A 55,717-nucleotide genomic window follows, 5' to 3' on the forward strand; every position below is an offset into this window, starting at 1 on the left:
TCGGGCAGGAGGCATCCCGGTTGGCGGCACAGGATCAGCGGCCCGTGACTCTCGACGAGGCGGCCGGCCGACGGCTGCGTACCCGGGCGTCGGTCCCCGCGCGATCCGCGTCGGAGCAGGCCTCGGCCGCCGGCGGGCCGTCGGTGACCGCGGGGGTGTCGGGTTCGTCGGTGTCCGCGATCTCCGGTCGGTCGCCCTCGGAGCAGGCCCGGCACGCCATCGAGAAGCTCAACGAGCCGTTGGGGGACAGCGGTCCGAGCAGGCCGACGGCCGCCCCTGCATCGTCGGCAGCGGCTCCTCCGACAACTCCCGTAAGTCCCGTGGCGGTGTCTTCGCTCGACGGTCGGGCCAGTCAGGCCGCGGCGGGCGCGGGGCGGTGAGGGCCGGGCGCGTGCGCCGCTGGGTCAGTCGGTGAGGGTGTGGTCCGGCCACCGGGCCCTGCCCTGCTCCGGCGAGCGGAGCAGGACCAGGATGGGCAGGCCCAGGTCCCGACCGGTCGACAGCAGCTCAGGGAGCAGGGGAAGGGGCGCCACCGCCGCGACGTCGTCGAGGACGAGCGTCATTGGTGGGTCGAGCCGACCGTCGGATGACCGTGCGGCCATGCGGCGGCCGTGCTCGACCACGTCTGCTGCGAGTGCGGTGAGCAGAGGCATCGCCCCGGGGCGCGACCGGGGGTCCTCGATTGCTTCACCCACCACATAAAGGGTGCCCCCTTCATCAGCGAATGATTCCAGGGTGAGCGAATCGGTTCGATTCGGTGTGCAGGCCTCGCGGATGTGGATGGAGGAGAGCGCGGCCAGGGCGCGGGCCGTCAACTCCTGCGCGATCTCCCGGCGTTCGGGATGCGCGGTCAGCGCGGATTCGAGCAGGCCCGCGGCGCCGCTGGATGCCTTGGTGTGGGTACGGAGGATACGTACCGCCTCGTGCGCGCCGTGTCCCTGTGCCCAGCGGTGCACCTGCCGGAAGGGGCGTCCGTCCACCGCGGCGGCGTGCAGCCAGCTGCTCAGGAGCGTCTCCGCGGTGTCGGCCATCGCTGCGTCGAGGCGTGCCTGCGGGCGTACGGGCGCGAGCAGCGCGACGGCGCGGGCCGCTGCGACATCGGCCTTCTCGCAGCCGGCGGTGGGTGACCAGTGCAGGCGGGCCGGGGTGTCACAGAGGTGCCCGGGGTCGTACACGAGGACGGGCCCGAGCTTGGCGCGGGCGTCCTTCGTCTCGGCCCACACGCTGGGGTCGGAGGTGACGACGAGGACGGGCCCTTCGGCGTCGAGCACGGCCTGGACGGTGGTGGGCCGCCGGGTCTCGGGGCCGCCGTAGAGGACGCGGGGGGTACGGGGAGCGGGCACGGCGGAGTTGCCCCACGCACCGGTCGCGCCCGGGTAGAGGGAGGGGTGCGGGGATGCGTAGGGGCCCGTGGGAAAGGTGGGGGCAGTGCCGGGCGGGGCCGCGGCTGCACCCGGGTGGCCCGCGTCCCCGCCGGGGAGGCCCGCGTCCGTATTCGGGGGGAAGTGGGGCCCTGTGCCGGGCGCTTGGGGGGTGCCGACTCCGGACCCTGCTTCGGGGCCCGGGGCCGTACCGGCACTCGTCGGGAAATACGCGCCCGGGGTGTGCGATCCACCGGGGCCGGCGCCTGGGCCCGCACCCGCACTCGGGGCCGGTCTCGCTGAGGGCAGGCCACCGGCCGCGTAGCCGTGGCCGGCTCCGCCGCCCGCGTCCGTATGCGGCGCACCGCCGACTTCGTAACCTGTACCGCCACCCGCACCGGCCGCCGTCTTCCCCCGCCCGGCTGCTCCGCGTACCGCTCTCCAGCGCGCCAGCGTGCCCAGGGCGAAGATCGTCAGGACGATCAGGACCATCAGTTCGCCGATCAACAGGCCCCAGAACAGGCCGTGTCCCGAGAGTTGGTCCGCCGGGGTGTCCGGCCAGGCCGCCGGGAGGTTTTGGGGGCCGCCGAGCAGGTGGCGCAGGGCCAGCGGCGTACGGGTGAAGGTGACGCCGTCCGGCCATGCGCCGTGGGCGAACAGGCCCGCCAGGCCCGTCGCCAGCCACGCCAGGATCGTCAGGCCGAACAGGAACGCCAGCAGGCCGACCAGCAGCCCGTCGGGGATGCCGCGCTCCGACGGACCGTGGCCGCCCTGTCGATGGCCCGTCGCCGGTCCGTCTCCGCGCCCCATCTCAGGCGACCGTCGATTCGGAGGACTCGTTCATCTGCTGCTCTATGAACGTGGCCCTCTCCTCCGCCTCCAGCTCCGCCGCGTGCATGTCGTCGGACATCATCTGCGCCGACGACTCCGTCATCGCGCGGTCGGTGAAGACCAGTGGCCGTTCCGCTTCGGTGATCAGGTGTTTGACGACCTGGACGTTGCCGTTGACGTCCCATACCGCGATGCCCGGCGTCAGCGTCGGGATGATCTCGACCGCCCACCGGGGCAGCCCGAGCACCAGCCCCGTCGCCCGTGCCTCGTCCGCTTTCTGGGCGTAGATCGTCCGGGTCGATGCCATTTTCAGGATCGCCGCGGCTTCCCGCGCCGCAGCGCCGTCCACCACGTCGGACAGGTGGTGGACCACCGCCACGAAGGACAGGCCGAGCCGACGCCCGAACTTCAGGAGCCGCTGGAACAGCTGCGCCACGAAAGGCGAGTTGATGATGTGCCACGCCTCCTCCACCAGGAAGATGCGCTTCTTGCGGTCGGGCCTGATCCAGGTGTGTTCGAGCCAGACGCCCACGATCGCCATCAGGATCGGCATCGCGATGGAGTTGCGGTCGATGTGCGACAGGTCGAAGACGATCAGCGGCGCGTCGAGATCGATGCCGATGGTCGTCGGCCCGTCGAACATGCCCCGCAGGTCACCGTCGACGAGTCGGTCGATCACCAGGGCGACGTCCAGGCCCCAGGCCCGTACGTCGTCGAGATCGACGTTCATCGCGAGCGCCGACTCCGGTTTCGGGCGGCGGAGTTGCTCGACGATGTCGGTGAGGACGGGCTGCCGCGTGACCACCGTCTCGTGCACATACGCGTGCGCGACCTTGAGCGCGAAGCCGGATCGTTCGTCGAGCCCGTGCCCCATCGCGACCTCGATGATCGTACGGAGCAGGGCCAGTTGGCCCGTCGTCGTGATCGCCGGGTCCAGCGGGTTGAGTTTGATGCCGCCGTCGAGCGCCGCCATCGGGTCGAGCCGGATGGGGGTTATGCCCAGCTCCTGGGCGATGAGGTTCCACTCGCCGACGCCGTCCTCGCCCTGCGCGTCGAGGACCACCACCTGGCGGTCCCGGAAGCGCAACTGGCGTAGTACGTACGTCTTTTCCAGCGCCGATTTGCCGTTTCCGGACTCGCCGAGGACCAGCCAGTGCGGCGCGGGGAGCTGCTGTCCGTACAGCTGGAAGGGGTCGTAGATGTACCCCTTTCCGCTGTACACCTCACGGCCGATGATCACGCCCGAGTCGCCGAGACCGGGAGCCGCGGTCGGCAGATAGACGGCCTGGGCCTGCCCCGTCGACGTACGGACGGGGAGTCTGGTCGTCTCGACCTTCCCGAACAGGAAGCTGGTGAAGGCATCCGTGGCGGCGGCCAGGGGATCTCGCATGCGGGGTTGCCCTCTCGGCTAGCGGCGGATACCGGTGGCGAACGGCAAGGTGTTGACGAAGGCCCGGTGGTGCTCGCGGTCGCACCACTCCAGCTTGAGATACGACTTTCCGGCCGAGGCTCTGATGGTCCGCTTGTCGCGGGCCAGCGCCTCGGGCGAACGCGACGACACAGTGATGTACCCGACCAGGTTCACCCCCGCAGCACCGCTGGCCAGATCTTCACCCCGCTGGTCGAGTCGGCCGTGTGCCGCGATGTCGCGCGGGTCGACGGTCCGGTTCATTTTCATGGCGCGGCTCGCGTCCGCGTCGTCGTTGGTCTTCTCCGTCAGCATCCGCTCGATGGCGACCTCGGTGGGTTCGAGATCCATGGTGACCGCGACCGTGCGGATCACATCGGGGGTGTGGACGAGCAGAGGGGCCAGGAAGTTGACGCCGACGGGCGTCATCGGCCACTCCTTCACCCAGGCGGTGGCGTGGCACCAGGGCGCACGCGTCGACGACTCACGTGTCTTGGCCTGCAGATACGTTGCTTCCATCGCATCCAGCTCGGCCGGCCACGCATTGCGCTTCGTCATCGCCTGAATGTGGTCTATCGGGTGATCCGGGTCGTACATCGAGTGCACGAGGGACGCCAGGCGCCCCTGCCCCAGCGGCTGGCGCACCCGGATGTCGGCCTCCGCGAGGCGCGCGCAGATGTCGGTGAGCTCACGCGCCATGACGACGGCAAGACCGGCGTCGCGGTCGAGCTTGCGACCGCCGTGCGGGCGGGCGGCGCGGGCCATGGTCTGGGCCTCGGCGGCCAGTTCACGCGAGTAGTGCATGCAGGCGACGAGGTACGCGCGGTGCTGCTCGCTGGAGGTCGACACCATCGACTGGAGCTGCTCGTACGACTCCTGGAGCCATCCCGGTGCCTTGGTGTCGCCGCGCTGGGAGACGTCCTTGGCGTGTGCGTCGGGGTCGGCGGGCAGCGTACGGGCGAGCATCTGAAGGCGCGTCACATAGCCGTCACCGTTGGCGACATGCTTGAGCAGCGTGCCGAACCGGTCGACCAGCGCCTCCTGGTCCTCGCTGTCGCGCAGGCCGACGCCGGGGCCCTCGATCTCGATGGCGGCGGTGACGGTGCGCCGGTCGGCGTGCAGCAGGACGGCGATCTCGTCCGGGCCGAAGGGCGCGGCGAGCCAGTTGATCCGCCCGATGCCGGGCGGCGGGCCGACCTCGACCTCGCGGCCGTCGCCGGCCACGCCCGCCTCCATGGCGGTGGAGCGGTATGCCGTGTTGCTGCGCAGGGTGCGCTTGTAACTGCGGTTGATTTCAAACCATTTGTAGAATGTGCGGTGCTTGTAGGGGACGTACACCGCCATCAGCGCGATGAGCGGGCAGCCCATCAGCAGGACGATTCGCAGGGAGAGGACGGGGACGAGCAGGCCGCTCATCATTCCGAGGAACGCACCGACGATGATCACCGCGATCTCGCCGGTCTCGCGGTTCTTGCCGACGATCGCGTTCGGCCGGGCGCGGCCGATGAGATACGTACGGCGGGGCGCGATCGGCTGGGACTGGGTCGTCAACGCCCTTCACCTCCAGTGCTGTTGGTGCCGGAACCCCTGTTGCCGCCGGTGGCGCGGTGGCTGTGGGTGCTGTTGCTACGGGCCGATGGTGCGGCGGAGGGGACGGCTCCGCCACCTCCTCCGGAGCTGCTGCCGCCGCTTCCGCCGCCGCCTCCTGAGGGGCGGGAGCTGTGGGCTGCGACGCCGCCGGTGGCGGGGTTGGGCTGGCGGGGCGGCGAGCTGTTCTGGCCGCCGCCGCCACCTCCGCCTCGGCTGCTGTGGGCCTTGATGCCCTGCGAGACGAGGGCGGCGGGGGAGCTCATGACGGCGGCCGCCTGGGAGCCGTCGGTCGCCTTGTTGCGGGTGGTGCGGGCGGACGCGATCTCGTCGCCGAAGCCGGGGACGAAGCGGTAGATCATGGCGGAGGCGAAGATCGCGAGCAGGATGATGGCAAGGCCGGAGACGACCGCGGAGAACGCGTTCGGCCCCTCGTCGGTGGACAGGGCGCCGGCCAGACCGAGCACGACCACGATGACCGGCTTGATCATGATCACTGCGATCATGATGCCTGCCCAGCGGCGTACGTGCCCCCACATGTTCTTGTCGACGAGCCCCGCGTACACGACGGTGCCGAGCAGCGCGCCGACGTACAGCAGGGCGGCCCTGATGACGAGCTCCAGCCACAGCACACCGGCGGCGAGGACGGTGACGAGGGAGATGACGATCAGCATGATCGGCCCGCCCCCGATGTCCTCACCCTTTTTGAGCGCTTCGGCGAACGACCCGAAGAACACATCGGTCTGCCCGCCGGTGCCTGCGGCGATGACCTCGGTGATGCCGTCGGTGGCCGATACGACGGTGTAGAGGATGAGCGGCGTGAAGGCGGACGCAAGCACGGTGAGCCAGAGGAACCCGATGGCTTCGGACATGGCCGTGGCGAGCGGCACGCCACGGATGGCGCGCTTGGCGACGGCCAGCAGCCACAGGACGATCGTGAGGACGCTGGACGCGGCGAATACGACGGCGTACTGCTGGAGGAACTTGGGGTTGGTGAAGTCGACGTTGGCGGTCGACTTCACGGCCTCGGACAGCTTCCCGACGATCCACGCGGCGGCGTCTGCGCAGCCGCTGGCGAGCGAGGAGAGGGGGTCCAGAGATTCGGCGGGGTCGGTGGGGGCGTTGCGGGCGGAGCCGCCGCCGTCGCCGTCGCCGTCCTCGCAGTATTCCTTGGCAGGGCCGATCAGCAGGTCGCAGGGATTGTCGCTCTTGGCCGGGGCCGGGGTCGGGGTCGGTGCGGCGGCCGCACGGGCCGCAAAGAGAATGGCAGCGGTCTGCACAGTCGCGATGGCGGCGGTGAGCCTCAGCGCACGGCGTGGGTTACCGGGCATAAGTGAACCCTCCGTACTCCTCGACTGCCTTGCTGATTTCGTCGGAGCTGGAGGCCGCGACATCCCCGGGAACGGGAGCAGGACCGTCCTTCTGGGAGTCGTCGACGACCTTCCAGTCGTTGTCGGCCCACTTCATGGTGAAGGTCCAGGTCTTCCACGTCGTGCTCACCGGATCGGTCGACCCCTGCCCGGACATGCCGATCAGCCCTGTGTACCAGACCGATACCTTGGCGCTGCCCTCGCTGTAGCTCTCCACCTTCGTGCCCACCGGGACGGTGCGTGAGACAAAGATGCTGCCCTGAGGCGGGGCGCCGTTCGCGTCCAGGCCGAGCTTCTTCAGGAACTCGGCCGAGTAGGCCTGATCCTGAGGGCCTCTCAGCTTGGCCGCCGACTCCGTCGTATAGATGACGTCGACAATCTTGTGGCGGGAGTCCTTCTTGAACATGCCGTCGGATCCGAGGGCCACCGCGTAGTTGGACGCCGCGCTCTGCGCCCCCTGCTCGCTCTGCGCGAACCCGGTCGCAATCGCGCCGTTCTTGCCCTCCACCGGCCGGATGCCCGTCGCCGCCGTCGGATCCGCGCCGCCGCCCTGCTTGGCCTCCGGGTCGGGGCTGCCTTCGCCGCCGCCTCGGTTCGCGAACGCGATAGCCGCGATGAGCAGGATCACCACGCCCATCACCGTGATGAGGGACCGTGAGGTCCGTACGGGTCGCCGCGCACCCCCGTACACATCGCTGCCACCGCCCTCGGGGAGGCGTGTGCGCGTTTGGCCGGAGCCGCCGACACGGTCCGAACGACCCGTGTCGCTGCCGTAGCCGTGCTCGTCACCGAGACTCATGCCGCGTACGCCCCCTCAACCGATTGCATATCCGCGTAGTACGACGGTAGCCGTGCTGGTTCCCGCGCGGGCGCGGTGTGGTGACTCGACATCAGGGAGACGCAACCTCAGCCGGTGGGCACGACGGGCAGGTGGGATGGGGGGCGGGGAGGTGTCCGGGCGTGCCCGGAAAAGACTGGAGGTGGGCTAAACAGCCATCCCGTACACGATGGTGAAGAGCGTGCCGAGTGAGCCGATGATGAAGACGCCGGTGAGGCCAGCGACGATCAGGCCCTTGCCCTGCTCCGCGCTGAACGTGTCCCTCAGCGCCGTTGCGCCGATCCGCTGCTTTGCCGCTCCCCAGATCGCGATGCCGAGGCACAGAAGGATGGCGACGGCCATCACGACCTCGATCATGATGCGGGCTTCGTTGCCCAGGGTCCCGAACGGGCCCCAGTTGGGGGCGATTCCGCCAATGATGGTCGTGATGTCGCCCTTTTCGGCTGCCAGGTTCATGTAAGTCACCGCCCCTGTCGGGTAGTTCGATGCCCCTGCCGCACGGCACGGGTCAAGCTCTATCTTCGCTGATGAAACCGGCCTGGTATGTCGACTTGGCGGCTCTCTTTGCCCGACCTCTGCACGTATCGCCGGTCGTACCGCGCTGACCTGCGGTGCCGACCGGTTTATGCGGAAACCCGTATGGTCACTCTGTGTATCACGAGGGGTGACTCCGGGCAATGATTGGCGTTATGCACCTTTACCCAAACCCCCGGAGCGAGCTCCGCGCGGCGGCCTCCGTGCCGGGGTGAATGCGCGCGATCCCGGCTCGCCGTAAGCGACCGGGGCGGTGCCCTCGGTCGGCTGTTGTGGCGTCAGGACACGCGCCCTGGCTGCGTCTCAGCCTCGGGTTTGTCAGTGGGTGCCCGTAAATTGCTGATTGTGCGGTGTGCGCGCGGTGGGTGGGTCCGTCCCGGATGAGAAATCGGGCGGCGGTACGGCGATGAGAGGCGGGTAGGTGGATTCGGGGGCCGGCGTTGAGGTGCGGGGGTTTCGGACGGGGGACGGGGTGGCGCTGGTGGAGGCGTGGGGGCGTGGTGTCCCGCACGATCCGATCACGCACCGCTGGTTCCGCGACAAGGTGCTGCTCGACGCCAACTTCGATCCCGACGGCCTACGGGTCGCCGTGCGCGGTGACGAGATCGTCGGCGCCGCCTACGGTGTACGCCGCCGCGTGCCGATGGTCGGCGTCGATCTCGAACCCGCGCAGGGCTGGATCCCCTTCTTCTTCGTCGTGCCCGAGGCCCGGCGGGCCGGGCTGGGGCGGCGGCTGGTCACCGATGTGCTCGATCGGCTGCGGGAGCTGGGGCGTACCCGGGTGGATTTCTCCTCGTACACGCCGCACTACTTGCTGCCCGGCCTCGACGAGGAGACGTACCCGGAGGCCGCGGGGCTGCTCGGCAGTCTGGGGTTCCGCACGCTTCACGAGGTGGCCGCGATGGATCGGACGCTGGTCGGTTATCGGATGCCCGATGCGGTGCTGCGGCGGTCCGTGGAGCTCGTCGGGCTCGGCTATCGCTTCGGGACACCGTCCGACGACGACCTGGTGGACCTGTTGCGGCTGGCTGCGGAGGAGTTCGGCGCGGACTGGGCGGGGGCCGTGCGCCGCAGTCTGGCCGCCGGCATGCCCGTCGAGCGGATCGTTGCCGTGCGCGCTCCCGAGGGGGACCTGGTGGGCTGGGCCATGCACGGTGCGTACGACGGGATCGACGAGAGGTTCGGGCCCTTCGGTGTGCATGCGGGGCAGCGCGGCACCGGTCTTGGGCAGGTGCTTCTGCATCTGACGCTGGGTCGGATGCGGGCGCTGGGGCTGCACGGCGCGTGGTTCCTGTGGACGGGCGAGGACAGCCCGGCGGGGCGGCTGTACCGCGGGGCCGGGTTCGCCACGACCCGGACGTTCCGGGTGCTGCGCCGGGAGGACGCGTGAAGCGGCGGCGGTTGCTGACGGGTGGGCTCGGCGGGCTCGGGGGGCTTGTCGGGATCGGTGGGCTCGGTGGGCTTGTCGGGGTGGGAGCGGCGGGGTGCGGGGCTCCGGGGGGCGGTGGGGCCGGGCGCCCCGGCGATCCCATCGTCCTGACGGTGCTGTCGCACTACGGGAGCGAGCCCCTGAAATCCGCCCTCCAGAGCGCCATCGACGAGTGGAACGCCGGCCACGACCGCGTCCAGGTGCGCTCCACAGCGGTCCGTTACGCGGACCTCCTGACCACCGCGATGGTCAGGCAGGCCGCCGGGCAGGGCGCCGACATCATCCACCCCTACACCTTGTGGGCCGGGCAGCTGGTCCGGGCCGGGGTGCTGGCACCGGTGCCGGACGAGGCGGCCCGGCGGGTACGTCGTGGGTTCACCGAGGCCGCCGTCACCGCCGCCTCGGTGGGCGGCAGGCTGTACGGCTACCCGACCGAGGTCCAGACGTACGCGCTGTACTGCAACACGCGCCTGCTGCGGGAGGCCGGCGTCGAGCGGCCTCCACGTACCTGGCGGGAGCTTGAGGAGGCGGCGTACGCGAGCACCCGGCGCGACGCGCACGGCAACACGCTGGTGCAGGGCTTCGGTCTGTCCCGCGCCGAGGACTCCACCGTCGTGGGGCAGACGCTGGCGCTGCTCGCGGCGAGCGGCGGTTCGTACCTCACCGAGGACGGCACCCGGGCCGCCATCGGCTCCCCGAAGGGGCGGGCGGTGATCGAACTGGAGCGACGGCTGATCGACCGGGGCGCGAGCAGTCCCGGCACCGACCTCTATAAGGCGTTCCCGTCCGGTCAGGTCGCGATGGCGATCAGCGCCGGCTGGTGGACTGGCAGCCTGAAAAACACGATGGGGCGCGACTACCGGGATGTGACGGTGGTGCCCGTGCCAGGGCCGGGCGCGGGGGACCGGGGCACGATCACCACCGGGTTCCTGCTCGGGGTGAACGCGAAGAGCCGCCACCAGGAGGCGGCCTGGGACTTCCTGCGCTGGCTCAACGCGGACGAGGTGTCCGCACGGCGATCCGGGGGAGCGGGCGGGGCGGAGCGGCGGGAGCAGCGGGAGCAGCCGGGCACCGCGCCCCGGACCGCGCCCGGGACCGCGCCCATCACCGTGACCCGGATGAGCGCCCTTCAGGTCTCCGTCGGGTCGATGACCGGCCGCAGCCAGGACATGCGCGCCCTCCTCGACACGACCCGGGACGCGAACCTCGGCCCGTTCCTGGACGCCCTGCGGTACGCGACCCCTGAGCCGAACGGGCCGCACGCGCAGAAGGCGAAGACGCTGCTGCGCAAGAACATCGAGGAGGTGTGGAGCGGACAGCAGCCGGTGGACAAGGCGCTGCGTACCGCCTGTCGGCAGATCGACCAGGAGCTGTCCCGCGGCTGACCGCCCCTGTGCCTCCTCGTGGCTGCGCATCCGCGTCCTCCGTCCGACCACCCCAGAAAGGGGGTGCCCAGTGGCCACATCCGAAACGAGGCGCCCTTCAGCCGTGGCCGGTGGCCCGGCGGCCCGGACCCGTAGGCGCCAGACCACCGTCGCCTACCTCTTCCTGACACCGGCGCTGCTCTTCTTTGCGGCCTTTCTCGTACTGCCGCTGCTGTTCGCGCTGCTCCTCGCACAGTCGCGCTGGGCGGGCTTCGACCTGGCCGACATCGAGCCCGTGGGCCTGGACAATTTCGCCGATCTGTTCGCGCGGGGGTCGACGTTCCTGACGCCCGTCCTCACCAACACACTGCTCTACGCGCTGGGCACTGTCGTCATCGCGACGGCGGGCGCGCTGGTCGTCGCCAACTGCATCAACAACCTCCGCTTCCAAGGACTGTGGCGCACGCTCTACTTCCTGCCGATCGTCACGACGGTGGTGGCGATCGGCAACGTATGGAAGTACATCTACCAGCCCGGCGGCCTGCTCAACGGGGTGCTCAACGCTCTCGGAGTCGGGTCGGTGGCGCTGCTCCAGAACCCCCGCACCGCGCTCCCCTCGGTGGTCGTCGTACAGGCGTGGGCATCCCTGGGCGCGGCGATCCTCATCCTCACGGCGGGGCTCAAGGCGATTCCCGAGTCGTACTACGAGGCGGCGGCGCTGGACGGCGCGCGGCCGCTCACGGTCTTCTGGCGGATCACCGTGCCGCTGCTGCGGCCGTCGCTGCTCTTCGTGAGCATCACCCAGTTCATCACCGGACTGCAGTCGTTCGCATTGATCATCGTGATGACGGGGGACGGCGGGCCGGGTGACGCGACGAATGTGGCGGCTCTGGAGATGTACCAACAGGCGTTCAAGTACGGCGACTGGGGCATCGCCAGCGCTGCCGCGTTCACGCTGTTCGCGGTCATCCTGGCGATCACGCTGCTACAGCTGTGGTTCTTCCGGCGGAAGGGGTCGGAGGCATGACGCGGACCGGGAAGAGGGTGGCGGGCGGCTCGGTGCACAGGCGCATTCCGTGGCTGTCGTACGTCGTCGTGGGGACCGGCGCGGTCGTGATGGTGGTGCCGTTTCTGGATCTGCTGATGTCGTCGTTCAAGGGCTCCGGCGAGTACGGCAGGCTCCCGTACCGCTTTCTGCCCGAGGCCTTCGATCTGTCCAACTACCGCGCCGCGTTCGAGCAGCTCGACCTGCCCCTGCTGTTCCGCAACAGCGTGGTCGCCACCGCCGTCATCACCGGCTCGACCCTGCTGACCTCTTCGCTCGCGGGCTACGCGCTGGCCAAACTGCGCTTCCGGGGCCGTGAGGTCATCTTCAGGCTGGTGCTCGCGACGATGATGTTCCCGTCGTTCCTCTTCTTCATCCCGCACTTCCTGATGATGGTCCACTGGCCCCTGGCGGGGGGCAACAACCTGCTGGGCAACGGCGGGGCGGGCCTCACCGTCAGCCTTGCTGCGCTGGTCATGCCGTTCCTGGTGTCGGGCTTTGGGATCTTCCTGATGCGGCAGTTCATCGTCTCGATCCCGGACGAGATGCTGGAGGCGGCGAGGATTGACGGGGCGGGGGAGTTCACGCTGTGGTGGCGGATCGTGGTCCCGCAGACGAAGCCGGTCGCGATCACGCTCGCGCTGCTCACGTTCGTGAACGCGTGGAACGAGTACATCTGGGCCCTGCTGGTCTCCACGGCCAACCCGCGCCTGATGACCCTGCCGGTCGGCATCCAGACGCTGCAGAGCTTCCTGGACCCGGACCGGATGGTGCCGATCATGATGGCGGGGCTGGTGCTGAGCACGGCGCCGGTGCTGTGCTTCTTCGTGCTGCTGCAGAAGTACTACATCCGGGGGGTGATGCTCAGTGGGCTCAAGTGACTCAAGTGAGTCGGCGGCTGTATTCCCTGACGACGCGGCGGGTGGATGTCGGGCAGAGGGGCGAGGAGTCGTGGACGGTGCTGGCGGATCCGGAGGGGAACGAGTTCTGCGTCGTACGCCCGAAGGCGACGCTCGTCGGCTGAGTCCCGTCCCGGCTCCCGTGAGTTGACCGGCCGTGCGGGGCCACCGCCATACTGTTCGAATGCCCAGTGCCCCCTCGCCCGCCTTCTCAGCACCGATGCAACGCACCCGTGTAGTCGTCATCGGCGCAGGACCCGCAGGTCTTACCGTCGCCAACATCCTGCGCGCCGCCTCCGTCGACTGCGTGGTGCTGGAGACGGAGAGCAGGGAGTCCATCGAACAGCGGCCCCGCGCCGGCTTCATCGAGGAGTGGGCCGTACGCGCCCTCGCCGAGCGTGGTCTCGCGGACCGGCTGCTGGCGCATGCGCCGACCCACACCGAGTGTGAGTTCCGCTTCGAGGGTGAGCGCCACAGGTTCCCGTACGCCGAGCTGTCCGGCCACCGCCACTTCGTGTACCCGCAGCCGCTGTTGGTGACCGACCTGGTGCGTGCGTACGCCGACGAGTCGGCCGGGGACATCCGCTTCGGCGTACGCGACGTACAACTGCACGGCATCGACACCGAGAACCCTGCCGTCTCCTATACGGACCCGGCGACGGGGGAGCGTCGACGTATCGACTGCGATGTGGTCGCGGGCTGCGACGGCGCGCGCGGTGTCACGCGCGGCTGTCTGCCGCCCGAGCGCACCACCGTCGCCCGGCACGACTTCGGCATCGGCTGGCTGGCACTCCTCGCGGAAGCGCCGCCGTCCTCGGACTGCGTGGTCTTCGGCGTCCACCCGCGCGGCTTCGCCGCCCACATGGCGCGGACGCCGCAGGTCACCCGCTACTACCTGGAGTGCCCACCCGGCGACGACCCGGACAACTGGCCGCACGAACGAGTCTGGTCCGAACTCCGCGCACGCCTGAAGGTCGACGGCGGGCAGCCGCTCGTCGAGGGCCGGCTGATCGAGAAGCGCGTATTGGACATGCACAACTACGTGGTGGCGCCGATGACTTACGGGCGCCTGTACTTGGCGGGTGACGCCGCCCACCTCGCGGCCCCGATCGCCGCGAAGGGCATGAACCTCGCCCTGCACGATGCGCTGTTGCTCGGCGACGCGCTGGTCGCGTACTGCGCCAAGGGAGATGGCAGCGGCCTCAGCGGCTACTCGGAGGCGTGCCTGCGGCGGGTGTGGCAGTACGAGGAGTTCACGCAGTGGCTGTCGGAGTTGCTGCACGGGGCGTCGTCGGGCGACCCGTTCCGGGCGGGCGCCGCGGGTGCCCGGCTGCGGCGGCTACTCGGGTCACCGGCTGCGGCGTCGGCGTTCGCGGCGATGTACATCGGCAAGGACGTCGACCACTGAGGCGGTGACCGCTCGACGGCAGACGGCATCCGGCGGCCGAGGGCCGTGGCGGCCGGGTTCGTACCGCAGGGGCACAGGGAACGTCGGCTACGCCAGCGTCGCGTGTTCCGGCTTCCGCGCGGAGCACTCGGCGCACTCGGAGTAGTCCGAGAAGTCCGAAGAGGGGGAAGAGATCCGATCAGACGGAAGTGAGCGGCAGGCGCGCGGGGCAAAACGGCAGTGAACCCGACTCCGATGGGGGAGGGTTGAGGAGTGCGCAAAGTCTGGTTGGCCTCCGGTATAGGGATCGGGCTCTGCCTGAGCTTCGTCGCGCTGCTTGTCGTCGGGACCTTCTCCGCCGCCGCGGGGCTGGCCAGTGGCGCGGGTGGCGGCAGGGCGGTCGGGCTGGCCAAGGGTGCCGTGCCCGCGCTCTACCAGCCGATTGTGCAGAAGTGGGGCAATCTCTGCCCCGCGATCAATCCGGCGCTGCTCGCCGCGCAGCTCTATCAGGAGAGTGGCTGGGACCCGACGGCGAAGAGCCCGGCCGACGCGCGTGGCATCGCGCAGTTCATCCCCGGTACGTGGGCGGCTCATGGCGTCGACGGGGACAAGGACGGCGACCGGGACATCTGGGACCCGGCCGACGCGATCCCGTCCGCGGCGACGTACGACTGTGAATTGGCTGGATACGTCAAGAAGGTGCCCGGCGATCCGACCAAGAACATGCTCGCCGCGTACAACGCCGGGTCGTACGCCGTCATCAAGTACGGGGGCGTTCCTCCGTACCGCGAGACGCAGAACTACGTGAAGATCATTACGACCCTGGAGCAGAGCTTCGCCAAGCCCGTCGGCCGGGTTCAGCCGTCTCGGCAGGCCGCCGGGGCCATCTACTTCGCGCAGAAGAGGCTCGGTACGAAGTACCTGTGGGGCGGGAACGGGACGCCTGAGCAGGGCGGTCGGTTCGACTGCTCCGGGCTGACCCAAGCGGCGTACAGGACCGTGGAGATCGAGCTGCCGCGCGTCGCCAACGACCAGTACAACGCCGGGCCGCATCCCTCGCGCGAGGAGCTGCTGCCGGGGGACCTGGTCTTCTTCTCGGACGACCTCACCAACTCGCGGACGATCCGGCACGTCGGGCTGTACGTCGGCGGCGGATACATGATCAACGCGCCGTACACCGGTGCCGTGATCCGCTTCGACAAGATCGATACGCCGGACTACTTCGGCGCCACACGGGTCACCGAGGATGGCGCGAAAGCGCTGCCGAAGCAGCGGGCGGGCGAGCCGGGCGGAGCGTGAAGTGAGGCGTAACGTGGCTGGAACTCTCCGCTAAGACCCGGCCCTGAGCTGGGGCTATGCATCTCTCTTCGATAACGTGATGGTGATCTTTCCGTGGAGAGTGGAACGGCCGGGCACAGTGGCGCGTTTCCTTGGAGTGGGACAGCCGCCACGACGTCTTCGGACCGTGCGCCTGTTCCGACGCGCTGACCACGGCATGGGTTGTGACGGACCAACGGGGGTTCGCAGGAGCGGCACGCACCCCGTGTGCCGCGGAGCAGGTATCAAGGCAAGGGGCCGCGGCAGATGGCTGGACTCGCACTGGACAGGGCGAACCCCGATGTCGGTCTGCTCTACGACATCAACGGGCTCGCCGTCGACGCACCGGGCTGGCTCGACCGGGTCATGGAGTTCGTCGGTGAGTACGGAATCATGCTCGGCCTCGTCGTGGTGGGCCTCTGGGCATGGTGGAGCGTGCGCAAGGGCGAGGACGCGGTCGTGTCCGTGGCCGGGCTCGTCTGGGCGCCGCTGGCGGCCGGTATCGCACTGCTGATCAACATCCCGATCCGCGGGTTCGTGGAGCGGCCCAGACCCTTCCTCGACCACAAGGGCCTTGACGTCCTGGTGGCCGGCAAGACGGACTACTCGTTCGTCAGCGACCACGCGACGATGGCGATGGCCATCGGGGTCGGGCTCTTCGTCGCCAACCGGAAGTTCGGGCTCGCCGCGATCGGCTTCGCCGTGGCCGAGGGCTTCTGCCGCGTCTACATGGGTGTGCACTACCCGACCGACGTGATCGGCGGATTCGCCCTCGGGACGGCGGTGGTGCTGCTGCTGGCTCCGCTCGCGATGATGCTGCTGACGCCGCTGGTGGCGGCGATCTCCCGCTCGCAGACGGTGGGTTGGCTCGTACGGTCCAAGGGGTCGGTGGCGGCTGCGGCAGCTTCCGCGCAGGCTGCCGCAGCCGGTGCTTCCGCGGCTGTTCCCGGGCCGCGGGCCGAGGAGAACGTGCGCAACGATCTCGCTGCGTGAAGCGGTGCGGGTGCGGGGTGGGTGCGGGGCCGGCCCGCCTACAGCGCCTGCGGGAAGTCGAAGAGCCTGTCCGGGTCGTAACGCTTCTTCAGCTGGCTGAGCCGGTCCGCCGCGGCGCCGTAGTAGGCCTTGCGCCAGTCGGGCAGGGTCGCGTCCGTGTAGTTCTGGTACGCGGCCCCCGAGGCATGGCGGCGCATCGCCCCGTGCGCGCTTTTCAGCCAGGCCTGCTGCGCCGTGCCGGACGTACCCGCGCGCCACGAGCCGATGTACTGGGCCAGCATCCGTGAGCGGCGGTGCACAAAAGCCGTCGCGAGCGGGTCGACGCGGTTGACCGCCCCGCCGAGCGCCGTCAGCGCGATGCTGCCGCCGCCACCGCCCTGCGCCGCGGTGACGCGGGTGAAGGCCTCCGTCTGGGAGAGCAGGGCGCGGATCCCGGCGGGCGAGAGCGAGCGGTCGAAGAAGTCCGAGCGGGCGGCGTACGTCTCGCGCCCCAGTGCGCCCGTGCCGGTGCGGCCGGGTGTGCTGCCGGGAAGGTGGCACTGCGCGTCACTCAGGCCCGAGCAGCCCGCGTAGATGAGCATCGCCTCCTGGTAGGTGCGGCGGCGCAGCGAGACCGAGCGGGCCGGGGCGCCGACCTTGTCGGCGAGGCGGTCCACGGCGTTCTGGAGATCGCCGTACGTCCCCAGGGAGAAGGCCGACACGGTCACGGTGGGCGTCCCGCCGCCCGCTCCGGCAGCGAGGTGCGCCGACGACCAGATCTCGTCGGGCTGGGCCGGGCCCCACTCCTGCCAGGCGGCGAGGACGGCCTGGGCCTTGGACCAGGGCCAGGACAGGTATGCCGTGACCGCGGCCGGGGCGGGGTGGGTGCGAAAGGTGAGGCTGGTGACCACGCCGAAGTTGCCGTTGCCCGCGCCGCGCAGGGCCCAGAAGAGGTCGGCGTTCTCGGTGGCCGTGCAGTGGAGGCGCTTGCCCGCGGCGGTGATCAGGGTCGCGGAGGTGAGGCTGTCGCAGGTCAGCCCGTACGCCCGGGAGACCACACCATGGCCGCCGCCGAGGGTGAGCCCGGAGATGCCGACGGTCGGGCAGGAGCCGGCGGGGATGGTGCGGCGGTGGCGGGCGAGGCCCTGGTAGACGTCGATGAGCTTGGCGCCGGCGCCTATCGTGCCGTCCGCCTTGACCTGGGCGAGCTTTGATACGTCGATGACCAGGCGGCCGGTGCCGCTGGACCAGCCCGCGTAGGAATGGCCGCCGTTACGGATGGCCACCGGGGTGCGGTGAGCCCTGGCGAAGGCGAGGCACTCCTGGATGTCCGTCTCGTTCGACACATAGGCGACGGCGGCGGGCTTCAGGGTGTCGAAGCGGGTGTTGTAGAGCTGCCGGGCCGTCTTGTACGTGGCGTCGGCGGGGCGGACGAGTTTGCCGTCGAGGCCTCGGGCGAGCGCGGTCCAGCTGGCGGCGGCAGCGGCTGCGCGGCTGGGGCGGGTGGTTGTCGCGGTGGCTGCGGTCGCCGTGGCGGGGGTGCTGGTGGTGCGGCTGGGGCTGCTGCCGTCCTTGCTGCCTGTGCAGGCGGTGGCTGCGGTCGCCGCGAGGGCGGTTGCCGCGGTGAGAAGTGTGCGCCGGTCCATGTGGCCTCCTGGGGGACGAGACGACACCGCGGGGCAACGGGTTCCGGGGAGGCGGCTTTTCCTCAACCCCGCCGCCTGGGGGTGGGCGCTCCGGCTGTGGCGCCGGGGGCGCACGCCTGGCGCAGCGCGGTGGCTTTGCGCCGGGGTGCGGTGGGTGTGTCACGTGCGGGGGTGTCGCGCCGGGGTCAGGATGCTGCCGCGTGCGACTGCGCGTCCTTGCGGGCCAGATCCCGGGAACGACGGGCCGGGCCGCGCCAGCCGCAGGTGCAGTGCGCGACGCAGAAGGAACCACGATCGGTGGTGCCGGTTTGGTGGGGGTGGGCTTCCGGTGGGGCTTGTTGGAGCACGCCTTCACCGTACTGGGGTGGGCCGGTCGCGGGACAGTCGGTCCTTGGCCGGTCATCCGCTGTCCGCTGTCCGCTGTCCGCTGTCTGCCGTGCGGCGTATGCCATTGGCTACCGGCTACCGGCTACCGGCTACCGGCTACCGGCTACGGACGGGCCGCGGGCAGCAGGTGGCTGGCGGCGGCCGGACGGCCGGACGGCCGGACGGTCGGCGGTCGGAGGCCGCCGCAGCACGCCGAAGCCCCGTAGGCCCCCCGGGGCCTACGGGTGCGAGGGGTGCGTAAAGAAGGGGCGCGTGACCGGGGGACCGCCGTGGTCGTTAGGCGGGGCGGACTCAGTGCGGTACGGCGTGGGGGGATGGGGCGGGCCATGGTGGTGCAGCAGCACAGGCTCAGGGGCGGAGCAGTCGCCGTTACGGCCGTGGTGGGGCTGTTGGCGAGCACCGCCGGGTGCTCCGGTGACGGTGGGGCGGTCGCCGAGGACCGGCAGAGCGGTGACCCCGTCGATGTCGTGCACCGCGCCGCCGAGGTGCTCGCCGGGGCCGGGAGCTCCAGGACCCGTACGTCGATGGAGATGGCCGCGGGCGGTACCCGGGTCACCATCCGGGGCGAGGGTACGTACAACTTCCGCGAGCGGATGGGGCAGCTGAAGGTTCAGCTGCCCCAGGACCCCGCGGGTGTCGACGAGCACCGGCCCATCACCGAGCTGCTCTCGCCCGGCGCGCTGTACATGAAGAACCGCGGCGCCGGTGTCCCCGTCGACAAGTGGGTACGGATCGACGCGGCGACCCTCGACGACGGGAATCTCGTCACCGGCGGGGCGACCGACCCGCTGGTCGCCGCCGAACTGCTGCGCGGGGCAAGCACGGTGACGTACGAGGGAAGGACGGAACTGGCCGGCGGGAGCGCGCGGCACTACCGGGGTGTCGCCGACATCGGGCGGGCCGCGCGGGCCGCTTCGCCGCAGGTGCGTGGGGCGCTCGCGGCGGCGGCGAAAGGATTCGCCAGGGACGCCGTCCCCTTTGACGCGTACCTCGACGACCAGGGGCGGCTGCTCAAGGTCCGCCACCGCTTCAGCTACATCAACTCGGGCCGCGCGGTCGCGGTGGCCTCTACGACGGTGCTGTACGCGTTCGGTACACCGATCCTGGTGCGACTGCCTGCGGAGCGTGACATTTTCGCCGGGAAGATTGAGTCATAGCCCTTGGCCCCGGCCTAAATGGTCCGTCCGTGCCATGCGCGGGGTGTGCCGCGGTGCCTACGCTAGGAAGCCGACGACGGCAGGAGAGGTGACGCACGTGGGCCCGATGCGCAGCATGGCCGTCCAGGACCACATCGCCCTCGCCGAGATCGAGCTGTGTGGCGAGTTGATGATCGCGGCGTCGGCCGCGGACGGAGAGCGGCTCAGCCCGGACCGTATCGACGAGGTGTTGGAAGTCGCAGGAGCCATGGGCGCGGGTGCCGTGGGAGCAGGTGCCGTGGGCGCGGGAGCGATGGGTGTGGGAGTGACCGGAGGGAGTGCGGGAGTCCCCGGCTCCGCTGCCGGGCCGCGACGCGGCTGACCGGGGCGGGGCGCGGGGATTCCGCGCCCCCCGGGATCAGGTCCGCAGCAGGCGGGCGATCGCCTTCGTCGCTTCTTCGATCTTCTCGTCGATCTCCTTGCCGCCCTTGAGCGCGGCGTCCGCGACACAGTGCCGCAGGTGCTCCTCAAGCAGTTGCAACGCGAAGGACTGGAGCGCCTTGGTGCTCGCGGAGACCTGGGTGAGTATGTCGATGCAGTAGACGTCCTCGTTCACCAGCCGCTGGAGCCCGCGGACCTGGCCCTCGATCCGGCGCAGCCGCTTGAGGTGCTCGTCCTTCTGCTTGTGGTATCCGTGCACCCCGCGGTCGTGGTCGGTGACCACTTCCGCGGCTGATGCGGCTGATGCGGCAGATATGATGGAAGTGGCCGATTCGGGGGATTCGGAAGGCGCTTTCGGCGTCGCCGCGCCAGTCGTCGCGCCGGCCGCCTCGGTGGTCGTCATCGCGTCCTCCCGTTGTCCTGAAAGGGGGTTTATACCCCTGATGGGTATATGGTAACGAACTTTGCGGGTGGGGCTCGGGGCCCTGTGCTGATCACTGTGCCTGATGCGCGACACTGAAGAACGCCGGTTAGCCGTGGCCGGATGATGCGCCTAGCATCACCCTGACCGATCCCAATGCACCCCGAGGACCCCACGTGCGCTTTCGTCTGACCCCCAGGGAGACGAGCTTCTACGACATGTTCTCCGCGTCCGCGGACAACATCGTCACGGGCTCCAAGCTCCTCATGGAACTGCTCGGAGCGGATTCCTCCGCCCGGGTCGAGATCGCGGAGCGGATGCGGGCAGCGGAGCACGCGGGGGACGATGCCACCCACGCGATCTTCCACCAGCTGAACTCTTCGTTCATCACTCCGTTCGACCGCGAGGACATCTACAACCTCGCCTCGTCGCTCGACGACTGCATGGACTACATGGAAGAGGCCGTCGACCTGGTGGTGCTCTACCAGATCGACGAGCTCCCGAAGGGTGTGGAGCAGCAGATCGAGGTGCTCGTCCGGGCGGCCGAGCTGACCGCCGAGGCCATGCCGCACCTGCGGACCATGACCAACCTCACCGAGTACTGGATCGAGGTCAACCGCCTGGAGAACCAGGCCGACCAGGTCCACCGCAAGCTGCTCGCGCAGTTGTTCAACGGCAAGTACGAGGCCATGGACGTACTGAAGCTGAAGCAGATCGTGGATGTGCTGGAAGAGGCGGCCGATGCTTTCGAGCACGTCGCCAACACGGTCGAGACCATCGCCGTCAAGGAGTCCTGACCCCCGGTGGACACGTTTGCGCTCATCGTGACCATCGGGGTCGCGCTCGGATTCACGTACACCAACGGCTTTCACGACTCCGCGAACGCCATCGCGACTTCCGTCTCCACCCGGGCGCTGACCCCGCGTGCGGCTCTTGCCATGGCCGCCGTGATGAACCTTGCCGGTGCCTTCCTCGGCAGCGGCGTCGCCAAGACCGTCAGTCAAGGCCTGATCGCCACCCCGCACGGCTCCAAGGGGATGAGCATTCTGTTCGCGGCGCTGGTCGGCGCGATCGTGTGGAACCTGGTGACCTGGTATTACGGGCTGCCGTCCTCGTCCTCCCACGCCTTGTTCGGCGGGATGGTGGGCGCGGCGCTCGCGGGCGGGACCGAGGTCATCTGGGACGGCGTCCTGCAGAAGGTCGTCATCCCGATGTTCCTCTCGCCGTTCGTCGGGCTGATCCTCGGCTATCTGGTGATGGTCGCCATCCTGTGGATGTTCCGCAGGTCCAACCCGCACAAGGCCAAGCGCGGCTTCCGTATCGCGCAGACCGTCTCGGCCGCCGCGATGGCGCTCGGCCACGGTCTGCAGGACGCGCAGAAGACGATGGGCATCGTGGTGATGGCCCTGGTCATCGCCGATGTCGAGGGTCAGGGCGACGCGATCCCGGTCTGGGTCAAGATCGCGTGTGCGCTGACGCTTTCGCTCGGTACGTACGCGGGCGGCTGGCGCATCATGCGCACGCTGGGCCGCCGGATCATCGAGCTGGACCCGCCGCAGGGCTTCGCCGCCGAGACCACGGCCGCGTCCGTGATGTACACGGCCTCGTTCATGTTCCACGCGCCGATCTCCACCACGCATGTCATCACCTCCGCGATCATGGGCGTGGGCTCGACCAAGGGCTCGCGCGCGGTGCGCTGGGGTGTCGCCAAGAACATCGTTCTCGGCTGGTTCATCACCATGCCGGCCGCGGGACTTGTGGCGGCGCTGAGCTACTGGCTCGTGCTGCTCGTATTCGGATAGCAGGCAGTTACGCGAACGGGCCCGGCCCCACTCCTGGAACGGAGCGGGGCCGGGCCCTTTGCCTTGCGGTGGCACCGCCATGCAGCACCGCAGGGCAAGCGCGGGGTGGGTCGGCCTAGCCGAAGCGGCCCGAGATGTAGTCCTCGGTGGCCTGCACGGACGGGTTGGAGAAGATCCGCTCAGTGTCGTCCAGCTCGATGAGCTTGCCGGGCTGGCCGACCGCCGAGAGGTTGAAGAAGGCTGTACGGTCCGAGACGCGCGCCGCCTGCTGCATGTTGTGCGTCACGATGACGATCGTGAAGCGCTCCTTCAGCTCGCCGATCAGGTCCTCGATCGCGAGGGTCGAGATCGGGTCCAGCGCCGAGCACGGCTCGTCCATCAGCAGGACCTGCGGCTCGACCGCGATGGCGCGGGCGATGCACAGACGCTGCTGCTGGCCGCCGGAGAGGCCGGAGCCGGGCTTGTTCAGGCGGTCCTTGACCTCGTTCCAGAGGTTGGCGCCCTTGAGGGACTTCTCGACGACGTCGGCCAGGGCGTTCTTCCGGTACGAGCCGTTGAGGCGCAGGCCGGCCGCGACGTTGTCGAAGATCGACATCGTCGGGAACGGGTTGGGGCGCTGGAAGACCATGCCGATCGTGCGGCGCACCGCGACCGGGTCGACGTCCTTGCCGTACAGGTCCTCGTCGTCCAGGAGGACCTTGCCCTCGACCCGGCCGCCAGGCGTGACCTCGTGCATACGGTTGAGGGTGCGCAGGTAGGTGGACTTGCCGCAGCCCGAGGGGCCGATGAAGGCGGTCACCGAGCGGGGCTCGACGGTCATCGAGATGTCGTCGATCGCCTTGTGTGCGCCGTAGTAGGCGCTGAGGCCGCTGATGTCGATTCGCTTTGCCATCGTGGTCACTTCGCTTTCGGTTGGTCGCGTCAGCGACCGGACTTGGGAGCCTTCCAGCGGGCGATGCCGCGAGCCACCAGATTGAGGATCATGACGAAGGCGATCAGGACCAGGGCGGCGGCCCAGGCGCGGTCGTACGACGCCTCGCTGCCGACCCGGTACTGCTCCCAGATGTAGAAGGGGAGCGAGGACTGGGCGCCGTCGAAGGGGTTCGGGTTGATCAGCTGGCTGCCGAAGACCAGCAGCATGATCGGTGCGGTCTCACCTGCGATACGGGCGATGGCGAGCATCACACCGGTGGTGATTCCGCCGACCGCGGTCGGCAGGACGACCTTCAGGATCGTGCGCCACTTCGGTACGCCCAGGGCGAGGGAGGCCTCGCGCAGCTCGTTCGGTACGAGCTTGAGCATCTCCTCGGTGGAGCGGACCACGACCGGGACCATCAGGATGGTCAGGGCCAGGGCGCCCATCAGGCCCGACGGCTGCAGCCCGGCCATCAGCATGATCGACAGGATGAACAGGCCCGCCACGATGGACGGGATGCCGGTCATGACGTCCACGAAGAACGTCACCGCCTTGGCCAGCTTGCCCTTGCCGTACTCCACCAGGTAGATCGCGGTGAGCAGGCCGAGCGGGGCGGCGATGACGGTGGCCAGGCCGACCTGCTCCAGTGTGCCGATCAGCGCGTGATAGACGCCGCCGCCGGTCTCGAAGCCGGGGACGCCGGCCATGGAGTGGGTCAGAAAGTACCCGTTCATGACCTTCATGCCGCGGCTGGCCGTGACCCAGATCAGGGAGAACAGCGGGATGATCGCGAGCAGGAAGCAGACCCATACGACGCTGGTGGCGACCCGGTCCTTGGCCTGCCGCTTACCCTCGACCGCCGAGGCGATCGTGTACGTCAGCACGACGAAGAACAGGGCCGAGACGATGCCCCACTGGACGCGGCTCTGCCAGCCGGCGACGTAACCCAGGCCGCAGCCCAGTACGACGGCGGCGGCGGCGAAGGCGGTGGGTGCCCAGCGGGGGAGGCCCTTGCGGGACAGGCTGACTGTCCGGACGTGGGGCGTCGGGCGCTTGTCCTGGATGGTTGCGTGGCTCATGCGTTGGCCCCCGAGTACTCCTTGCGGCGGGCGATGATCAGGCGGGCCGCGCCGTTGACCAGCAGGGTGAGGAGGAAGAGCACCAGGCCAGAGGCGATCAGGGCGTCGCGCCCGTACTCATTGGCCTCGTCGAACTTCGCGGCGATGTTCTGCGCGAACGTGCCGCCGCCCGGATCCAGCAGATGGCCGGAGATCAGGAAGCTCGGGGACAGGACCGTGGCCACGGCCATCGTCTCGCCCAGTGCGCGGCCCAGGCCCAGCATCGAGGCGCTGATGACGCCCGAGCGGCCGAAGGGCAGCACCGAGATGCGGATGACTTCCCAGCGGGTCGCGCCGAGTGCGAGCGCGGCCTCCTCGTTCATCTTCGGAACCTGGAGGAAGACTTCGCGGCTCACGCTGGTGACGATCGGCAGAATCATGATCGCCAGCAGGATGCCGACGGTGAAGAGGTTGCGGGCCGCGCCCAGCTCCGTCTTCTCGAAGATGTACGTCCAGCCCAGGTACTCGTCCAGCCAGGAGTTCAGGCCGCCGAGGTAGGGCACGAGGAAGAGGGCGCCCCAGATGCCGTAGATGATGCTCGGCACGGCGGCCAGCAGGTCCACGACGTACGCGAGGGGCGAAGCGAGCTTGCGCGGCGCGTAGTGCGAGATGAACAGGGCGATGCCGACAGCGATCGGAACCGCGATGACCATCGCGATGATCGAGCTGACGACGGTGCCGTAGAGCAGGACCGCGATGCCGAAGACCGGCGGGTCGCCGGCCGGGTTCCAGTCGAAGGTGGTGAGGAAGTTGCCCTCGTCCTCCGAGATGGCGAGTACGGCGCGGAAGGTCAGGAAGGCGGCGATCGACGCCATGACCACCAGGAGCAGGATGCCCGAGCCGCGGGACATGGCCAGGAAGACCTTGTCGCCCGCGCGGCCCGTGGACGTACCGCTCGCAGCTTCTATGACTGGTGGAGGCGGAGGGGGAGGCGGTGGCTGTGGCGCCTGCGGGGTGTCCGTGGGAGTGGATGCCATGCGTCTTTCCGGTCTGTGTGGGGGAGCGGGCTCCCCTGGCGGCGGTGCACCGGATGGAGGGTGGCGGCCGGCCCGGTGAGGTGCGATGCCGGGCCGGCCGCCGGTGGTGAGGTGGGTCGGTGGGTCGGTGGGTCAGTTCAGGGAAGTGACCGTCTCGCGGACCTTGGCGTTGATCTCGGCCGGGATCGGGGCGTAGCCGGCGTCCGTGAGGAGCTTCTGGCCGTCGTCACCTGCGGCGTAGGTCAGGAAGGACTTGACCGTGTCCAGCGTCTCGGGGGTGTTGCCCTTGTCGCAGACGACCTCGTACGTCACCAGGACGATCGGGTAGGCGCCCTCGACCTTGGTCGTGTAGTCGAGCTTCAGCGCGAGGTCCTTGCCCTGGCCCGCGATCTTGGCGGCGCCGATGGCCTTCGACGCGTTCTCGGAAGTGGCCTCGACCGGCGCGGCCGCACCCGTGTCGATCTTGAGGGTGGAGATGTCCTGCGAGGTGGCGTACGACAGCTCGAAGTAGCCGATCGCGCCGTCCTCCTGCTTGACCTGCGCGGCGACACCGGCGGAGCCGGAGGCGGCCTGGCCACCGGGGGCCGGCCACTTCTTCTCGGGCTCGTAGGCCCAGTCCGCCTTGGCGGTGGCGCTCAGGTACTTGCCCAGGTTCTGGGTGGTGCCGGAGTCCTCGGAGCGGTGGAAGGCCTGGATCGGCTTGTTCGGGAGCTTGGCGTCGGGGTTGAGCTTGGCGATCGCCTTGTCGTTCCAGTTCTTGATCTTGTTGTTGAAGATCTTGGCGATCGTGGAGGCGTCGAGCTTCAGGTCGTCGACGCCGTCCAGGTTGTAACCGAGGGCCACCGGGCCGCCGACCATCGGCAGGTTGATGCCCTGGCCGCCCTTACAGATCTTCTTCGACTCTTCGACCTCCTCGGGCTTGAGCGCCGAGTCGGAGCCGGCGAAGCCGACCGTGCCCTGGTTGAACGCGACGATGCCTTCGCCCGACGAGGAGGACTTGTAGTTGATCTCCACGCCCGTGCAGCCGGCCATGTAGTTCTTGACCCAGAGGTCCATGGCGTTCTTCTGCGCGCTCGAACCGGACGCGAGCAGCTTGCCCTTGGCGTCGTCACACTTGATGGTCTTGCCGGCGGTCGTCTTCTCGCCGGTGCCACTCGTGGAGGCGCTGTTGTTGTCCGAGCCGCACGCCGTGAGGACCAGGGCGCCGGAGACGGCGAGTGCGCCGAGCGCGGTGGCGCGAAGCCGGTTCTTGCTCTGAAGCTTCACTTTCGGGTGTTCCTTCCAGGAGCCGCCGGGTTTTGTGTCGTGGCGGCGTGCGAGGTGGTTTGGACAGTTCAGCTACGCAGTGGGACGAGCATCTCGCGATGTGCCGCGCACTGTGTAAGTCCGAAATTAGGCAGAACAGGTGAAGCGACCAACGGGGGAGGGTGAACGGGAGGTGAACCGTGACGGTCGGACCGGGGTGTCCGTTTGGGCGGGTGCCGGGTCGGGTGCCGGGCCGGGTGCCGGGTCGGGTGTCTGGAGCGGTGGGTGGGTGGCTCTTGGGGCGCGCGTGCGCCGGGGGCCGGGGTCTCCGGGGGCGGCGTTCGGGACTGCATGATTTAGGCGCTCTGCGGGGGCCTGGGAGGAGTGGCCCGGGTGCTGCCCACAAATCACGCTTTACGTCCCGAACACCACCCCCTCCGACCCCGGCCCCCTCCCGGCGTCGGAGATCCTGACCCCGTTGGAGATCCAGACCCCGTCGGAAGTCCTGACCCCGTTGGGCTCGCTGGCCCCGCTAACCCTGCTGAGCTGGTTGGGCTGGGCTGAGTGGGTTGGGTGGGTGGGCTGGGACGGTCTGGTCAGGTTGTGTGCAGGGACTGGAGGAGTGCGGCCAGGAGTTCGCGGTCTCTGGGCTGGGTCAGGCGGGTGGCTGCGGCCGTGGGGGAGAGCCACAGGATGTGGTCCACCTCGTCGTTCGGGACAAAGGTGCCTGTTGTGGCCTCTGCTGCCCAGTAGTCGACCCGCTTGGGCTGACCGTTCGCGACGTAGTGGGTGGTGGGGAGGCGGGCGCCCGGAGCGGCCTCGTGGCCTGTTTCTTCCCGGACCTCGCGCAGGGCGCATTGGAGTGCGTCCTCGTTGCGCTTGAGTTTGCCCTTCGGGTGCGACCAGTCGTCGTATTTGGGTCGATGTACCAGGCAGATCTCCAGGCCCGTGGTGGAAGAGCGGCGCCACAGCACGCAGCCCGCTGCCAGGACGGTGGGGTCGTGGGTGGGGTGCGTGATGGTCATGGCCGTGCCCAGACCTGCTGGAACGTGAAGCGGGCCGCCTCCACCTGGTGGCGCTGGTCCGCGTGCAGCACGCCCAGGGCGTACGCCGTCGCCGGGGCGATGCGCGGGGTGCGGGCCGCCGACGCGGCTGCGGCAGCGGCCTCCGCCGCGGCCCGGTGGCGGTTGAGGGAGTGGGCCGCCGTGAGGGTGTCGGCGGTGGGGGTCCGGGTCACCTCCTGCGCGTAGCGGTGCAGGCGCAGGAGGAGGCGGACCTGGTGCCAGGGGGCGTCCTGTGCCTCGACGGTGGGTGTGGCGGCCAGGCCGTGGATCAGCGCCTCCGCGTTGTACGGGTGCGCCGCGCGGTTCAGCGGGAGTGTGGCCACCGCGTCGGTCAGGCGCTGCCGTGCCTCGGCGGCGAGCGGGAGCAGGACCTCGTCGGCGGTCGCGGCGGCGGCCGGGCCCAGCGGGGCGTCGGACGCCAGCAGTGCCACCGCGTCGGCGACCGCGTGGAAGCGCGAGGAACCCAGAGCCTGGAGTGCGGCGGAGTGCGCGCGTGTCCTGGCCAGGGTCAGCTGGCGGTCGAGCAGGGCGCCGGCTCGTGCGGCCCCGACGGTCAGGGCTCCGGTGGGGTGGGCGGTGCCTCGGGCGGCCGGTACCGGGGTCGTACCGGAGAGGCGGTTCAGGGCGTCGAGCAGCCGGGCCTGGCGGGCCGCGCAGGAGTGCTCGCGGGCCAGGGTGCCCGACAGCCAGGCCAGCTCCGCGCGCAGCGGATCGGCCCAGTGGGTGTCGGTCAGCGGCCGGAACGTGTGCAGTGTCCCGCTGATCCGCCGTGCCGAGCGCCGCAGCGCACCGGCCGCTTCGAGGGCTGCCTCCCCCTGCGGGTCCTGGCCGCTCTCGCGGTGCAGGCGCAGGCTGCGCAGGAAGTCGGCGGCCCGTTCGTGCAGATAGGGGGAGAGGACCTCACCGGCGGGCCGGTGACCGTTGAACGGGTGGGCCGGGGCCCCGTTCCTGGATGCGGTGTCATGGTGTTGCACGCCGGCGCCTCCGGGCGTCTATGAGCATCTCCTGTACGTGCTGCAGCGGCTGGCCGTCCGCGTCCGTCGCGTGCCGCGTCCAGTTGCCGTCGGCACTGAGGTGCCATGAGGACGTGGCGTCGGACATGCCGGTTTCGAGGAACCGGGTCAGGGCCGCGCGGTGGGCCGGGTCGGTGACCCGGACCAGTGCCTCGATGCGGCGGTCGAGGTTGCGGTGCATCATGTCGGCGCTGCCGAACCACACTTCGGGCTCGCCGCCGTTTCCGAAGGAGAAGATCCGCGAGTGTTCGAGGAAGCGGCCGAGTATCGAGCGGACCCGGATGTTCTCCGAGAGGCCGGTGACCCCGGGCCGTATCGCACAGATGCCGCGTACCCAGATATCGATCGGCACGCCTGCCCTGGCCGCCCGGTAGCAGGCGTCGATGATGGCCTCGTCGACCATCGAGTTGACCTTGATGCGTACGTACGCGGGGTGGCCCGCCCGGTGGTGCGCCACTTCCTTGTTGATGCGGGCGACCAGGCCGTCCCGCAGCGACTTGGGGGCGACCAGCAGGCGGCGGTACGTCTCGCGGCGCGAGTAGCCGGAGAGCCGGTTGAAGAGGTCGGAGAGGTCGGCGCCGACCTGCGGGTCGGCGGTGAGCAGGCCGAGGTCCTCGTAGAGGCGGGCCGTCTTGGGGTGGTAGTTGCCGGTGCCGACGTGGGAGTAGCGGCGGAGGGTCTCGCCCTCCTGACGGACCACCAGGGACAGCTTGCAGTGGGTCTTCAGGCCGACCAGGCCGTAGACGACATGGCAGCCGGACTCCTCCAGCTTGCGCGCCCACTTGATGTTCGCCTGCTCGTCGAAGCGGGCCTTGATCTCGACCAGGACGAGGACCTGCTTGCCCGACTCGGCCGCGTCGATCAGCGCGTCGACTATCGGGGAGTCGCCCGATGTCCGGTACAGCGTCTGCTTGATCGCCAGGACGTCCGGGTCGCCCGCGGCCTGCTCCAGGAAGGCCTGGACGGAGGTGGAGAAGGAGTCGTAGGGGTGGTGGAGGAGTACGTCGCGTTCGCGCAGCGCCGCGAAGATGTCGGGCGCCGACGCCGATTCGACCTCTGCCAGGTCACGGTGGGTGCCCGCGATGAACTTCGGGAACTTCAGCTCGGGGCGGTCGAGCGCGGCTATGCCGAACAGTCCGGTCAGGTCGAGGGGGCCGGGCAGCGGGTACACCTCGGCTTCGGACATCTTCAGCTCGCGGACCAGCAGATCCAGGACGTACGGATCGATGGACTCCTCGACCTCCAGGCGCACCGGCGGCCCGAAGCGGCGCCGCATCAGCTCCTTCTCCAGCGCCTGGAGGAGGTTCTCGGTGTCGTCCTCCTCGACTTCGAGGTCCTCGTTGCGCGTCACCCGGAACATGTGGTGCGCGAGGACTTCCATGCCGGGGAAGAGCTCTTCGAGATGCGCCGCTATGACGTCCTCAAGGGGCACGTAACGCTGCGGGGAGGCCTCCAGGAAGCGGGACAGCAGCGGCGGGACTTTGACGCGGGCGAAGTGGCGGTGGCCGCTGACCGGGTTGCGCACGACCACCGCGAGGTTCAGGGACAGCCCCGAGATGTACGGGAACGGGTGCGCCGGGTCGACCGCGAGGGGGGTCAGCACCGGGAAGATCTGCTGCCGGAAGAGCGTGAAGAGGCGGGCCTGCTCCTTCTCGGTCAGCTCGGGCCAGCGGATGAGGTGGATGCTCGCGTCGGCGAGGGCCGGGGCGATGTCCTGCTGGTAGCAGGCGGCGTGCCGGGCCATGAGCTCACGGGAGCGGGTCCAGATCAGCTCCAGAACCTCGCGGGGCTGCAGGCCGGACGCGGAGCGGGTCGCTACGCCGGTCGCGATGCGGCGCTTCAGGCCGGCCACCCGGACCATGAAGAACTCGTCGAGGTTCGAGGCGAAAATGGCGAGGTATTTGGCCCGTTCGAGGAGGGGCGTGCCGGGGTCCTCGGCCAGTTCGAGCACCCGCTCGTTGAACGCCAGCCAGCTGCGCTCGCGGTCGAGGAAACGCCCCTGGGGCAGCTCCTCGTCGCCCTCGGCATCCTCCACGTACGTATCCAGGTCGGCATCGATGTCAGGATCCAGCGGCACCGGCGACCCGGCCACGGTGTGCGGGCGGTGCGCGGCGATGGAACCGACGGACGGCTGAGCATGCTGGACGGGGACATCGGCGCTCGGCTGCTGGCTCATGGCCCCATTCTTCCGCTTCCAGGTGCCGACAGGCGCGCCGAAGGGGACGGATACGCGGGGCGCTCTCCCGTTGGGGGCGGGTGGCTCGGCGGGCTGCATTCCGTGAGGGTCGCAAGCGCGTCTGAATGGCCGGTAACGGGGACATGACGTCCGGGCGCGGGTGGGGGTGCGTGGGTGGATAGGCGCGGGGCGTGTGCGGGGGCCGCTGCGCGGGCTGTTCCCCTACCCGAACCCGCCCCTTCCCGAACCGGGGGCCAAGCCCCGGACCCCCGGGACGCCATTCGGGCGTGGGTCCGGGGGCGGAGCCCCAGTTGTGGGGGTAGGGGAAAGCGCCGCAGGCGGCCCCTTCCTCAGGAGCTCAGGCGTGGCGGCTGCGCAGCACCCGGAACGCCGCTGCTACCGCCAGCGCCGCGAGCGCCAGCACGATGCCGGTCTCCACCAGCTGGAGGGGCCAGAAGTGCGACTCCGGGTGGTAGTCGCGGTACCAGGCCGTGATGTCGTGGTCCGTCATGCATTGCCCCAGCTCGCCGGCCCGGCTCCAGCACGCGTCCTCGGGGATGCGCGTGCCCGTACCGGTGAGCATGCCCTGTTCGACCGGATATACGGAGTCGGGGGTGGCGGGGGGCATCGGGGCGGTGACCGTCTCGACCGGCCACAGCCGCCCCCGCTGCGAGCTGACCGCGAGCACCAGAGCACCGGCCGTCAGCGCGGCGGCCGACATCGCGGGCACGGTACGGCGCACGGCCACCCCGATGAGGGCGCCCAGCGCCAGCCCCAGCAGCGTGTAGGCGACGGGCACGGTGCCCGTCGCACCGAAGACGATCCGCTCGTACCACTGGGCGGGGTACATGTCATCGGTCGGCGTCGACCGGGCCCAGGAGTGGGCGGCCGACAGCAGCGAGACGCCTGCGACGGACAGGACCGTGGGCACTGCCAGCTTGGCCGCGAACCAGCGTGCGGGGGAGACGGACTGGGTCCAGGCCAGTTTGTACGTACCGCTCTCCAGCTCGCGGGCAATCATCGGGCCCGCGACGTACGCGCCGACCAGGCCAGGCAGGGCGATCATTGCCAGACCCAGGTAGTCGAGCAGTTGAGTAAAGGCCATCGAGTTGTCGAGGTGGCTGCGAACATCGTCAGAGCACTCGCTGGTGGTCATCGAGACCGAGCAGCCGCTCGCCGCGAAGGTTTCCGCGAGGCCGCTCGCCCAACCCTGGTAGCCGATCAGCGCACCGATGCCGGCGAGGGTCAGGGCCGCGAACAGCATGAGCACGCGGCTGTGCTGACGGACCGTCACCCAGTACGGGCCGCGCAGTGCGGTCCGGGCTGCCGTGTTGCTCATGTACTCGCTCCGTATCTGCGGCGCAGCAGCCAGAACGCCGTGGCCACGGCCGCCGCCGTGAGGGCCAGCAGGATGCCGGTCTCGACCAGTTGCATCGGCCAGGCGTGTGACGCGGGGTGCGTGTCCGCGTAATAGGTGACGGCGCCCCGATCCACCATGCACGCCTCCGGGTTCGAGCCCCTGGCGAAGCAGGTGTCCCAGTCGAGCCGCTGGCCGCTGGCTGTGAGCCCACCCATGTCGAGGATCTGCGGGTGGGAGGACGCCGCAGGCAGGGGCACGGGGTTACCGGTGACCGTCTCGACCGGCCACAGGTGGTTGCGCAGAAGGCCGTAGACCGTTGAGTGGACGGCGCCCGTCGCGACCGCCGCCGCACCCATTGCCGGGACCGTACGGCGCACCAGCAGGCCGGTCAGCGTGCCGATTCCCACGCCCAGCACCGCATAGGCGACCGGGATCGGTCCCATCGTCTCGTACGGACTGCCGTACCAGGCCGGGCCGTTGCCCTCAGTGCCCGCCCAGGTGAGCCGGTACGTGGTGACCAGGACGGCCGACGAGGCCACCGCGATCGCCGTGGCCAGGGCGACCCTGACCGCGAGCCAGCGGGTGGCGGTCACCGACTGGGTGAGCAGCATTTTGTACGTGCCGCTCTCCAGCTCGCGCGCGACCATCGGCCCGGCCACGAAGGCCCCGATGAGCAGCGGGAACACCACCGACACGGTGGTGCTGTGCAGCAGGAATGCCGAGAGGCCGCCGCGCGCCATCCCGCTCGGCGTGGTGTCCCCGATCGCGATCCAGCCCTGGAGGAACGCGGACGTGCCTGCCACCGCGATCAGCAGCGCGAACACCATCCACAGTGGGGCGCGGTGCTGGCGTACGACGACCCACTGTGGGCCGCGCAGGAGAGTGTGCGCGCTCATACGGTGGCCTCCGTGAGGGGGAGTGAGAGTGAGTCCGCGCTCGGGGTCAGCAGCGGTGGCGCTCCGGGGGAGCGGAGGTGGGCCAGCAGGAGCTCCTCCAGGGTGGGCTCCAGGGTCTGCCAGGTGTCGCCCACCGGGCCGTCCTGCCTTACCAGCGCGGTGAGTTGGCGGCCTGTCGTGCGGGACTCGACCACCGTGTGCGGGGCGAGGTCGCCGACCGGGCCCGTCAGCAGGGTGTGAGCGGAGATGAGGTCTTCGGTCTCGCCTCCCAGGCGGACCCGGCCGCCGTCGACCAGTAGCAAGTAGTCGCAGGAATGCTCCAGTTCGCCCAGGACATGCGAGGACATCAGGACGGTCGTGCCGTGCTCGGCCGCGTCCGCCATCAGCAGGCCCATCAGTTGGTGCCGGGAGAGAGGGTCGAGGTCGGCCATCGGTTCGTCGAGGAGGAGCAGTTCGGGCCGTTTGCCGAAGGCCAGGGCGAGTGCCAGGCGGCTGCGTTGGCCGCCGGAAAGGTTGCGCACGCGCGCGTGGGGGTCGAGGTTGCCCTCCTCGACGATGCGGTTCGCGAGCTCGTCCTGCCAGCGTGCGGGGTTCAGCTCACGCCCCATCCGCAGGGTGTCCGCGACGCTCAACTGCGGGATCAGCGGCTTCTCCTGGGCGACGAAGGCGATCCGCTCACGCGCCGAGGCCGGGTTGGTGCCCAGGACGCGGATGGTGCCCTCGGTGGGGCGGAGCAGTCCCGCCGCGTGGGCGAGCAGCGTCGTCTTGCCGGCGCCGTTGGGCCCGACGAGCGCGCAGACGCGCCCGACGGGCAGCCGGAAGGAACACTCCCGCAGCGCCCACTTCGCCCGTCGCCGCCCGTAACGGCGGCCCAGTCCCACCGCCTCGATGGCCGTGTCGGTCATGTCCGGTCCCCCTTGAAGCTTTCGTCGATCACGGAAGTGCACAGCGCGGTGACGTCGTCCTTCTCCAGTCCGGCCGTACGGGCCCGGGCCGCCCACGCGACCAGCTCGGCCCGCAACGCGGAGTCCTCGGGCGCCCGGGTGCCGAGGGTGCGCCGGACGAAGGTGCCCATCCCGCGCCGCGCTTCGACCAGGCCTTCGCGCTCCAGCTCGCGGTAGGCCTTGAGCACGGTGTTCGGGTTGATCGCGGTGGCCTCGACGACCTCACGGGCGGTGGGCAGCTGATCACCGGGCTCCAGCAGGCCGAGCCTGAGGGCGTGCTTGGTCTGCTGCACGATCTGGAGGTAGGTGGCGACGCCGGTGCGCCGGTCGATACGGAACTCGACCACGTTGCTTGCACACCCCTTTCACTAGTTAAGTAGTGGAAGAGTGATGCAAGAGAGGGGGCGGTGTCAACCGACTCCGCCCCCAGGGGTGTTGCCGTACGTGGTGCCGTCCTATGACTCCGTGCGGTACATCAGGTCCAGCCCGTGCGTGGTGAAGCCCAGCCGCTCGTACACCGTGACCGCCGCCGTGTTGTCCGCGTCGACGTACAGCATCGCGGTCGGCAGCCCGGCCGCCGCGAGGTGCCGCAGGCCGGTCGCGGTGAGTGCCTTGCCGAGGCCGCCGCCCTGGGCGTCCGGGCGGATCCCGACGACGTACACCTCGCCGAGCTGCTCATCGGCGTGCACCTTCGTCCAGTGGAAGCCGATCAGCTCGCCGGCGCGCTCGGCCAGGAAGAAGCCCTCGGGGTCGAACCACGACTCCGCCTTGCGGTCGTCCAGGTCGCGCTGCGTCAGTGAACCCTGCTCGGGGTGGTGCGCGAACGCCGCCGCGTTCACGGCGAGCCAGGCCGTGTCGTCCTGGCCGGGCACGAAGGTGCGGATGCTCACGTCATCGGGGAGGACGGGCTCGGGGATGTCCAGCGGGCGCAAGGGGCGGCGCAGCTGGCGCAGTTCACGGAAGAGGGTCAGGCCCAGCACCTGCGCCAAGTGCCGCGCGGCGGACTTCCCGCCGTGCGCCCACACCCGCAGCCGCTTCCCCGACGCTTCGAGCACGGCCGACCCGAGCGTCCGCCCGTGCCCCTGCCCGCGATGCGAGGGACGTACGACCAGCTCGGCGGCCGGGGCCTCGACGGGGTCGGTGTCCTCCAGCTGCGCGTAACCGAGCAGCTCTCCCTCGCCCAGCGACAACAGGAAGTGCCTGATGCCCGCACGGTGCCCGCCCCGGAGCTGAAGCCGGCCCTGCTCGGACACAGCGTGTACGCCGTCCTCGCGGGCGGCCTCGGCAAGCAGGCCGAGCACCTGCTGAGCCTGCTCGTCGGTGAGCACGTCGAGGGTCTGGATCTGGCGGCCGGGGGCGGTGGGTGCGGGGTCAGTCGTCATGGGTACGAGCGTACGGCGGCAATTGTGCAGCAAGCTGTTGGCCAAATTGTTCGAGCTGCGTTCGAACCGTTATTGGTCGTCGTCCTGAGTGCGGTGGAGAACCCTGTCCGCGAGGCGGGAGAGGTCGTCGGCACTGGGGAGCTGTGACCTCACCGGCTCGGGCAGCGCCTCGTAGGTGCCGACGGCCATGGGGTGGCGCTGGCTGCGGAGGGAGTACTCCACGACTGGCTGCTTCTTGCTCTCCGCGATCAGGATCCCGATGGTGGGGCCGTCGACGGCCTTGTCGCGGACCAGGTCGTCCACGACTTCGACGTAGAAACCGAGCTGGCCGAAGTGCTGGGGTGCGGCTCTTTGTGTCTTCAGTTCGACGACGACGTAGCAGTGCAGCTTGCAGTGGTAGAAAAGCAGGTCGATACGGAATTCCTCATCACCGACCTGGACCGGGTACTGGCGGCCGACGAAGGCGAACCCCATGCCGAGCTCGGTGAGGAAGGGGATCAGGTTGGCGACGAGTGCGTCTTCGAGGTCCCGTTCGGCGGGTTGGCCGGTCAGCTGAGTGAAGTCGAGCCGGTACGGGTCCTTGATGATCTCCTTGGCGGCTTCGGACTGCTCGGGGATGACTGCGTCGAAGTTGTTGGCGGCGGCACCGTGCGAGAGGTGCAGGACACGGTGGACCGCTGATTCCAGTTCGACGCGGGACCAGCCGTTGCGGACCGCGTGCTGGGCGTAGAAGTCCAGCTCAGGGCGAGTCTTGCACCTGCTCATGAGGATGACGATGTGGCCCCAGGGCAATTGGCCAACAGCTTGCTGGCCAATTGGGTCCGCCCATGTTCGCGCGAACTGCTGCATGTACTTGAGGTTGCTCCGGCTGAAGCCGCGCTGGTTCGGGAATTCGGTGCGCAGCTCGGTCGAGATGCGGTCGATGACCTTGCTGCCCCATTTCTCGCTGCGCTGTCGCGCCAGGATCGTCCGCCCGATCTCCCAGTACATCTGGAGCATCTCGGTGTTGACCTTGAGCTGAGCGCGCATGTGCGCGCCGCGCACGATCGACTTGAGGTCATCGACCATCTGGTAGAAGCCCGGCGGCAGTTCGGATGTCTGAGCGGGCACGACAGGCTTGGCTGTGAGTTCACTGTCCATGGGTACAGGCTTGCGGCACTCACGCGTGCGGTGACGTTCCTGCGCGCATATGTCCGCCATACGGGTGATCCACGCCGAATGCCCCGTTGACGAACTGATGGCAACAAGGTCGTAACCCAGTACCCCCTGTCGCTCTACGCGCGTTGACTTTAAGCTGCCGCTCGCAGCGCCCATCACTTCACGCCAAGTTCACGCCCACCTCTCCACGCTGAACTCACAAGGGGACAGATGTCAGCGAACCCCCGTTCCACCTGTACGCAGCGCACCCCGCGCACCAGTCGCGCGACCCGGCGGATCCTCGCGTCCGCCGCCGGTCTCGCCACCGTCGGTGCGCTCGTCGCCGCGATGCCGGCCGGCGCTCAGGACGGCGGCCGGCAGCACAAGCCGTCGCGGACCGTCGATGTGCAGCTGCTGTCCTTCAATGACCTGCACGGGAACCTGGAGCCCCCGGCGGGCTCGGCCGGCACGGTCAACGAGACGCAGCCCGACGGGACGACGAAGGCGATCCCGGCCGGTGGCGTGGAGTACCTGGCGACCTCGCTGCGCGACGCGCGCGACGGCAACCGGTACTCCGTCACCGCCGCCGCCGGAGACATGGTCGGCGGCAGCCCCCTCCTGTCCGGGCTGTTCCACGACGAGCCGACCATCGAGGCGCTGAACAAGCTCGACCTCGACGTGTCCGCCGTCGGCAACCATGAGTTCGACGAGGGCTCCGCCGAGCTGGCCCGTCTGCAGAACGGCGGCTGCCACCCGGTCGAGGGCTGCTTCGAGAAGGGCAAGAAATTCAAGGGCGCGGACTTCCCGTACCTCGCCGCGAACGTCACCCGTGAGAAGACCGGCAAGCCGATCCTCAAGCCGTACACGGTGTGGAAGAAGAACGGCGTCAAGATCGGCTTCATCGGGGTGACCCTCGAAGGCACCCCGGACATCGTCACGGCCAACGGCGTCAAGGGCCTGAAGTTCCACGACGAGATCGAGACCGTCAACAAGTACGCCAAGGAACTCGACCGCCAGGGCGTCAAGTCGATCGTCGCGCTGATCCACGAGGGCGGCTCGCCGGCCAGCAGCTCGTACAACTACGACTGCGACTCCCCGGGCGCCGGCGACGGCATCTCAGGACCGATCACCGACATCGCCAAGGGCATCACGCCCAAGGTCGACGCGCTGGTCACCGGCCACACCCACCAGGCGTACGTGTGCACCATCCCCGACCCGTCGGGCAAGCCGCGCATGGTCACCTCGGCGTCCTCGTTCGGCAAGGTCTACACCGACACCACGCTGACGTACGACCGCAGGACCAAGGACATCGTCCGTACGTCGGTGAAGTCGTCGAAGTCCGCGAAGTCCGTGAACCACATCGTCAGCCGTGACCAGGCCAAGGCCGCGGACATGACCTCGCTCATCGGCCGCTGGAACGTCCTTGCCGCGCCCGTCGCCAACAGGCCGCAGGGCTTCATCTCCGCCGACATCAACGGCCGCGGCTCCACGGCCCCCGAGAAGCCGCTCGGCGACCTGATCGCCGACGCGCAGCTGGAGGGCCTGGCCCCGGCCGACAAGGGCGGGGCGCAGCTCGCCTTCATGAACCCGGGCGGGATCCGCTCCGACCTGGTCTTCAAGGCGAGCGGCAGTGAGGGCGACGGGGTGGTGACATACGGCGAGGCGTTCACCGTGCAGCCGTTCACCAACATGATGAACGTCGTCGACCTGACCGGCGCCCAGCTGATCACCGCGCTCCAGCAGCAGGTCAGCGGCGGCAACGACGCCTCCCCGAAGGTGCTCCAGGTGTCCAAGGGCTTCACGTACACCCTGGACATGACCAAGCAAGGGGCGGCCCGTATCGACGTCGCTTCGGTGAAGCTGAACGGCGTCGCGCTCGACCCGGCGAAGACCTACCGCGTCGCGATGAACGAGTTCCTCGCGGGTGGCGGCGACGGCTTCGCGGTCTTCAAGGAGCACAAGAACAAGCTGGTCGGCGCCTCCGATCTGGATCTCTTCAATGCCTACCTGGCGGCGAATTCCAGCGCGGCCAAGCCGATCGCACCGCCGGCCGCCGACCGGATCACGGTCGTGAAGTAGAAGTAGTAGTAGAAGTGGGGCGGTATCCGGTCGGTCGGGTACCGCCCCGCCCGCGTCACACCACGTCGGCCGGTGGCGGCGTGGGCGCCCCGGGGAGTCTGATCAGGGCTTCCGTGCCGCCGTCCCCGTCCCGTGGGCGCCGCAGCTCGATCGTGCCGCCCGCGTGCTGGACCGTACGGGCCACGATCGACAGGCCGAGGCCCGAGCCGGGCAGGGCGCGGGCGGACGGGGAGCGCCAGAAGCGGTCGAAGACGAGCGGGAGTTCATCGGCGGGGACGCCCGGCCCGTGGTCGCGGACCGTCAGCTCGCCCCGGCGCAGCGCGACCTCGACGGCGCCGCTCGGCGGGCTGAACTTCACCGCGTTGTCCAGGACATTGACCAGCGCCCGCTCCAGCGTGGCGGGCTCCGCGCGTACGTACCAGGGCGCGAGGTTCGCGGTGATCGTCAGCTCGGGGCCGCGCAGCCTCGCCCGCTCCAGGGCCGCCGCCGCGATCTCGTGCAGTGCGACGACCCGCGGCGGGCTGCCGTGTATGGCCGTGTCCGGCCTTGCCAGCTCCTGCAAGTCGCCGATGAGTGAGGCCAGTTCGGTCATCTGCGCCTTGACCGATGCCATCAGCGCGGCCCGGTCGGTGGGCGGAATGGCCCGGCCCGTCTCGTCGCTGCGGGCCAGCAGTTCCACATTCGTACGCAGCGAGGTCAGCGGAGTGCGCAGCTCGTGCCCCGCGTCGGCGATCAGCTGCGCCTGGCGGTCGCGGGAGCTGGCCAGGGCGCTGGTCATCGCGTTGAAGGACAGGGAAAGGCGGGCGATCTCGTCCTCGCCCTCGACCGGGATGCGTACGGTCAGGTCCTCCGTGCGCGCCACATGCTCGACCGCGTCGGTGAGCCGGTCCACGGGCCTCAGCCCGGTCCTCGCCACCCACAGCCCCGCCGCGCCCGCGCCGAGCACGCCGAGGCCGGCGACGGCGAGCAGGACGAGCGCGAGCTGGTTCAGCGCGCCGTCGACCTCCGCGAGGGGGCGGGAGAACGACACGGTGAGCCCGGTGCCGCTGTCCTGGTGGGTGAAGACGCGGACCGCCTCGCCGGTGTCGGTGACCCCGTCGTGCCAGGCCTGGTCGGCGAGGTGGCGGGCGACATGGGTGTCGGACTCCTGGACCTTGACCGGCGTCGACCCCGGGCCGACGCAGCGGCCGCCGTCCAGGCGCACCAGTTGGACGTACGTCGTGCTGGGCGGGGCGTCCTTGCTGGGCGCCGGGCCCGACTCCTGGCAGTTGGACGCGGCCAGCTCCAGGTAGCCGCGCGATACGGACAGGCTCTCCAGGGAGGAGTCGAGCTGGGAGCGCAGCTGGCTCTCGGTGAGCAGCCAGCAGGCCACCGCGGCCAGGGCGACCGCGACGGTCACGGCGGTGGTGACGAGCAGCGCGAGGCGGGAGCGCAGCGGCAGCGAGGCGAGGCGGCGCAGTGGGCCGCGCCTGCCGGGCTCCGGGGCGGGCTCGGTCGTGTTGTCCGGGTCGCCGGGGTCGTCCGTGCGGCCCGGGTCGTCGTGCGGGACGTGCGTGGTGCTCACTCCGTACCGCCGCCCGTGCGCAGCGCGTACCCCACTCCCCGCACCGTGTGCACGAGGCGTGGCTCGCCGGCCGCCTCCGACTTGCGGCGCAGGTACATCACGTACACATCAAGGGAATTCGAGCTCGGCTCGAAGTCGAAACCCCACACCGCCTTGAGGATCTGCTCGCGCGTCAGGACCTGGCGAGGGTGTGCGAGGAACATCTCCAGGAGCGTGAACTCGGTGCGGGTCAGCTCCACTTGGCGGCTGCCGCGCGTCACCTCGCGGGTCGCGAGGTCCATCCGCAGGTCGGCGAAGGACAGCACGTGGCCGGGCTGGTCATCGCCGCCCGCGCCGTGGGTCGCCGCGTACGAACTGCGCCGCAGCAGGGCTCTGATCCGGGCGAACAGCTCGTCCAGCTCGAACGGCTTCACCAGGTAGTCGTCGGCGCCCGCGTCGAGCCCGGTCACGCGGTCGCCGACCGTGTCGCGGGCGGTCAGCATCAGGATGGGGATGGTGTCGCCGGAGGAGCGGATGCGGCGGGCTGCGGTCAGGCCGTCCATTCGGGGCATCTGGATGTCCAGGACGATCAGATCGGGCTCGTACGCGGCGGTCTTGGCGAGCGCGTCGACGCCGTCGACCGCGACTTCCGTGCTGTAGCCCTCGAAGGCGAGGCTGCGCTGGAGCGCCTCGCGCACGGCGGGTTCGTCGTCGACGATCAGGATGCGCTCGGCGGGGCTGGTCATCGGGGGTCCTCGGCGGTGGGTGGGAGTGCGGGTGGGGGTGCTTGCGGGGTGCACTCAGCGTCGCACGGGGTTGGGCGGGGGCGCCTGCGGCGGGCTTGTTCCCCACCCCGCCCCTTCCCGAACTGGGGGCGAGCCCCCGGACGCCCAGACCCCCGGACGCCCAGACCCCCGGACGCCCAGACCCCCGGACGCCCAGACGCCCTGCGGGCGTGTCCTCAATCGCCGGACGGGCTGGGTTTTCAGGCCGCCCGCAGCTTCGCCAGGTCCGCCTTGACCGTGTCCACCGGGATGGCGAAACCGAGGCCGACGCTGCCCGAGGTGGAGCCCGTGGCCCCGCTCGGGGCGTACATCGCGGAGTTGATGCCGATGATCTCGCCGTTCATGTTGATGAGCGCGCCGCCGGAGTTGCCGGGGTTGAGGGACGCGTCCGTCTGGATCGCCTTGTACGTCGTCTTCGACGACCCCGTGTCCCCGTTGAACTGCTTCCCGCCGAACTCGAACGGCCACTGGCCGCTCCCGTCGCCCTGGCCCTGCTGATCCGGCTGGCCCTGACTCTCGCCCTCGTCCTTCGCCACCGTGACGTCACGGTCGAGCGCGGAGACGATTCCGCTGGTCACGGTCCCGGTCAGGCCCTCGGGCGAGCCGATCGCCACCACCTCGTCGCCGACCTTCACCTGGTCGGAGCTGCCGAGGGACGCCGTCTTGAGGCCGCTCGCGCCTTCGAGCTTGATGAGCGCGAGGTCCTTGTCCGCGTCGGTGCCGACGACCTTCGCCGTGTACGTCTTGCCGTCGCTCAGCTTGACCTTGATGGACGAGGCGCCCGCGACGACGTGGTTGTTGGTGATGATCTCGCCGTCGGCGGTGATGATCACGCCGGAGCCGGTGGAGTCTCCCGCCGAGGACGTCGCGCTGATCTCGACGATGCTCGGGCTCACGGCCTGTGCGACCCCGGCGACCGTGCCCTTGCTGCTCTGCGCGACGTTGGTGCCGGTGACGCCGGTGACGCCGGTGACGCCGGTGACGCCGGTGACGCCGGTGCCGACGCCCTGGTCGCCCTTCGCCAGGTTCTGGACGAGCGCGCCCGTTCCACCGCCTATCGCGGCGGCGGCGAGGGCGACCGCGGCCAGCAGCGCCACGGGCCGCTTGGCCCGCCTGCGGTGGGGAGGGGGTGGGGGCCAGGCAGCCGCCGCCGCACCCGCACCCGCGGCCACCGGCTGCGCGGGTTCGTGGGCGGGCGGCGGCGGATACGCGGCCGAGTACGCCTGCGCGTCCCGCTCCGCATCGTCCCTGGCCCGCTGCCAGGCCTCGTCCGGGTAGGGCTGCTGGTGCTCGGGCTCCGGGTTCTCGCCGCTGCGGCGGTGGCTGTCGGTCATGTCTCAGAGCTTGGCCACCGCGTATGAGAACCGCCTGAGGAGGTGGTGAGAAGCCGCGCAGAAGTGCGTATGCCGGACATAAAGTATGCCGGACATAAGGGGGGTGCGACAGGTGCGTTACGCGCCGTGGCACCCGCAGGACCGGCGTACCACCAGCGCCGACGGGAACTGCTTCAGGCGCTCGCGCCGCGACCCCGCCACCCGCAGCGCGTCGTCGAGGACCAGGTCCACCGCCGCCCGCGCCATCGCCGGACGGTCGGAGAAGACCGTCGTCAGCGGCGGGTCGGTCAGCGCCGCCTCCTTGACGTCGTCGAAGCCGGCCACGGCCAGCTCGCCCGGTACGTCGATGCGCAGCTCGCGCGCCGCCCGCAGCACACCGATCGCCTGGTCGTCCGTGGCGCAGAAGATCGCCGGGGGGCGGTCGGGGCCCGCGAGCAGCCCGAGGGCCACCTGGTACGCGTCGTAGCGGTTGTACGGGGCCTGGAAGAGGCGGCCCTCGGTGGAGCGCCCGGATTCCTGCATCGCGCGGCGCCAGCCCTCGACATGGTCGGCCACCGGGTCGCCGACCGCCGGGGTGGACTCCACGCCGCCGAGGCACGCCACGTACGCGTACCCATGTTCCAGCAGGTGGCGGGTGGCGAGCTGGGCGCCGCCGACGTCGTCCGTCACCACTGCCACATCGTCGATCGCCTCGGGCCGCTCGTGCAGCAGCACCACCCGCGCGTCCCAGGCCTCGATCTCGGCGGCGGCGTGCTCACTCGGGCCCTGGCTGACCAGGATCAGCCCTGACACCCGCATACCGAGGAAGGCCCGCAGATAGTGGACCTCGCGCTCGTCGCGGTAGTCGGAGTTGCCGACGAGGACCATTTTCCCGCGCTCGGCGGCAGCCTGCTCGACGGCGTGCGCCATCTCGGCGAAGAAGGGCTGCCGGGCGTCGGGGACGATCATGCCTATGAGGTCCGTACGCCGCGACGCCATCGCCTGGGCCACCCGGTCCGGCCGGTACCCCAGCTCCTTGATGGCGACGAGCACCCGCTCGCGCGTGGCCGGGGCGACCGGCCGCGGTCCGTTGTTGATGACGTAACTGACGACCGCGGTCGACGTCCCCGCAAGTCGTGCCACATCGTCCCGCGTCACCTTGGCCACGCGCGGCAGTCTACGCGTGGTGACCCAGGGGGTGCCGTTTGGATCAGGCCGGGCTCCGGCCTGATCCAAACGACACCCCCTGCCGGCAGAGAAGCCCTGCGGCTACCGCTCGGCAGGCCGAGCGGCAGCCTGTGCGGCCGAGCCCACGGGCGCTTCGTCCCGGGGGTCCGCGTCCGCCGGCCGGGACGCCGGGGAAACCGGCGGAGCCACCTTCCCGCGGGTATCTCCACCACCCCGGTCGGCCTTCTCCGGTGTCACGAAGCGGTACCCGACATTGCGCACGGTGCCGATCAGCGCCTCGTGCTCGGGCCCGAGCTTCGCGCGCAGCCGCCGCACATGGACGTCGACCGTGCGGGTACCGCCGAAGTAGTCGTAACCCCAGACTTCCTGGAGCAGCTGGGCGCGGGTGAAGACCCGGCCCGGGTGCTGCGCCAGGTACTTGATCAGCTCGAACTCCTTGAAGGTCAGGTCCAGGACCCGCCCCTTGAGTTTCGCGCTGTACGTCGCCTCGTCGACCGAGAGGTCGCCGTTGCGGATCTCCATCGGGCTGTCGTCCGATGCGATCTGCCGGCGGCCCGTCGCGAGGCGCAGCCGCGCCTCGACCTCGGCGGGCCCGGCGGTATCCAGCAGTACGTCGTCGATGCCCCAGTCGGCGGTGACGGCCGCGAGGCCGCCCTCCGTGACGACGAGGATCAGCGGACAGCCGGGTCCGGTGGACCGCAGCAGCTGGCACAGCGACCTGACCTGCGGAAGGTCACGGCGGCCGTCGATCAGGATGATGTCGGCACCGGGGGTGTCGACGAGGGCCGGGCCCTCGGCGGGAGCCACCCGCACACTGTGCAGAAGCAGGCCGAGGGCGGGGAGCACCTCCGACGAGGGCTGAAGGGCATTGGTCAGGAGCAGCAGAGAACTCATCGTCCGCCACCTGCCTTGTTCGGACTGTCATGCACGGTTCGCTCGCCCATTACGTCGGTTCCTCCTCGGTCCCTGCGAGGACGTATACGGCACTGCTTCGTACGTGCGGACCCTTCGCGCCCTGAGGTCCGCCTGTCGTGTCGCGTCTGTCGCGGCTGTCGTGTCTTCCGTCGGCCATAACGGCCAGAAAGCACAAAAGGACCCGGGGGCAACATTGCCCAGGTCCTCTGTCCAGCAGAATAGCCCACCTGGCTTCCGGGCCAGAGGGTCAGTTCCGGAGATCAATTGTCTTCTTGGTCACGCGGCAGCCCCCCCACATACCCCCAAGAGCACCCATGTGTGCAGGTCGCAGCCATGATCGCGACCTGGTGCGGGGGGTGCGGGGGGCTCGCGCCACGGTTGCACGGGGGGCGCACGGAAGCGCGTACGAATGAGATCGCCGCCATGAGCGCCCCTCGGGCGTAGGGGCTCCGGGGCGGAGGCGTCATCATGGAGGCGGTAAATGGAGGCGGTAATTCGACGAAAGGAGCGCCGCCATGGCAGCGGTCACCATCCGCTACTGGGCCGCGGCCAAGGCCGCAGCCGGGACCGCGGAGGAGCCGTACGCGGCCGAGACGCTCGCCGAAGCGCTCGACGCGGTGCGCGAGCGGCACCCCGGGGAACTGACCCGCGTACTCCGGCGGAGTTCGTTCCTTATCGACGGAGACCCCGTCGGGACCCGCGGTCATGAGACCGTACGGCTGGCCGAGGGCGGCACGGTCGAGGTGCTCCCGCCGTTCGCAGGAGGATGACCCCCACACCATGAGCAACCAGCAGCCTTACCCGTACGAGGGGCAAGAGGGTCGCGAGGGGTACGACGGGCAGCAGGACCCGTCCTACGGCCGGCAGGAGCAGTCCTACGGGCAGCAGGTCCCGTACGCCCAGCAGCAGCCTCCGCAGCCTTCCTACGCGCAGGAGCCCTACACCCAGACCTGGGAGGGGCAGACCTGGGACACCCAGTACCAGCCGGTCCAGCCGCAGGCGCAGCAATACCAGCCACAGCAGGCCCAGCCGCAGCCGCACGCGCAGCAGCCGGACCCGTACCGGCAGCCGTACCAGCCGCAGGCGGCCGTACCCGTACCCGCTACGGCCGCCGCCGACACCGCGCATCTGCCGCCGCAGAACGGCGCGTACCCGCTGCTGCCCCAGACGCCCGGAGCGGCGGCCTACGAGCCGCCCCCGGCCCCCGCGCCGTACGAGCCCCCCGCCACCGGCGCCACGTTCAACTCACCCACCACCATGGGCAATGCGCGGGTCACCGACGCCCAGCGCGCCCGCGCCGAGGGCCGGTCGCCGGTGATAGCGCCGGGCATGCAGCCCGCCGCGCTGACCGCCGTCCTGGCTCTGCTGATGGCCGTCGCCGCCGGGCTCGGCTCGTATGCGCTGGTCGTGCCGCTGGTGCTGCTCCAGGTCGTCACCGCCGCGGGCTGGTTCCGGCTCAACGGCATGTGGCCCGCCCGGCAGGGCATCGCGCTCGCCTTCCTGGGCGGCGTCACCGCCGATATCGCGCTCCTTGCCGTCGACGCGGCGCACGCGCCCGCCGCGATCATCGGCACGCTCGGCGTTTGGGTGCTGCTCGTGCTCGTGCTCCAGCTGCGCAACCACGCGCCTGCCGACGAGCGGATGTACGGCCTGACGGCCACCGTCACCTCGGCCGCGCTCGCGGTCGTCGCGGCCGGGTACCTCGCCGCGGCCCCGGATGCCGTGACCATCGGCGGCGTCGCCGTCGCCGTCGCGGTGCTGGCCCGCGCGGTGCCGCTGGGGGCCGTTCCCTCGGTGATCGTTTCGCTGCTCGCCGCCGCGGGCGCCGGGATCGCGGCCGGCCAGTTGACGGACGTCGGCTCCAAGGGGGCGCTGCTCGGGCTCGCGGCCGGGGTCTGCGCGCTGATCGGCCTGCGGGTGGCCAGCTACGACTACCCGTCCCGGTTCGTCCACATGACGGCCGGAGTGGCCCTGCCGCTGGCCGCCGCGGCGCCTGCCGTCTATCTGATCGGCCGGGCCATCGTCTGATGGTGCGTCGATCACGGGCAGTAGGCTCGCGTCGTCAGGGGGCTTGACGACGTTGTGACTACTACTCGGGCGACACAGGTGGGGGACCCAGAGCAATGCGTGCACTGCGAATACTGCTGATCTTCGCTGTGGTCCTCGGCGGCATTTTTGTCGCCGTGGACCGCATCGCGGTCAACATGGCCGAGTCGGAAGTGGCCGACCGGGTCCAGAACCAGCAGGGGCTCGGCGGGGGAGCCGACGTCTCGATCAAGGGCTTTCTTTTTCTGACCCAGGTCGCGGCCAAGCAGCTCGACCAGGTCGACGTCACGCTCAAGGACGTCGAGGCGAGCGCGGCAGGCCGCAAGGTCACAGTCAGCGAGCTGGCGGCCGAACTGCACGACGTACAGCTGCAGGGCAGCCTCACCGGCTTCACCAGCGCGAAGGCGGCCCGTGCCACCGGCACCGCCACCATCTCGTACGCGGACCTGACCAAGGCCTCCGAGGAGGGCGTGCGCGTCTCCTACGGCGGCAACGGCAAGGTGAAGGTGACCGGCTCCATCGACATCCTCGGCCGTACCGTCACGCGCAGTGTCCTGTCCACCGTGAGCATGGTCGACGGCAACACGATCCGGGTACGGGCGGACAAGGTCCCGGCCGAGGGCATCCCCGGCCTGGAAGACATCATCCGCAAGCGGACCGACTTCGACCGGCAGATCGGCGGGCTGCCCGACGGGCTGAAGCTCGAAAAGATCGAGGCGCGCGAGGGGGGCGCGGAGATCTCCGTCACGGGGACGGACGTGGAGCTGGCAGGCTGATCGGCTCGCCCGGCCACCGGGCCGGATGGTGAGACTTGGGCGTCCGCCCCTCAGGAGAGGGGCGGACGTCGTGCGTCGCGGGGGTGGCTCCCCAGGCCTCAGCCGCACTCGCATCCCAGTATTCGGACGATCTCGTCTCAACATGCGACACGCCGGTGACATGTCGGACGTAACGTCCCTACGATCGGTCCCATGCAGGAGCGACAGGCGGACCTCACGAAGCGGCGGGCAGTGGACCTGTGCCGCGTTTCCGCCATGCTCTGTCGAACTCTCTGAGCGGGTTCTGTCACACCCGCCTCCGCCCGGCCCTTCCCGACTCGATCGCAGTCGAAGTCAGGGCCACCCCGTGCCGCCGAACGCCGGTACCGCCCGCGTATCCCGTATCCACAGCGGCCGGCACACCCCTCGCGCATAACCCCCGCATCCTGCCCCGGAGGAGAACAGCATGAGCCGCAGCGACGTCCTGGTAGACGCAGACTGGGTCGAGGCCCACATCGAGGACCCGAAGGTGGCCATCGTCGAGGTCGACGAAGACACCTCCGCGTACGAGAAGAACCACATCCGCAACGCCATCCGGATCGACTGGACCAAGGACCTCCAGGACCCGGTCCGCCGCGACTTCATCGACCAGGCCGGCTTCGAGAAGCTCCTGTCGGAGAAGGGCATCGGGAACGACACGACGGTCGTTCTCTACGGCGGCAACAACAACTGGTTCGCCTCGTACGCCTTCTGGTACTTCAAGCTCTACGGCCACAGCGACGTCCGTCTCCTCGACGGCGGCCGCAAGAAGTGGGAGCTCGACTCCCGCGACCTGGTGGACACCGTGCCCGAGCGCACCGCCACCTCGTACAAGGCCCAGCCCCAGGACAAGTCGATCCGCGCGTTCCGCGACGACGTGGCCGCGGCGATCGGCAACCAGAACCTGGTCGACGTGCGCTCGCCCGACGAGTTCAGCGGCAAGCTGCTCGCCCCGGCGCACCTGCCGCAGGAGCAGTCGCAGCGCCCCGGCCACGTGCCGAGCGCCCGCAACATCCCGTGGTCGAAGAACGCCAACGACGACGGCACCTTCAAGTCGGACGACGAGCTCAAGGCGCTCTACGAGGACGAGCAGGTCGATCTGGCGAAGGACACCATCGCGTACTGCCGCATCGGTGAGCGCTCGGCGCTCACCTGGTTCGTGCTGTACGAGCTGCTCGGTCAGAAGAACGTCAGGAACTACGACGGTTCGTGGACCGAGTACGGCTCTCTGGTGGGCGTGCCGATCGAGCTCGGCGCCAACAAGTAACCCAGGCCGCCGATTCAACCAATGGCTGCTCAACTGCTGCCTGCGATCAGACGACTTGAAGGACGGTTCAACATGTGTGGAGCACAGGCCGGTGGCCCCGACGCTTCGACGATCAAGCCCGGTGAGACGACGATCCAGGGCAATGTGACCCGCGACGGCGAGCCCGTCACCGGTTATGTGCGCCTGCTGGACGCGACCGGCGAGTTCACCGCGGAGGTCCCGACCTCGGCGACCGGACAGTTCCGCTTCTACGCGGCCGAGGGCACCTGGACGCTGCGCGCCCTGGTCCCGGGTGGCACTGCCGACCGTACGGTCGTCGCGCAGACCGGTGGGCTCTCCGAGGTCGCGATCGCGGTCTGAGCCCGCTTCTCTGCCGGCCGTAGGGCCGCACCCCCGGGGGTTGGACGCCACTGGAACGGGGTGCGGCCCATCGGTCTGTCCGGAGCCGGTTCGTCGGTCTGTCCGGGCCGGTTCGTCGGTCTGTCCGGGGCCGGGCCGCTCGGGCCAGGTGGTCGTACGCTGGAGGCATGTACACGCGGCGCCGTCGCGGCTATTTCCTGCTCATGGGCGGATGCATCGTCCTCTTCGTATCCGCTTGGTCCTTCGTGCGCCTGTGGTCCATGCCGGTGGCGGTCGGGATGTGCCTCGTCGCCATGGTCATCCCGCCGGTCGCGGCGATTTTCGCGAACCGCCGGGGACCCGATGACCGCTGGTGGGACGACCCGTCCGGCGACCCGAAGTCCGACGACTGGTGGTCCGAGCTGGACGGCAAGAAACATCCGCAGGAGTAGCGGCCCCGGCGAGCCCGGCTTGGACACCTACCCACAAGTCCTGCTCTTCTCGTGGCATGACCTTGCTCCCCTCCTTGCGCCCCGGGCGCACCACCCGTTCCCGGTACGGCGCCCTGCTGCTCGGTGTCCTCCTCGTCACCGGCCCGCTCGGCTGTACCAGGGCGGCCGAGCCGTCTGCCCCTTCGGCCCCGGCTTCGGCCCCGCCCGGCGGCTCGCGGGACGGCGAGGCCACCGCCGGTGCATCCCGGGAGCGGCTCCGGGTGGACGGCGGCACCCGGGAGTACCTGCTGCACCGCCCCGGCAAGGGCGCCGGGCCCAGACCGCTCGTCATCGCCTTCCACGGCCGCGGCTCGGACGCCGAGGAGCTGCGGGGGGCGAGCCGCCTGGAGAAGGCCGCCGGGGCGCGCGGCATGCTCGTCGCGTACCCCGAGGGGCTGCGCCACGGGTGGGGCGCGGGCAGCGCGGTCACGAAGGAGCGCCCGGACCCGGATGCCGATGTGCGCTTCGCCGAGGCGCTGGTCCGCGAGCTGGTGCGGAGCGGGCAGGCGGACCCCGAGCGGGTCTACGCCGCCGGGTTCTCCAACGGGGGCGCGATGGCGCTGCGGGTGGCTGCGCAACGGCCCGGGCTGGTCGCGGGAGCCGCGGCGGTCTCCGGTCAGCTCCCCGCGGGTGCCGCGGTGGTCAGGCCCACAGGAGCGGTGCCGGTGATGATCATTTACGGGGAGAAGGATCCCGTACGCCCCCTCGGGGGTCTGCTCCGTCCCGGTCCGGCGCCTGCCGGTGAAGAGCCGATCACGCCGACCATGTCGGCCCGCGACAGCGCTGCGGCGTTCGCGGCGGCGGGCGGGGCACGCCGTCCGGTGACGAAGTCCGAAGCGGGCTACGACCGCACGGTGTGGGGCCCGGGGCCCGCGGGCGCCGCAGTCCAGCTTCTGGTCATGGACGGCGCGGGCCATACGTGGCCGGGCTCGTCGATCACCCCGCCCAAGGGTTTCGGCCGTACCAGCACTGCTCTGAACGCCGCCGACACCCTCGTCGACTTCTTCGCGGCCCAGCGGTGACGGGTGAACCCACGCAGGGCCCGGCGCCCGGGCCCCGCACCCGAACGGGGACGCGGTGCCTCAGTACACGAGGGCCTGTACGCCGTCCGCCATGATCTCGCTGACGAAGACCTGCGCCCCCGCGATCCGCACGCCTTCGATCACGTCCTTCTCGCTGATGTCCCGCCGGGCCGCGCACTGCGTGCACAGGGTGATCAGCCCAGCCGCCACAATCGAATCGATCAGTTCGGGCAGCGGCGCCGCGTGCGGCAGTTCGAACTCCGCCGCTCGTCCGGGCAGCGCGAACCACGCCGATTCCCCGGTGAGCCAGAGCGAGACCTCCACCCCGCTGGCCACGGCGACCGCCGCCACCGTGAAGGCCTGCGAGCAGCGCTCCGGGGCGTCGGCCCCTGCGGTCACCTTGATCACGAGCTTCTTCGCCATGTCCTAACTGTAATCCGCGGCCCGGGCGACCTCACAGAGAGCGCCTGCGCCGGGCCGACTAAGCTGGTGCCCGGCCCGTACTGCCCACCGCTCGTGCAAGGAGCAACCCCGTGCTGACGATTCTCTTCGAAGCCCTGCTGGTGCTGGTCTGCGTCGGTGTTCTCGCCTTCACCGGCCTGGCCGTGAAGAAGCTCTACCAGGGCCAGCGCTGACCCGGACCGGCCCCTCTCATCTCCTCACAGATCGCCTGAGCAGCTCATGATCGAGATCCCGTCCGACCTCCATCCGGACCTTGTCCCCCTCTTCTTCCTCCTCGGGAACTGGGAGGGCGCGGGCGTTGCCGACTTCCCCGGTGCCGAGAAGTGCAACTTCGGCCAGGAAGTGACCTTCACCCACGACGGCCGGGACTTCCTGGAGTACGTCTCGCACACCTGGGTGCTCGACAACGAGGGCAAGAAGGTCAGGCCCCTGGAGAGCGAGTCCGGTTACTGGCGCGTCGACAAGGACCGCAAGGTCGAGGTCGTCATGAGCCGTGACCAGGGCATCGTCGAGATCTGGTACGGCCATCTTGCCGCCACGAAGCCGCAGATCGACCTGGTCACCGACGCCGTGGCCCGCACCGCGGCCTCCGGCCCGTACACCGGTGGCAAGCGGCTCTACGGCTATGTGAAGAGCGACCTGATGTGGGTCGGCGAGAAGGCCACCCCCGACGTCGAGCTACGGCCGTACATGTCGGCGCACCTGAAAAAGGTCGTCGACCCGAGCGAGTGGGCGAAGGACCTCAAGGACCTTCCGGACGACGGCATCGCGTTCTTCAAGTAGGAACAGGCAAACGGCGGACGAACGTACAGTCAGGTGCTTGCCGTACTGCCTACACTGGGGCGTGTGGTGAGCATCGACTGGAAGACCGACCTGCGGCAGCGCGGATACCGGCTGACGCCCCAGCGCCAGCTCGTCCTCGAAGCCGTCGACGCCCTGGAGCACGCGACACCCGACGACATCCTCGTCGAGGTGCGCCGAACGGCGTCCGGGATCAACATCTCCACCGTGTACCGGACCCTGGAGCTCCTGGAGGAGCTGCATCTGGTCAGTCACGCGCATCTGGGGCACGGCGCCCCCACGTACCACCTGGCGGACCGCCACCACCACATCCATCTGGTCTGCCGCGACTGTACGAGCGTGATCGAGGCCGACATCGAGATCGCCGCGGAGTTCACCGCGAAGCTGCGCGAGACCTTCGGTTTCACGACGGACATGAAGCATTTCGCCATCTTCGGCAACTGCCAGAAGTGCGCAGCGGAGGCGACCTCTGAAGGATCACCCGCCAAGTCGTAGGCTTGCGGACATGAAGAGCCCCCTGCTGTCCCTGCCCGGCGCCGTCCCCGCCGAAGGGCGTGACGAAGGTGTCGCCGCGCACTACGGCGACCTTTTCCGTGAGCAGCGCGCTCTCGCCGACGGCTCAGGCTTCGTCGACCTCTCGCACCGCGGCGTCATCACCGTCACCGGCGACGACCGGCTGAGCTGGCTGCACCTGCTGCTCACCCAGCACGTCAGCGAACTTCCGGCGGGCCGGGCCACCGAGGCGCTGATCCTCACCTCGAACGGTCACGTCGAGCACGCGCTCTACATCGTCGACGACGGGACGACGACCTGGGTGCACGTCGAGCCCGGGACGCAGGGCGACCTGCTCGCGTACCTGGAGTCGATGAAGTTCTACTACCGCGTCGAGGCCGCAGACCGTACCGAGGACTTCGCCGTCGTGTACCTCCCGGCCGGCTCGATCGCCGAGGTGCCGGACGGGGTGGCCGTGCGCGAGACACCGCAGGGCCGCGACCTGTTCCTGCCGCGCGCCGACCTGGAGTCGTACGCCGCCGCGCACGGCCCGGCGGTCGGCATGCTCGGCTACGAGGCGCTGCGCGTCGAGGCCCACCGGCCCCGCCTCGGCTTCGAGACCGACCACCGCACCATCCCGCACGAGCTGGGCTGGATCGGCAGCGCCGTGCACCTCCAGAAGGGCTGCTACCGCGGCCAGGAGACGGTCGCCCGCGTCCAGAACCTGGGGAAGCCGCCGCGCCGCCTGGTCTTCCTGCACCTCGACGGCAGCGAGGTGCTGCTGCCGGGCCACGGCACCCCGGTGCGGCTCGCCTCGGACGGTGAGGAGGGCCGCCAGCTCGGCTTCATCACCACCTCGGCCCGCCACCACGAGCTGGGCCCGATCGCGCTGGCGCTGATCAAGCGCAATGTGCCGCTGGACGCGGAGCTGATGGTGGGCACGACCGCCGCCGCCCAGGAAGTCGTCGTAGAACCGTAAACCGGGTCGGTCAGACCTCCAGGAACACCGTGAACGGGCCGTCGTTCGTGAGCGAGACACGCATGTCCGCTCCGAACCGGCCCGTCTCCACGTGCGCGCCCAGCGCCCGCAGCTGCGTCACGACCTCGTCGACCAGTGGTTCGGCGACTTCGCCGGGCGCCGCGGCGTTCCAGGTGGGGCGGCGACCCTTGCGGGCGTCCCCGTAGAGAGTGAACTGTGAAATGACCAGAAGTGGCGCATTCACGTCGGAGCAGGACTTCTCACCCGCAAGGATACGAACCGACCATAGCTTGCGGGCGAGCTGTGCGGCCTTGTCCGTTGTGTCCCCATGAGTGACTCCCACCAGCACACACAGTCCTCCGCCGACGATCTCGCCGATTGTTTCGCCCGCCGCGACGACGCTCGCGCTGTCGACTCTCTGCACCACTGCACGCATGCGGCCCAACCTATCCGGGGCCGAACGGGGGCAGAGTGCCTGCGTGGCCGTCGCCATGAGTGGCACGATGCTCGCAGGCGGTGCGCGCCGCACCGGTCCGAGGGGACGGAAATCCATGAGCACACCAGTCGCCGGGCAACCGCCCGGCCCGGCACATATGCCGCTGATCCACCCGGTCTCTCCCGCTGCCTCCGCACGGCCACCCGCCCAGCGGTCCGACGGCAGCGCGCCCGGTGCCGTCGCGGAACGCGATCCGCGGGACCTGCCCGTGCTCCGGCTGCCGGCGCTGCGCGCGCTGCGCCGCGATTCGCAGCGCGACGAGGCGGACCTCAGTTACGTACGGCGGCTGCTGCACGGGCGGATCGACATTCTGCGGGCCGAGCTGTCCCGGCGTACGGGGCCGGACTCCCCGGTCGTCGACCGGCTCTCCGAGATCCTCGCGGACGCGCCGTCCTTGCACCGGTCATCCGCACGGCACGTCACGCTGTCCATGCCGCACAGTGAGGAGTACCGGCTGCTGGCCGCCGAGATGCTCGCCGAGGTCGAACTGTCCGACCTCGACGCCCGGACGGACGAAGAGCTGCACTCGGCGATGGGACGCCTGGTCCGCTACGAACAGCGGGTCTCCAGCCGTCGCCACCGCCTCCAGCGGACGGCCGACGATTGCAGTGCGGAGATCGCCCGCAGGTACCGTGATGGCGAAGCTCAAGTGGACGATCTGCTGACCTGAGGCCGCGCCCCGGCCCCGTGGGAGGCGGGTCGTCCCCCCTCGGATCTCCGGAAGGCCGACGATGTCCTCCAACACCACCGCCATATCCCCGGTCCTCGCCGAAGTCATACGTTCCGGTTTCGTCGAGGGTCACCACCGGGGATCGCTCGTCGTACTGGCGGCGGACGGCAGTGTGGACACCGCGGTCGGCGACCCGTCCGCCCCGGTCTTCCCGCGTTCCAGCAATAAGCCGATGCAGGCTGCCGCGGTGCTGCGGGCCGGTCTCGACCTGTCGGGGCAGCGGCTGGCGCTGGCCGCCGCGAGCCACTCCGGGGAGCGCTTCCACCTCGATCTCGTACGGAAGATGCTGGCGGAGGCCGGGCTCGCGGAGTCGGACCTGCAGACCCCGCCGGACCTGCCGCTCGACCCGGTGGAGGCGGAGGCCTATCTCGCCGCAGGCGGGGTACGTGAGCGCATCACCATGAACTGCTCGGGCAAGCACGCCGCGATGCTGGCCGTCTGCGACCTCAACGGCTGGGACCGCAAGTCCTACCTGGACCCCGCCCACCCCCTCCAGCAGCTCGTCCTGACCGTGGTCGAGGAGGCGAGCGGCGAGAGTGTCCCGGTGGTCGGCACGGACGGCTGTGGCGCCCCCCTGATGGCGATCAGCCTCACCGGCCTCGCCCGCGCCTTCCGCCACTTCGTCCTCGCCGAGCCCGGCACGGCGGAGCGCCGCGTCGCGGACGCCATGCGCGCCCACCCCGAGTACGTCGCGGGCACCCGCCGTCCCGACACCTGGCTGATGCGCGAGGTGCCCGGCGCGCTGTCGAAGATGGGCGCCGAGGCGGTCCAGGCGGTGGCTCTGCCGGACGGCCGCGCCCTCGCCTTCAAGATCGACGACGGCGCCGGCCGGGCGCTCGGCCCGGTGCTGGCCCGGGTGCTGCGCCAGCTGGGCGTGCAGGGGCCCGTGGTGGACCGGATCGGGTTCGCGCCGCTGCTCGGCGGCGCCGCCGAGGTCGGGGAGATACGCGCGGTGTTCTGACCCGGCCGGGGAGGAGCCGGGGCGGCGCGGCGGGGGAGCGGAGGGCCGTGGGGGAGCGGCGTGGCGGGGGAGCGGCGCGGCTCGGGCGCCGGGAAAATCATGCGACAGCGCGCGGGGCCTGTGCCTAGCGTGGGCGCATGACCGTCGACGTCCGTCAGATCACCGAATCCGAGCTCCCCGACTGGCTGCGCGCCCTGGCCACCGGCTTTCTGCGGTCCCCCCTGGTCCCGGCGGAGGATGTCGCGCAGAGCAGGGAGCGCAAGGACCCGACACGGATCCAGGGCGCCTTCGACGAGGGCCGCTGCGTCGCTACGTTCCGCTCCTTCGCGCAGGAGCTCACGGTCGTCGGCGGAGCGCCGGTCCCGGCAAGCGCCGTGTCCAATGTGACCGTCTCGCCCACACACCGCCGCCGGGGCCTGCTCAGCCGGATGATGGACGCGGACCTGCGGGCGGCGAAGGAGCGCGGCGACGTCCTGTCGACGCTGATCGCCGCCGAATACCCGATCTATGGGCGGTACGGATACGGGCCCGCCGCATCCAGCACCGAGTGGGAGATCGACGTACCGCGCGCCGGGCTCGACCCGCGTTGGTCGGGGCCCGGCGACGGCGGC

54 protein-coding genes and 2 pseudogenes (1 of these 56 cut by a window edge) are annotated in these 55,717 nt (G+C 70.0%); 28 read left to right on the forward strand and 28 right to left on the reverse strand.

The annotated features are described in order from the left end of the window. A pseudogene (locus tag ABCR94_RS30130) lies at positions 1–380 on the forward strand (hypothetical protein); the annotation flags it as partial. A 24-nt stretch (positions 381–404) separates the two neighbouring features. Here the strand turns inward: ABCR94_RS30130 and ABCR94_RS30135 are convergent. From ABCR94_RS30135 to ABCR94_RS30160, 6 genes are all read right to left on the reverse strand, one after another. Then, complete coding sequence (locus ABCR94_RS30135; protein WP_347123635.1) at positions 405–2,171, reverse strand: type IV secretory system conjugative DNA transfer family protein; 1,767 nt, start codon at positions 2,169–2,171, stop codon at positions 405–407. Position 2,172: 1 nt separating this feature from the next. After that, the gene (locus ABCR94_RS30140) at positions 2,173–3,582 is read right to left on the reverse strand and encodes an ATP-binding protein (protein WP_347123636.1); all 1,410 of its coding nucleotides are present in this window, start codon (positions 3,580–3,582) and stop codon (positions 2,173–2,175) included. A gap of 18 nt (positions 3,583–3,600) precedes the next feature. Then, a complete protein-coding gene (locus tag ABCR94_RS30145) occupies positions 3,601–5,151 on the reverse strand; it encodes an SCO6880 family protein (protein WP_347123637.1) in 1,551 nt (516 codons plus the stop codon). Next, positions 5,148–6,518 (reverse strand): hypothetical protein, encoded by a 1,371-nt coding sequence (locus ABCR94_RS30150; protein ID WP_347123639.1) that lies wholly within the window; start codon positions 6,516–6,518, stop codon positions 5,148–5,150. Before ABCR94_RS30150 ends, ABCR94_RS30145 begins: the two co-directional genes overlap by 4 nt. After that, the gene (locus tag ABCR94_RS30155) at positions 6,508–7,356 is read right to left on the reverse strand and encodes a DUF8175 domain-containg protein (protein WP_347123641.1); all 849 of its coding nucleotides are present in this window, start codon (positions 7,354–7,356) and stop codon (positions 6,508–6,510) included. The genes ABCR94_RS30150 and ABCR94_RS30155 overlap by 11 nt, the downstream gene beginning before the upstream one ends. Positions 7,357–7,542: 186 nt before the next feature. Beyond that, the gene (locus ABCR94_RS30160; RefSeq protein WP_138899619.1) at positions 7,543–7,851 is read right to left on the reverse strand and encodes a DUF8827 family protein; all 309 of its coding nucleotides are present in this window, start codon (positions 7,849–7,851) and stop codon (positions 7,543–7,545) included. 550 nt (positions 7,852–8,401) lie between these two features. On the opposite strand from ABCR94_RS30160, the gene ABCR94_RS30165 reads away from it, so the two are divergent. The 8 genes and pseudogenes from ABCR94_RS30165 to ABCR94_RS30200 all read left to right on the forward strand — a co-directional run bounded on the left by ABCR94_RS30165 (position 8,402) and on the right by ABCR94_RS30200 (position 16,363). Beyond that, positions 8,402–9,319, forward strand: coding sequence for a GNAT family N-acetyltransferase (locus tag ABCR94_RS30165; RefSeq protein WP_347123643.1), 918 nt, complete (start codon positions 8,402–8,404; stop codon positions 9,317–9,319). 152 nt (positions 9,320–9,471) lie between these two features. Then, positions 9,472–10,743, forward strand: coding sequence for an ABC transporter substrate-binding protein (locus ABCR94_RS30170; RefSeq protein ID WP_347123644.1), 1,272 nt, complete (start codon positions 9,472–9,474; stop codon positions 10,741–10,743). A 70-nt stretch (positions 10,744–10,813) separates the two neighbouring features. Beyond that, on the forward strand, positions 10,814–11,749 hold the full coding sequence (locus tag ABCR94_RS30175; protein WP_347123645.1) for a carbohydrate ABC transporter permease: 936 nt from the start codon (positions 10,814–10,816) through the stop codon (positions 11,747–11,749). Next, positions 11,746–12,648, forward strand: a complete 903-nt coding sequence (locus ABCR94_RS30180; protein WP_347123647.1) for a carbohydrate ABC transporter permease — start codon at positions 11,746–11,748, stop codon at positions 12,646–12,648. Before ABCR94_RS30175 ends, ABCR94_RS30180 begins: the two co-directional genes overlap by 4 nt. 14 nt (positions 12,649–12,662) lie before the next feature. Then, positions 12,663–12,791, forward strand: a pseudogene (locus ABCR94_RS30185) (VOC family protein); the annotation flags it as partial. A 95-nt stretch (positions 12,792–12,886) separates the two neighbouring features. Then, on the forward strand, positions 12,887–14,074 hold the full coding sequence (locus ABCR94_RS30190) for a 4-hydroxybenzoate 3-monooxygenase (RefSeq protein WP_347123648.1): 1,188 nt from the start codon (positions 12,887–12,889) through the stop codon (positions 14,072–14,074). Positions 14,075–14,326: 252 nt separating this feature from the next. Next, positions 14,327–15,352, forward strand: a complete 1,026-nt coding sequence (locus tag ABCR94_RS30195; RefSeq protein WP_347123650.1) for a C40 family peptidase — start codon at positions 14,327–14,329, stop codon at positions 15,350–15,352. A 285-nt stretch (positions 15,353–15,637) separates the two neighbouring features. Then, positions 15,638–16,363: a phosphatase PAP2 family protein gene (locus tag ABCR94_RS30200; protein ID WP_347123651.1), complete on the forward strand. Its 726-nt coding sequence runs from the start codon at positions 15,638–15,640 to the stop codon at positions 16,361–16,363. 38 nt (positions 16,364–16,401) lie between these two features. On the opposite strand, the gene ABCR94_RS30205 is transcribed toward ABCR94_RS30200, so the two are convergent. Continuing rightward, the gene (locus ABCR94_RS30205) at positions 16,402–17,988 is read right to left on the reverse strand and encodes an FAD-binding oxidoreductase (protein ID WP_347123653.1); all 1,587 of its coding nucleotides are present in this window, start codon (positions 17,986–17,988) and stop codon (positions 16,402–16,404) included. A gap of 713 nt (positions 17,989–18,701) precedes the next feature. On the opposite strand from ABCR94_RS30205, the gene ABCR94_RS30210 reads away from it, so the two are divergent. Together ABCR94_RS30210 and ABCR94_RS30215 are read left to right on the forward strand one after the other, a co-directional pair. Beyond that, positions 18,702–19,532 (forward strand): SCO4651 family lipoprotein, encoded by an 831-nt coding sequence (locus tag ABCR94_RS30210; protein WP_347123654.1) that lies wholly within the window; start codon positions 18,702–18,704, stop codon positions 19,530–19,532. Between the two features lie 88 nt (positions 19,533–19,620). Then, the gene (locus tag ABCR94_RS30215; protein WP_347124084.1) at positions 19,621–19,893 is read left to right on the forward strand and encodes a hypothetical protein; all 273 of its coding nucleotides are present in this window, start codon (positions 19,621–19,623) and stop codon (positions 19,891–19,893) included. Between the two features lie 36 nt (positions 19,894–19,929). On the opposite strand, the gene ABCR94_RS30220 is transcribed toward ABCR94_RS30215, so the two are convergent. Further along, positions 19,930–20,355, reverse strand: a complete 426-nt coding sequence (locus tag ABCR94_RS30220) for a metal-sensitive transcriptional regulator (RefSeq protein WP_347123655.1) — start codon at positions 20,353–20,355, stop codon at positions 19,930–19,932. 194 nt (positions 20,356–20,549) lie between these two features. On the opposite strand from ABCR94_RS30220, the gene ABCR94_RS30225 reads away from it, so the two are divergent. Both ABCR94_RS30225 and ABCR94_RS30230 read left to right on the forward strand, forming a co-directional pair. Continuing rightward, positions 20,550–21,170: a DUF47 domain-containing protein gene (locus ABCR94_RS30225; protein WP_347123657.1), complete on the forward strand. Its 621-nt coding sequence runs from the start codon at positions 20,550–20,552 to the stop codon at positions 21,168–21,170. A 6-nt stretch (positions 21,171–21,176) separates the two neighbouring features. After that, positions 21,177–22,175, forward strand: a complete 999-nt coding sequence (locus tag ABCR94_RS30230; protein ID WP_347123659.1) for an inorganic phosphate transporter — start codon at positions 21,177–21,179, stop codon at positions 22,173–22,175. 115 nt (positions 22,176–22,290) lie between these two features. Here ABCR94_RS30230 and pstB read toward each other — a convergent pair whose 3' ends face one another. From pstB to ABCR94_RS30295, 13 genes are all read right to left on the reverse strand, one after another. Continuing rightward, positions 22,291–23,067, reverse strand: coding sequence for a phosphate ABC transporter ATP-binding protein PstB (gene pstB / locus ABCR94_RS30235; RefSeq protein WP_347123660.1), 777 nt, complete (start codon positions 23,065–23,067; stop codon positions 22,291–22,293). Between the two features lie 29 nt (positions 23,068–23,096). After that, on the reverse strand, positions 23,097–24,170 hold the full coding sequence (gene pstA / locus ABCR94_RS30240; protein ID WP_347123662.1) for a phosphate ABC transporter permease PstA: 1,074 nt from the start codon (positions 24,168–24,170) through the stop codon (positions 23,097–23,099). Next, entirely contained in the window at positions 24,167–25,186 is a 1,020-nt protein-coding gene (gene pstC, locus ABCR94_RS30245; protein ID WP_521978161.1) for a phosphate ABC transporter permease subunit PstC, read from the reverse strand. Before pstC ends, pstA begins: the two co-directional genes overlap by 4 nt. A 132-nt stretch (positions 25,187–25,318) precedes the next feature. Continuing rightward, positions 25,319–26,452 carry a phosphate ABC transporter substrate-binding protein PstS gene (gene pstS / locus ABCR94_RS30250; protein WP_347123664.1) on the reverse strand — a complete coding sequence of 378 codons (1,134 nt, stop codon included), beginning with the start codon at positions 26,450–26,452 and terminating at the stop codon, positions 25,319–25,321. A 575-nt stretch (positions 26,453–27,027) separates the two neighbouring features. After that, positions 27,028–27,456 (reverse strand): NUDIX hydrolase, encoded by a 429-nt coding sequence (locus ABCR94_RS30255; RefSeq protein WP_347123666.1) that lies wholly within the window; start codon positions 27,454–27,456, stop codon positions 27,028–27,030. Beyond that, positions 27,453–28,469: a CHAD domain-containing protein gene (locus ABCR94_RS30260; RefSeq protein WP_521978163.1), complete on the reverse strand. Its 1,017-nt coding sequence runs from the start codon at positions 28,467–28,469 to the stop codon at positions 27,453–27,455. The genes ABCR94_RS30255 and ABCR94_RS30260 overlap by 4 nt, the downstream gene beginning before the upstream one ends. Continuing rightward, positions 28,456–30,684: an RNA degradosome polyphosphate kinase gene (locus ABCR94_RS30265; RefSeq protein WP_347123668.1), complete on the reverse strand. Its 2,229-nt coding sequence runs from the start codon at positions 30,682–30,684 to the stop codon at positions 28,456–28,458. The genes ABCR94_RS30260 and ABCR94_RS30265 overlap by 14 nt, the downstream gene beginning before the upstream one ends. 358 nt (positions 30,685–31,042) lie before the next feature. After that, entirely contained in the window at positions 31,043–32,023 is a 981-nt protein-coding gene (locus ABCR94_RS30270) for an ABC-2 membrane transporter-related protein (RefSeq protein ID WP_347123670.1), read from the reverse strand. After that, complete coding sequence (locus ABCR94_RS30275) at positions 32,020–32,940, reverse strand: ABC transporter permease (protein WP_347123671.1); 921 nt, start codon at positions 32,938–32,940, stop codon at positions 32,020–32,022. Before ABCR94_RS30275 ends, ABCR94_RS30270 begins: the two co-directional genes overlap by 4 nt. Further along, a complete protein-coding gene (locus ABCR94_RS30280; protein WP_347123673.1) occupies positions 32,937–33,845 on the reverse strand; it encodes an ABC transporter ATP-binding protein in 909 nt (302 codons plus the stop codon). Before ABCR94_RS30280 ends, ABCR94_RS30275 begins: the two co-directional genes overlap by 4 nt. Further along, positions 33,842–34,231: a GntR family transcriptional regulator gene (locus ABCR94_RS30285; protein ID WP_347123674.1), complete on the reverse strand. Its 390-nt coding sequence runs from the start codon at positions 34,229–34,231 to the stop codon at positions 33,842–33,844. The genes ABCR94_RS30280 and ABCR94_RS30285 overlap by 4 nt, the downstream gene beginning before the upstream one ends. Positions 34,232–34,339: 108 nt before the next feature. Next, positions 34,340–35,266, reverse strand: a complete 927-nt coding sequence (gene mshD, locus ABCR94_RS30290) for a mycothiol synthase (RefSeq protein ID WP_347123676.1) — start codon at positions 35,264–35,266, stop codon at positions 34,340–34,342. A 69-nt stretch (positions 35,267–35,335) separates the two neighbouring features. Further along, on the reverse strand, positions 35,336–36,406 hold the full coding sequence (locus tag ABCR94_RS30295; protein WP_347123678.1) for a PDDEXK nuclease domain-containing protein: 1,071 nt from the start codon (positions 36,404–36,406) through the stop codon (positions 35,336–35,338). A gap of 228 nt (positions 36,407–36,634) precedes the next feature. Between ABCR94_RS30295 and ABCR94_RS30300 the strand changes: the two genes are divergently transcribed. Then, positions 36,635–38,482, forward strand: a complete 1,848-nt coding sequence (locus tag ABCR94_RS30300; RefSeq protein ID WP_347123680.1) for a bifunctional metallophosphatase/5'-nucleotidase — start codon at positions 36,635–36,637, stop codon at positions 38,480–38,482. A gap of 55 nt (positions 38,483–38,537) precedes the next feature. Here the strand turns inward: ABCR94_RS30300 and ABCR94_RS30305 are convergent, their stop codons facing one another. From ABCR94_RS30305 to ABCR94_RS30325, 5 genes are all read right to left on the reverse strand, one after another. Further along, entirely contained in the window at positions 38,538–39,941 is a 1,404-nt protein-coding gene (locus tag ABCR94_RS30305; RefSeq protein WP_347124046.1) for a sensor histidine kinase, read from the reverse strand. Positions 39,942–40,042: 101 nt separating this feature from the next. Continuing rightward, positions 40,043–40,771 (reverse strand): response regulator transcription factor, encoded by a 729-nt coding sequence (locus tag ABCR94_RS30310; RefSeq protein ID WP_347123682.1) that lies wholly within the window; start codon positions 40,769–40,771, stop codon positions 40,043–40,045. Positions 40,772–41,010: 239 nt separating this feature from the next. After that, on the reverse strand, positions 41,011–42,144 hold the full coding sequence (locus ABCR94_RS30315; protein ID WP_347123684.1) for a S1C family serine protease: 1,134 nt from the start codon (positions 42,142–42,144) through the stop codon (positions 41,011–41,013). Between the two features lie 117 nt (positions 42,145–42,261). After that, positions 42,262–43,290 (reverse strand): LacI family DNA-binding transcriptional regulator, encoded by a 1,029-nt coding sequence (locus tag ABCR94_RS30320; RefSeq protein ID WP_283522492.1) that lies wholly within the window; start codon positions 43,288–43,290, stop codon positions 42,262–42,264. A gap of 102 nt (positions 43,291–43,392) precedes the next feature. After that, positions 43,393–44,205 (reverse strand): response regulator transcription factor, encoded by an 813-nt coding sequence (locus tag ABCR94_RS30325; RefSeq protein WP_347123686.1) that lies wholly within the window; start codon positions 44,203–44,205, stop codon positions 43,393–43,395. 536 nt (positions 44,206–44,741) lie between these two features. Here ABCR94_RS30325 and ABCR94_RS30330 point away from each other — a divergent pair. From ABCR94_RS30330 to ABCR94_RS30360, 8 genes are all read left to right on the forward strand, one after another. After that, positions 44,742–44,996, forward strand: a complete 255-nt coding sequence (locus ABCR94_RS30330) for a MoaD/ThiS family protein (protein WP_347123688.1) — start codon at positions 44,742–44,744, stop codon at positions 44,994–44,996. Between the two features lie 10 nt (positions 44,997–45,006). Further along, on the forward strand, positions 45,007–46,254 hold the full coding sequence (locus ABCR94_RS30335) for a hypothetical protein (RefSeq protein ID WP_347123689.1): 1,248 nt from the start codon (positions 45,007–45,009) through the stop codon (positions 46,252–46,254). Positions 46,255–46,349: 95 nt separating this feature from the next. Next, positions 46,350–47,048 carry an LmeA family phospholipid-binding protein gene (locus tag ABCR94_RS30340; RefSeq protein ID WP_347123691.1) on the forward strand — a complete coding sequence of 233 codons (699 nt, stop codon included), beginning with the start codon at positions 46,350–46,352 and terminating at the stop codon, positions 47,046–47,048. A 192-nt stretch (positions 47,049–47,240) separates the two neighbouring features. Then, positions 47,241–47,324: a putative leader peptide gene (locus tag ABCR94_RS39245; protein WP_434600435.1), complete on the forward strand. Its 84-nt coding sequence runs from the start codon at positions 47,241–47,243 to the stop codon at positions 47,322–47,324. 169 nt (positions 47,325–47,493) lie between these two features. Continuing rightward, positions 47,494–48,333: a sulfurtransferase gene (locus ABCR94_RS30345; RefSeq protein WP_347123693.1), complete on the forward strand. Its 840-nt coding sequence runs from the start codon at positions 47,494–47,496 to the stop codon at positions 48,331–48,333. A gap of 72 nt (positions 48,334–48,405) precedes the next feature. Then, entirely contained in the window at positions 48,406–48,693 is a 288-nt protein-coding gene (locus ABCR94_RS30350; protein ID WP_347123694.1) for a DUF1416 domain-containing protein, read from the forward strand. 167 nt (positions 48,694–48,860) lie between these two features. Continuing rightward, a complete protein-coding gene (locus tag ABCR94_RS30355; protein ID WP_347123696.1) occupies positions 48,861–49,124 on the forward strand; it encodes a DUF3099 domain-containing protein in 264 nt (87 codons plus the stop codon). Between the two features lie 56 nt (positions 49,125–49,180). Further along, the gene (locus ABCR94_RS30360; RefSeq protein ID WP_347123697.1) at positions 49,181–50,185 is read left to right on the forward strand and encodes a CE1 family esterase; all 1,005 of its coding nucleotides are present in this window, start codon (positions 49,181–49,183) and stop codon (positions 50,183–50,185) included. Between the two features lie 60 nt (positions 50,186–50,245). On the opposite strand, the gene ABCR94_RS30365 is transcribed toward ABCR94_RS30360, so the two are convergent. After that, entirely contained in the window at positions 50,246–50,608 is a 363-nt protein-coding gene (locus ABCR94_RS30365) for a DsrE family protein (protein ID WP_347123699.1), read from the reverse strand. Between the two features lie 258 nt (positions 50,609–50,866). On the opposite strand from ABCR94_RS30365, the gene ABCR94_RS30370 reads away from it, so the two are divergent. The 3 genes from ABCR94_RS30370 (at position 50,867) to ygfZ (ending at position 52,919) form a co-directional block, all read left to right on the forward strand. Then, positions 50,867–51,430, forward strand: coding sequence for a heme-binding beta-barrel domain-containing protein (locus tag ABCR94_RS30370; protein WP_347123700.1), 564 nt, complete (start codon positions 50,867–50,869; stop codon positions 51,428–51,430). A gap of 63 nt (positions 51,431–51,493) precedes the next feature. Next, positions 51,494–51,943, forward strand: coding sequence for a Fur family transcriptional regulator (locus ABCR94_RS30375; RefSeq protein WP_347123702.1), 450 nt, complete (start codon positions 51,494–51,496; stop codon positions 51,941–51,943). Positions 51,944–51,953: 10 nt separating this feature from the next. Continuing rightward, on the forward strand, positions 51,954–52,919 hold the full coding sequence (gene ygfZ / locus ABCR94_RS30380) for a CAF17-like 4Fe-4S cluster assembly/insertion protein YgfZ (protein WP_347123704.1): 966 nt from the start codon (positions 51,954–51,956) through the stop codon (positions 52,917–52,919). A gap of 10 nt (positions 52,920–52,929) precedes the next feature. Here ygfZ and dtd read toward each other — a convergent pair whose 3' ends face one another. Continuing rightward, entirely contained in the window at positions 52,930–53,355 is a 426-nt protein-coding gene (gene dtd, locus ABCR94_RS30385) for a D-aminoacyl-tRNA deacylase (protein WP_347123706.1), read from the reverse strand. Positions 53,356–53,470: 115 nt separating this feature from the next. On the opposite strand from dtd, the gene ABCR94_RS30390 reads away from it, so the two are divergent. From ABCR94_RS30390 to ABCR94_RS30400, 3 genes are all read left to right on the forward strand, one after another. Next, a complete protein-coding gene (locus tag ABCR94_RS30390; protein WP_347123708.1) occupies positions 53,471–54,085 on the forward strand; it encodes an RsiG family protein in 615 nt (204 codons plus the stop codon). 61 nt (positions 54,086–54,146) lie between these two features. Further along, positions 54,147–55,106, forward strand: a complete 960-nt coding sequence (locus tag ABCR94_RS30395) for an asparaginase (RefSeq protein WP_347123710.1) — start codon at positions 54,147–54,149, stop codon at positions 55,104–55,106. Positions 55,107–55,243: 137 nt separating this feature from the next. Then, positions 55,244–55,717 carry the 5' portion of a GNAT family N-acetyltransferase gene (locus ABCR94_RS30400; RefSeq protein ID WP_347123711.1) on the forward strand. Its footprint extends 771 nt past the window's final position, so 474 of the gene's 1,245 nt are visible here — the first part of the coding sequence; it begins with the start codon at positions 55,244–55,246; its stop codon lies off the right edge, out of view.

Source organism: Streptomyces changchenzhani (assembly GCF_039766235.1).
GTDB lineage: Bacteria > Actinomycetota > Actinomycetes > Streptomycetales > Streptomycetaceae > Streptomyces.

Bases quoted from the DNA above. Each gene is read 5' to 3' on its own strand.
- ABCR94_RS30135 (WP_347123635.1), bottom strand. From the start codon at position 2,171: ATGGGGCGCGGAGACGGACCGGCGACGGGCCATCGACAGGGCGGCCAC.
- ABCR94_RS30140 (WP_347123636.1), bottom strand. From the start codon at position 3,582: ATGCGAGATCCCCTGGCCGCCGCCACGGATGCCTTCACCAGCTTCCTG.
- ABCR94_RS30150 (WP_347123639.1), bottom strand. From the start codon at position 6,518: ATGCCCGGTAACCCACGCCGTGCGCTGAGGCTCACCGCCGCCATCGCG.
- ABCR94_RS30155 (WP_347123641.1), bottom strand. From the start codon at position 7,356: ATGAGTCTCGGTGACGAGCACGGCTACGGCAGCGACACGGGTCGTTCG.
- ABCR94_RS30160 (WP_138899619.1), bottom strand. From the start codon at position 7,851: ATGAACCTGGCAGCCGAAAAGGGCGACATCACGACCATCATTGGCGGA.
- ABCR94_RS30180 (WP_347123647.1), top strand. From the start codon at position 11,746: ATGACGCGGACCGGGAAGAGGGTGGCGGGCGGCTCGGTGCACAGGCGC.
- ABCR94_RS30190 (WP_347123648.1), top strand. From the start codon at position 12,887: ATGCAACGCACCCGTGTAGTCGTCATCGGCGCAGGACCCGCAGGTCTT.
- ABCR94_RS30200 (WP_347123651.1), top strand. From the start codon at position 15,638: ATGGCTGGACTCGCACTGGACAGGGCGAACCCCGATGTCGGTCTGCTC.
- ABCR94_RS30205 (WP_347123653.1), bottom strand. From the start codon at position 17,988: ATGGACCGGCGCACACTTCTCACCGCGGCAACCGCCCTCGCGGCGACC.
- ABCR94_RS30210 (WP_347123654.1), top strand. From the start codon at position 18,702: ATGGTGGTGCAGCAGCACAGGCTCAGGGGCGGAGCAGTCGCCGTTACG.
- ABCR94_RS30220 (WP_347123655.1), bottom strand. From the start codon at position 20,355: ATGACGACCACCGAGGCGGCCGGCGCGACGACTGGCGCGGCGACGCCG.
- pstB (WP_347123660.1), bottom strand. From the start codon at position 23,067: ATGGCAAAGCGAATCGACATCAGCGGCCTCAGCGCCTACTACGGCGCA.
- pstA (WP_347123662.1), bottom strand. From the start codon at position 24,170: ATGAGCCACGCAACCATCCAGGACAAGCGCCCGACGCCCCACGTCCGG.
- pstC (WP_521978161.1), bottom strand. From the start codon at position 25,186: ATGGCATCCACTCCCACGGACACCCCGCAGGCGCCACAGCCACCGCCT.
- ABCR94_RS30255 (WP_347123666.1), bottom strand. From the start codon at position 27,456: ATGACCATCACGCACCCCACCCACGACCCCACCGTCCTGGCAGCGGGC.
- ABCR94_RS30265 (WP_347123668.1), bottom strand. From the start codon at position 30,684: ATGAGCCAGCAGCCGAGCGCCGATGTCCCCGTCCAGCATGCTCAGCCG.
- ABCR94_RS30270 (WP_347123670.1), bottom strand. From the start codon at position 32,023: ATGAGCAACACGGCAGCCCGGACCGCACTGCGCGGCCCGTACTGGGTG.
- ABCR94_RS30275 (WP_347123671.1), bottom strand. From the start codon at position 32,940: ATGAGCGCGCACACTCTCCTGCGCGGCCCACAGTGGGTCGTCGTACGC.
- ABCR94_RS30280 (WP_347123673.1), bottom strand. From the start codon at position 33,845: ATGACCGACACGGCCATCGAGGCGGTGGGACTGGGCCGCCGTTACGGG.
- mshD (WP_347123676.1), bottom strand. From the start codon at position 35,266: ATGACGACTGACCCCGCACCCACCGCCCCCGGCCGCCAGATCCAGACC.
- ABCR94_RS30295 (WP_347123678.1), bottom strand. From the start codon at position 36,406: ATGGACAGTGAACTCACAGCCAAGCCTGTCGTGCCCGCTCAGACATCC.
- ABCR94_RS30300 (WP_347123680.1), top strand. From the start codon at position 36,635: ATGTCAGCGAACCCCCGTTCCACCTGTACGCAGCGCACCCCGCGCACC.
- ABCR94_RS30310 (WP_347123682.1), bottom strand. From the start codon at position 40,771: ATGACCAGCCCCGCCGAGCGCATCCTGATCGTCGACGACGAACCCGCC.
- ABCR94_RS30315 (WP_347123684.1), bottom strand. From the start codon at position 42,144: ATGACCGACAGCCACCGCCGCAGCGGCGAGAACCCGGAGCCCGAGCAC.
- ABCR94_RS30325 (WP_347123686.1), bottom strand. From the start codon at position 44,205: ATGAGTTCTCTGCTGCTCCTGACCAATGCCCTTCAGCCCTCGTCGGAG.
- ABCR94_RS30330 (WP_347123688.1), top strand. From the start codon at position 44,742: ATGGCAGCGGTCACCATCCGCTACTGGGCCGCGGCCAAGGCCGCAGCC.
- ABCR94_RS30335 (WP_347123689.1), top strand. From the start codon at position 45,007: ATGAGCAACCAGCAGCCTTACCCGTACGAGGGGCAAGAGGGTCGCGAG.
- ABCR94_RS30340 (WP_347123691.1), top strand. From the start codon at position 46,350: ATGCGTGCACTGCGAATACTGCTGATCTTCGCTGTGGTCCTCGGCGGC.
- ABCR94_RS39245 (WP_434600435.1), top strand. From the start codon at position 47,241: ATGCAGGAGCGACAGGCGGACCTCACGAAGCGGCGGGCAGTGGACCTG.
- ABCR94_RS30345 (WP_347123693.1), top strand. From the start codon at position 47,494: ATGAGCCGCAGCGACGTCCTGGTAGACGCAGACTGGGTCGAGGCCCAC.
- ABCR94_RS30350 (WP_347123694.1), top strand. From the start codon at position 48,406: ATGTGTGGAGCACAGGCCGGTGGCCCCGACGCTTCGACGATCAAGCCC.
- ABCR94_RS30355 (WP_347123696.1), top strand. From the start codon at position 48,861: ATGTACACGCGGCGCCGTCGCGGCTATTTCCTGCTCATGGGCGGATGC.
- ABCR94_RS30360 (WP_347123697.1), top strand. From the start codon at position 49,181: ATGACCTTGCTCCCCTCCTTGCGCCCCGGGCGCACCACCCGTTCCCGG.
- ABCR94_RS30365 (WP_347123699.1), bottom strand. From the start codon at position 50,608: ATGGCGAAGAAGCTCGTGATCAAGGTGACCGCAGGGGCCGACGCCCCG.
- ABCR94_RS30370 (WP_347123700.1), top strand. From the start codon at position 50,867: ATGATCGAGATCCCGTCCGACCTCCATCCGGACCTTGTCCCCCTCTTC.
- ygfZ (WP_347123704.1), top strand. From the start codon at position 51,954: ATGAAGAGCCCCCTGCTGTCCCTGCCCGGCGCCGTCCCCGCCGAAGGG.
- dtd (WP_347123706.1), bottom strand. From the start codon at position 53,355: ATGCGTGCAGTGGTGCAGAGAGTCGACAGCGCGAGCGTCGTCGCGGCG.
- ABCR94_RS30390 (WP_347123708.1), top strand. From the start codon at position 53,471: ATGAGCACACCAGTCGCCGGGCAACCGCCCGGCCCGGCACATATGCCG.
- ABCR94_RS30395 (WP_347123710.1), top strand. From the start codon at position 54,147: ATGTCCTCCAACACCACCGCCATATCCCCGGTCCTCGCCGAAGTCATA.